Source organism: Thalassospira australica, assembly GCF_000763295.1.
GTDB classification, from domain to species: domain Bacteria; phylum Pseudomonadota; class Alphaproteobacteria; order Rhodospirillales; family Thalassospiraceae; genus Thalassospira; species Thalassospira australica.
In genome coordinates this window covers 345357-401851 of the sequence record NZ_JRJE01000031.1, presented here as the reverse complement: position 1 = coordinate 401851, position 56495 = coordinate 345357, and the positions used below count along the sequence as shown (strand labels likewise).

General features: G+C 52.9%; 56 protein-coding genes (1 of these 56 only partly in view). 37 read left to right on the top strand and 19 right to left on the bottom strand.

Annotated elements, in window-relative coordinates; all coding sequences use genetic code 11:
• Positions 1 to 459 precede the first annotated feature (459 nt).
• The 6 genes from pdhA to JF44_RS0115030 all read left to right on the top strand — a co-directional run bounded on the left by pdhA (position 460) and on the right by JF44_RS0115030 (position 7469).
• Complete coding sequence (gene pdhA, locus JF44_RS0115055; protein WP_033069766.1) at positions 460 to 1470, top strand: pyruvate dehydrogenase (acetyl-transferring) E1 component subunit alpha; 1011 nt, start codon at positions 460 to 462, stop codon at positions 1468 to 1470.
• 53 nt (positions 1471 to 1523) lie between these two features.
• Positions 1524 to 2957: a pyruvate dehydrogenase complex E1 component subunit beta gene (locus JF44_RS0115050; protein WP_033069765.1), complete on the top strand. Its 1434-nt coding sequence runs from the start codon at positions 1524 to 1526 to the stop codon at positions 2955 to 2957.
• A 63-nt stretch (positions 2958 to 3020) separates the two neighbouring features.
• The gene (locus JF44_RS0115045; protein ID WP_033069764.1) at positions 3021 to 4355 is read left to right on the top strand and encodes a pyruvate dehydrogenase complex dihydrolipoamide acetyltransferase; all 1335 of its coding nucleotides are present in this window, start codon (positions 3021 to 3023) and stop codon (positions 4353 to 4355) included.
• 95 nt (positions 4356 to 4450) lie between these two features.
• The gene (gene lpdA, locus JF44_RS0115040) at positions 4451 to 5848 is read left to right on the top strand and encodes a dihydrolipoyl dehydrogenase (protein ID WP_033069763.1); all 1398 of its coding nucleotides are present in this window, start codon (positions 4451 to 4453) and stop codon (positions 5846 to 5848) included.
• A gap of 118 nt (positions 5849 to 5966) precedes the next feature.
• Entirely contained in the window at positions 5967 to 6965 is a 999-nt protein-coding gene (gene lipA, locus JF44_RS0115035) for a lipoyl synthase (RefSeq protein ID WP_033069762.1), read from the top strand.
• 39 nt (positions 6966 to 7004) lie between these two features.
• Complete coding sequence (locus tag JF44_RS0115030) at positions 7005 to 7469, top strand: type II toxin-antitoxin system RatA family toxin (RefSeq protein ID WP_033069761.1); 465 nt, start codon at positions 7005 to 7007, stop codon at positions 7467 to 7469.
• On the opposite strand, the gene JF44_RS0115025 is transcribed toward JF44_RS0115030, so the two are convergent.
• Both JF44_RS0115025 and JF44_RS0115020 read right to left on the bottom strand, forming a co-directional pair.
• The gene (locus tag JF44_RS0115025; protein WP_202901526.1) at positions 7470 to 7961 is read right to left on the bottom strand and encodes a CinA family protein; all 492 of its coding nucleotides are present in this window, start codon (positions 7959 to 7961) and stop codon (positions 7470 to 7472) included.
• Between the two features lie 8 nt (positions 7962 to 7969).
• Positions 7970 to 8452 (bottom strand): phosphatidylglycerophosphatase A family protein, encoded by a 483-nt coding sequence (locus JF44_RS0115020; RefSeq protein WP_033069759.1) that lies wholly within the window; start codon positions 8450 to 8452, stop codon positions 7970 to 7972.
• A 227-nt stretch (positions 8453 to 8679) separates the two neighbouring features.
• Here JF44_RS0115020 and JF44_RS0115015 point away from each other — a divergent pair, with 227 nt between their 5' ends.
• Complete coding sequence (locus tag JF44_RS0115015; protein WP_033069758.1) at positions 8680 to 10005, top strand: M23 family metallopeptidase; 1326 nt, start codon at positions 8680 to 8682, stop codon at positions 10003 to 10005.
• On the top strand, positions 9965 to 10420 hold the full coding sequence (locus JF44_RS0115010) for a bactofilin family protein (RefSeq protein ID WP_033069757.1): 456 nt from the start codon (positions 9965 to 9967) through the stop codon (positions 10418 to 10420). Before JF44_RS0115015 ends, JF44_RS0115010 begins: the two co-directional genes overlap by 41 nt.
• Positions 10421 to 10559: 139 nt before the next feature.
• On the opposite strand, the gene JF44_RS0115005 is transcribed toward JF44_RS0115010, so the two are convergent.
• The gene (locus JF44_RS0115005; protein ID WP_033069998.1) at positions 10560 to 11258 is read right to left on the bottom strand and encodes a haloacid dehalogenase type II; all 699 of its coding nucleotides are present in this window, start codon (positions 11256 to 11258) and stop codon (positions 10560 to 10562) included.
• 79 nt (positions 11259 to 11337) lie between these two features.
• Positions 11338 to 13362, bottom strand: coding sequence for a lytic transglycosylase domain-containing protein (locus JF44_RS0115000; protein WP_033069756.1), 2025 nt, complete (start codon positions 13360 to 13362; stop codon positions 11338 to 11340).
• Between the two features lie 212 nt (positions 13363 to 13574).
• On the opposite strand from JF44_RS0115000, the gene dapA reads away from it, so the two are divergent.
• From dapA to JF44_RS0114980, 4 genes are all read left to right on the top strand, one after another.
• The gene (gene dapA, locus JF44_RS0114995) at positions 13575 to 14456 is read left to right on the top strand and encodes a 4-hydroxy-tetrahydrodipicolinate synthase (protein ID WP_033069755.1); all 882 of its coding nucleotides are present in this window, start codon (positions 13575 to 13577) and stop codon (positions 14454 to 14456) included.
• Positions 14457 to 14473: 17 nt separating this feature from the next.
• A complete protein-coding gene (smpB, locus tag JF44_RS0114990; RefSeq protein ID WP_033069754.1) occupies positions 14474 to 14950 on the top strand; it encodes an SsrA-binding protein SmpB in 477 nt (158 codons plus the stop codon).
• Between the two features lie 110 nt (positions 14951 to 15060).
• On the top strand, positions 15061 to 15744 hold the full coding sequence (locus JF44_RS0114985; RefSeq protein WP_052065958.1) for a sulfite oxidase-like oxidoreductase: 684 nt from the start codon (positions 15061 to 15063) through the stop codon (positions 15742 to 15744).
• A complete protein-coding gene (locus JF44_RS0114980) occupies positions 15731 to 16330 on the top strand; it encodes a glutathione peroxidase (protein ID WP_238318465.1) in 600 nt (199 codons plus the stop codon). Before JF44_RS0114985 ends, JF44_RS0114980 begins: the two co-directional genes overlap by 14 nt.
• A gap of 49 nt (positions 16331 to 16379) precedes the next feature.
• Here the strand turns inward: JF44_RS0114980 and recQ are convergent, their stop codons facing one another.
• The 3 genes from recQ to JF44_RS0114965 all read right to left on the bottom strand — a co-directional run bounded on the left by recQ (position 16380) and on the right by JF44_RS0114965 (position 19576).
• On the bottom strand, positions 16380 to 18212 hold the full coding sequence (gene recQ / locus JF44_RS0114975; protein WP_033069753.1) for a DNA helicase RecQ: 1833 nt from the start codon (positions 18210 to 18212) through the stop codon (positions 16380 to 16382).
• A gap of 31 nt (positions 18213 to 18243) precedes the next feature.
• On the bottom strand, positions 18244 to 18885 hold the full coding sequence (locus JF44_RS0114970; protein ID WP_033069752.1) for a uracil-DNA glycosylase: 642 nt from the start codon (positions 18883 to 18885) through the stop codon (positions 18244 to 18246).
• 82 nt (positions 18886 to 18967) lie between these two features.
• On the bottom strand, positions 18968 to 19576 hold the full coding sequence (locus tag JF44_RS0114965; protein ID WP_033069751.1) for a LabA-like NYN domain-containing protein: 609 nt from the start codon (positions 19574 to 19576) through the stop codon (positions 18968 to 18970).
• Positions 19577 to 19718: 142 nt separating this feature from the next.
• Between JF44_RS0114965 and folK the strand changes: the two genes are divergently transcribed.
• From folK to JF44_RS0114895, 15 genes are all read left to right on the top strand, one after another.
• Positions 19719 to 20312, top strand: coding sequence for a 2-amino-4-hydroxy-6-hydroxymethyldihydropteridine diphosphokinase (gene folK, locus JF44_RS0114960; protein ID WP_337587907.1), 594 nt, complete (start codon positions 19719 to 19721; stop codon positions 20310 to 20312).
• A 109-nt stretch (positions 20313 to 20421) separates the two neighbouring features.
• Positions 20422 to 20754: a DNA-directed RNA polymerase subunit omega gene (rpoZ, locus tag JF44_RS0114955; RefSeq protein WP_033069750.1), complete on the top strand. Its 333-nt coding sequence runs from the start codon at positions 20422 to 20424 to the stop codon at positions 20752 to 20754.
• A 149-nt stretch (positions 20755 to 20903) separates the two neighbouring features.
• Positions 20904 to 23048 (top strand): RelA/SpoT family protein, encoded by a 2145-nt coding sequence (locus JF44_RS0114950; RefSeq protein ID WP_033069749.1) that lies wholly within the window; start codon positions 20904 to 20906, stop codon positions 23046 to 23048.
• Between the two features lie 131 nt (positions 23049 to 23179).
• The gene (locus JF44_RS0114945) at positions 23180 to 23881 is read left to right on the top strand and encodes a DUF2062 domain-containing protein (RefSeq protein WP_033069748.1); all 702 of its coding nucleotides are present in this window, start codon (positions 23180 to 23182) and stop codon (positions 23879 to 23881) included.
• Between the two features lie 5 nt (positions 23882 to 23886).
• Positions 23887 to 24636, top strand: coding sequence for a pyridoxine 5'-phosphate synthase (locus JF44_RS0114940; RefSeq protein WP_033069747.1), 750 nt, complete (start codon positions 23887 to 23889; stop codon positions 24634 to 24636).
• A complete protein-coding gene (acpS, locus tag JF44_RS0114935) occupies positions 24637 to 25032 on the top strand; it encodes a holo-ACP synthase (protein WP_033069746.1) in 396 nt (131 codons plus the stop codon). It begins immediately after the preceding gene.
• A gap of 27 nt (positions 25033 to 25059) precedes the next feature.
• Positions 25060 to 25806 (top strand): signal peptidase I, encoded by a 747-nt coding sequence (gene lepB, locus JF44_RS0114930; protein WP_033069745.1) that lies wholly within the window; start codon positions 25060 to 25062, stop codon positions 25804 to 25806.
• Positions 25806 to 26489: a ribonuclease III gene (gene rnc, locus JF44_RS0114925; RefSeq protein WP_033069744.1), complete on the top strand. Its 684-nt coding sequence runs from the start codon at positions 25806 to 25808 to the stop codon at positions 26487 to 26489. Before lepB ends, rnc begins: the two co-directional genes overlap by 1 nt.
• Positions 26482 to 27420, top strand: a complete 939-nt coding sequence (gene era / locus JF44_RS0114920; RefSeq protein ID WP_033069743.1) for a GTPase Era — start codon at positions 26482 to 26484, stop codon at positions 27418 to 27420. Before rnc ends, era begins: the two co-directional genes overlap by 8 nt.
• Before the next feature lie 47 nt (positions 27421 to 27467).
• On the top strand, positions 27468 to 27698 hold the full coding sequence (locus JF44_RS0114915; protein ID WP_033069742.1) for a hypothetical protein: 231 nt from the start codon (positions 27468 to 27470) through the stop codon (positions 27696 to 27698).
• A complete protein-coding gene (locus JF44_RS20375) occupies positions 27698 to 27856 on the top strand; it encodes a hypothetical protein (RefSeq protein WP_156111700.1) in 159 nt (52 codons plus the stop codon). The genes JF44_RS0114915 and JF44_RS20375 overlap by 1 nt, the downstream gene beginning before the upstream one ends.
• A gap of 9 nt (positions 27857 to 27865) precedes the next feature.
• Positions 27866 to 28621 carry a DNA repair protein RecO gene (gene recO / locus JF44_RS0114910; protein ID WP_033069741.1) on the top strand — a complete coding sequence of 252 codons (756 nt, stop codon included), beginning with the start codon at positions 27866 to 27868 and terminating at the stop codon, positions 28619 to 28621.
• A 130-nt stretch (positions 28622 to 28751) separates the two neighbouring features.
• Complete coding sequence (gene parC, locus JF44_RS0114905) at positions 28752 to 30995, top strand: DNA topoisomerase IV subunit A (RefSeq protein ID WP_052065956.1); 2244 nt, start codon at positions 28752 to 28754, stop codon at positions 30993 to 30995.
• 241 nt (positions 30996 to 31236) lie between these two features.
• The gene (locus JF44_RS0114900) at positions 31237 to 31782 is read left to right on the top strand and encodes a TRAP transporter small permease subunit (protein ID WP_033069740.1); all 546 of its coding nucleotides are present in this window, start codon (positions 31237 to 31239) and stop codon (positions 31780 to 31782) included.
• Complete coding sequence (locus tag JF44_RS0114895; protein WP_033069739.1) at positions 31782 to 33155, top strand: TRAP transporter large permease; 1374 nt, start codon at positions 31782 to 31784, stop codon at positions 33153 to 33155. Before JF44_RS0114900 ends, JF44_RS0114895 begins: the two co-directional genes overlap by 1 nt.
• 147 nt (positions 33156 to 33302) lie before the next feature.
• Here JF44_RS0114895 and JF44_RS0114890 read toward each other — a convergent pair whose 3' ends face one another.
• The 4 genes from JF44_RS0114890 to motA form a co-directional block, all read right to left on the bottom strand.
• On the bottom strand, positions 33303 to 34397 hold the full coding sequence (locus JF44_RS0114890; RefSeq protein ID WP_033069738.1) for a TRAP transporter substrate-binding protein: 1095 nt from the start codon (positions 34395 to 34397) through the stop codon (positions 33303 to 33305).
• A 155-nt stretch (positions 34398 to 34552) separates the two neighbouring features.
• Positions 34553 to 35320 carry an arginyltransferase gene (locus JF44_RS0114885; protein WP_033069737.1) on the bottom strand — a complete coding sequence of 256 codons (768 nt, stop codon included), beginning with the start codon at positions 35318 to 35320 and terminating at the stop codon, positions 34553 to 34555.
• 119 nt (positions 35321 to 35439) lie between these two features.
• Positions 35440 to 36378, bottom strand: coding sequence for a flagellar motor protein MotB (locus JF44_RS0114880; protein ID WP_033069736.1), 939 nt, complete (start codon positions 36376 to 36378; stop codon positions 35440 to 35442).
• 38 nt (positions 36379 to 36416) lie between these two features.
• The gene (motA, locus tag JF44_RS0114875; RefSeq protein WP_033069735.1) at positions 36417 to 37271 is read right to left on the bottom strand and encodes a flagellar motor stator protein MotA; all 855 of its coding nucleotides are present in this window, start codon (positions 37269 to 37271) and stop codon (positions 36417 to 36419) included.
• A 256-nt stretch (positions 37272 to 37527) separates the two neighbouring features.
• Between motA and JF44_RS0114870 the strand changes: the two genes are divergently transcribed.
• The gene (locus JF44_RS0114870; protein ID WP_033069734.1) at positions 37528 to 38010 is read left to right on the top strand and encodes a flavin reductase family protein; all 483 of its coding nucleotides are present in this window, start codon (positions 37528 to 37530) and stop codon (positions 38008 to 38010) included.
• A gap of 195 nt (positions 38011 to 38205) precedes the next feature.
• Here the strand turns inward: JF44_RS0114870 and JF44_RS0114865 are convergent, their stop codons facing one another.
• Both JF44_RS0114865 and JF44_RS0114860 read right to left on the bottom strand, forming a co-directional pair.
• On the bottom strand, positions 38206 to 39426 hold the full coding sequence (locus JF44_RS0114865; RefSeq protein WP_033069733.1) for a threonine ammonia-lyase: 1221 nt from the start codon (positions 39424 to 39426) through the stop codon (positions 38206 to 38208).
• A 352-nt stretch (positions 39427 to 39778) separates the two neighbouring features.
• Positions 39779 to 41266: an aldehyde dehydrogenase family protein gene (locus tag JF44_RS0114860; protein ID WP_033069732.1), complete on the bottom strand. Its 1488-nt coding sequence runs from the start codon at positions 41264 to 41266 to the stop codon at positions 39779 to 39781.
• 518 nt (positions 41267 to 41784) lie between these two features.
• On the opposite strand from JF44_RS0114860, the gene JF44_RS0114855 reads away from it, so the two are divergent.
• Together JF44_RS0114855 and JF44_RS0114850 are read left to right on the top strand one after the other, a co-directional pair.
• Entirely contained in the window at positions 41785 to 42951 is a 1167-nt protein-coding gene (locus JF44_RS0114855) for a type III PLP-dependent enzyme domain-containing protein (protein WP_033069993.1), read from the top strand.
• 177 nt (positions 42952 to 43128) lie between these two features.
• Positions 43129 to 44646, top strand: a complete 1518-nt coding sequence (locus tag JF44_RS0114850; RefSeq protein WP_033069992.1) for a malonate--CoA ligase — start codon at positions 43129 to 43131, stop codon at positions 44644 to 44646.
• 112 nt (positions 44647 to 44758) lie between these two features.
• Here the strand turns inward: JF44_RS0114850 and JF44_RS20690 are convergent, their stop codons facing one another.
• Positions 44759 to 44917, bottom strand: coding sequence for a DUF1127 domain-containing protein (locus JF44_RS20690; RefSeq protein ID WP_081944457.1), 159 nt, complete (start codon positions 44915 to 44917; stop codon positions 44759 to 44761).
• A 480-nt stretch (positions 44918 to 45397) separates the two neighbouring features.
• On the opposite strand from JF44_RS20690, the gene JF44_RS0114840 reads away from it, so the two are divergent.
• On the top strand, positions 45398 to 46378 hold the full coding sequence (locus JF44_RS0114840; protein WP_052065954.1) for an HAD-IIA family hydrolase: 981 nt from the start codon (positions 45398 to 45400) through the stop codon (positions 46376 to 46378).
• Between the two features lie 90 nt (positions 46379 to 46468).
• Here JF44_RS0114840 and hemB read toward each other — a convergent pair whose 3' ends face one another.
• The 4 genes from hemB to JF44_RS0114820 all read right to left on the bottom strand — a co-directional run bounded on the left by hemB (position 46469) and on the right by JF44_RS0114820 (position 50963).
• Positions 46469 to 47476, bottom strand: a complete 1008-nt coding sequence (gene hemB / locus JF44_RS0114835; RefSeq protein ID WP_033069730.1) for a porphobilinogen synthase — start codon at positions 47474 to 47476, stop codon at positions 46469 to 46471.
• A 56-nt stretch (positions 47477 to 47532) separates the two neighbouring features.
• The gene (locus tag JF44_RS0114830; protein ID WP_033069729.1) at positions 47533 to 48738 is read right to left on the bottom strand and encodes an MFS transporter; all 1206 of its coding nucleotides are present in this window, start codon (positions 48736 to 48738) and stop codon (positions 47533 to 47535) included.
• Positions 48739 to 48781: 43 nt separating this feature from the next.
• On the bottom strand, positions 48782 to 49543 hold the full coding sequence (locus JF44_RS0114825) for a DeoR/GlpR family DNA-binding transcription regulator (protein ID WP_033069728.1): 762 nt from the start codon (positions 49541 to 49543) through the stop codon (positions 48782 to 48784).
• A 133-nt stretch (positions 49544 to 49676) separates the two neighbouring features.
• Positions 49677 to 50963, bottom strand: coding sequence for an O-acetylhomoserine aminocarboxypropyltransferase/cysteine synthase family protein (locus tag JF44_RS0114820; RefSeq protein ID WP_033069990.1), 1287 nt, complete (start codon positions 50961 to 50963; stop codon positions 49677 to 49679).
• A 226-nt stretch (positions 50964 to 51189) separates the two neighbouring features.
• Here JF44_RS0114820 and JF44_RS0114815 point away from each other — a divergent pair, with 226 nt between their 5' ends.
• The 4 genes from JF44_RS0114815 to JF44_RS0114800 all read left to right on the top strand — a co-directional run bounded on the left by JF44_RS0114815 (position 51190) and on the right by JF44_RS0114800 (position 54717).
• On the top strand, positions 51190 to 52329 hold the full coding sequence (locus JF44_RS0114815) for an acyl-CoA dehydrogenase family protein (protein ID WP_033069727.1): 1140 nt from the start codon (positions 51190 to 51192) through the stop codon (positions 52327 to 52329).
• Between the two features lie 3 nt (positions 52330 to 52332).
• On the top strand, positions 52333 to 53424 hold the full coding sequence (locus tag JF44_RS0114810; protein WP_033069726.1) for an enoyl-CoA hydratase/isomerase family protein: 1092 nt from the start codon (positions 52333 to 52335) through the stop codon (positions 53422 to 53424).
• Between the two features lie 3 nt (positions 53425 to 53427).
• Positions 53428 to 54399 (top strand): 3-hydroxyisobutyrate dehydrogenase, encoded by a 972-nt coding sequence (mmsB, locus tag JF44_RS0114805; protein ID WP_272945641.1) that lies wholly within the window; start codon positions 53428 to 53430, stop codon positions 54397 to 54399.
• Between the two features lie 126 nt (positions 54400 to 54525).
• Positions 54526 to 54717, top strand: coding sequence for a DUF6898 family protein (locus JF44_RS0114800; RefSeq protein ID WP_033069724.1), 192 nt, complete (start codon positions 54526 to 54528; stop codon positions 54715 to 54717).
• A gap of 127 nt (positions 54718 to 54844) precedes the next feature.
• Here JF44_RS0114800 and JF44_RS0114795 read toward each other — a convergent pair whose 3' ends face one another.
• Complete coding sequence (locus JF44_RS0114795) at positions 54845 to 55264, bottom strand: Ros/MucR family transcriptional regulator (RefSeq protein WP_033069723.1); 420 nt, start codon at positions 55262 to 55264, stop codon at positions 54845 to 54847.
• Positions 55265 to 55726: 462 nt separating this feature from the next.
• On the opposite strand from JF44_RS0114795, the gene rpiB reads away from it, so the two are divergent.
• Entirely contained in the window at positions 55727 to 56170 is a 444-nt protein-coding gene (gene rpiB, locus JF44_RS0114785) for a ribose 5-phosphate isomerase B (protein WP_033069721.1), read from the top strand.
• Between the two features lie 87 nt (positions 56171 to 56257).
• Positions 56258 to 56495, top strand: the start of a protein-coding gene (glyA, locus tag JF44_RS0114780; protein ID WP_033069720.1) for a serine hydroxymethyltransferase. The gene runs 1037 nt beyond the window's last position; the window shows 238 of its 1275 coding nt (coding positions 1–238); the start codon lies at positions 56258 to 56260; the stop codon falls past the right edge of the window.

The window sequence follows — 56495 nt, the reverse complement described above, 5'->3', positions numbered from 1 at the left end:
GAATGGCGTGCAAAACACGAATTCCCGGTTGTGAATTATGTTCAGCAATAAGCGCAGCAGGCTAAGTCATTGCTTAAACTGACTTATGGTTTAAATCGGGTTTTGACCTGGTTCGGTAGAGGTCCTTGATATTCAACATGTTCCTATGGTTGTTTCCAAGCATGCGCTGCTATGCGGTATTATCCTCGTAATCGCATAGCATTTGTGACGCACGGGAATGAACGAATTTCAAAGCATTGCTCCAAGTTGCTGAAAACCAAGCAACTCTGGAAAATGGAGGAATAATAAATATTAACCATATATCGGTTTATTTGTGATTGTGCGTTGCAAAACAACGATTTACTCGGTGTTAGATTGCTTGCTCTTGCGGTCTGTTTTCGGTAGTCATTTCGGTGGTCCAGTACCGAATTAAGCGCTCATACATGATGCTTAAGCGACAGCCATCCACCGGGAGGAAACATGGCGACCACAAAACGCAAACGCGCCACGACGCGCGCCGACAATCAGGCGAGCAGTGACGATCTCCTCAAATATTACCGTGAAATGCTTCTGATCCGCCGCTTTGAAGAAAAAGCAGGCCAGTTGTATGGCATGGGTCTCATTGGTGGTTTCTGCCACCTTTATATCGGACAGGAAGCTGTCGTTGTTGGCATGCAAGCCGCAGCGTCGGACGAAGATGGTGTTATCACCAGTTATCGCGATCATGGGCACATGCTTGCGACGGGCATGGATCCCGCTGGCGTGATGGCCGAGCTGACAGGCCGCGAAGGCGGTTATTCCCAAGGTAAGGGCGGCTCGATGCATATGTTCTCCAAGGAAAAGAATTTCTATGGTGGACACGGCATCGTGGGTGCCCAGGTGCCATTGGGCACCGGGATTGCCTTTAGCTATAAATACCGTGAAGAAAACAAGGTCTGCATGACCTATCTTGGTGACGGTGCCGTCAACCAGGGGCAGGTCTATGAAGCCTTTAACATGGCAGCCCTTTGGCAGCTTCCGGTGATCTACTGCATCGAGAACAACCAGTATGCGATGGGCACCTCGACCCAGCGTCACTCATCCAGTCCTGACCTTTATGAGCGCGGCAAGGCCTATGGTATCCCGGGCGAACAGGTTGATGGCATGGATGTTCTGGCGGTGAAAGCAGCTGGTGAACGTGCGGTTGCGCATTGCCGTGAAGGCAAGGGCCCATACATTCTTGAACTGAAGACCTATCGCTATCGCGGACATTCCATGTCCGACCCGGCGAAATACCGTACCAAGGACGAGCTCGACAAGATGCGTAAAGAGCACGATCCGATTGATATGGTCAAAAAGCTCCTGATCGACGGCAACATCGTGGATGAAGCCGGTCTTAAAGACATCGACAAGGAAGTTAAAGCCGAAGTCGCAAAAGCGGCCGAGTTCGCGCAAAACAGCCCGGAACCAGATGTTTCCGAACTGTTTACCGACATTCTGATCGACGCGTGATCGCACACCCTGCGAACCGCTTTTGAACGATATTTCCCGGGAGAGAGGGAACAATGCCGATTGAAGTTTTGATGCCGGCCCTGTCGCCGACCATGACCGAAGGCACACTTGCCAAATGGAACGTTAAGGAAGGCGACGAAGTCGCATCCGGAGACGTGATCGCAGAAATCGAAACCGACAAAGCCACGATGGAAGTCGAGGCTGTTGACGAAGGCAAAATTGGTAAGCTTATCGTCGATGCCGGTACCGAGAACGTCGCGGTCAATCAAGTGATTGCCTATATCCTTGAAGAAGACGAAGACGCATCTGCACTTGATAACGTGTCTGCGTCAGCTGCACCCAAAGCAGAAGAAGCGCCTGCGGAATCTGCTTCGGAGGAGGCACCTGCTGCCGGCTCTTCGAATGCCGCACCGGTTGCTGCCAGTGGGGCAATTGAACGTTCCGACGCCGAGCCGCGCGCCATGAGCGTCATGAACGCGACGCAAGACGAAAAAACCTATACCAGCTTTAAAACCCAGACCGTGCGTGAAGCCCTGCGTGATGCAATGGCCGAAGAAATGCGCAGCGACGACCAAGTGTTTGTCATGGGTGAAGAAGTTGCGCAGTACGAGGGTGCTTATAAAGTCACCCAGGGGCTGCTGGATGAATTCGGTGACAAGCGTGTGATCGATACGCCAATTACCGAGCATGGCTTTACCGGTCTGGCAACGGGTTCTGCCTTCATGGGCCTGAAGCCGGTTCTTGAGTTCATGACCTTTAACTTCGCAATGCAGGCGATTGACCAGATCATCAACTCTGCTGCGAAGACGCTGTATATGTCTGGTGGCCAGCTTGGTTGCCCGATCGTGTTCCGTGGCCCGAACGGTGCCGCGTCGCGTGTGGGTGCCCAGCATTCGCAGTGCTATGCATCCTGGTATGCGCATTGCCCGGGGTTGAAGGTTGTTGCCCCGTGGTCGGCAGCCGATGCCAAAGGCCTGCTCAAGGCCGCCATTCGCGACCCGAACCCGATTGTCTTCCTTGAAAACGAAATCATGTATGGTCAGAGCTTCGAAGTGCCTGATGATGATGATTTCGTCCTGCCGATTGGTCAGGCCAAGATCGAACGCGAAGGGACCGATGTCACCATCGTTGCTTTCTCGATCATGGTTGGCAAGGCGCTTAAAGCGGCCGAGCAACTGGCAGAGCAGGGCATCTCGGCAGAAGTCATCAACCTGCGCACCATCCGTCCGCTGGATGTGAACACCATCGTGCGTTCGGTCATGAAGACCAACCGTCTGGTGACGGTCGAGGAAGGCTGGCACTTCTCGGGGATTGGTGCGGAAATCGCATCTGTGGCAATGGAGCACGCATTCGATTACCTCGATGCACCGGTTGCCCGTGTCACCGGCGAAGACGTTCCGATGCCGTATGCTGCCAACCTGGAAAAGCTTGCGCTTGCGCAGGACAGTCACATCGTCGCCGCGGCCAAGGCCGTTTGCTATCGCTAAGTAAGACGGACAGGGGCAGGTGCGGGTTGAACCGCGCCGCCCCGTTACCGGGAGATTGCGTTCATGCCTGTAAAAGTATTGATGCCGGCCTTGTCGCCGACCATGACCGAAGGCACCTTGGCGAAATGGCACGTCAAGGAAGGTGATACCGTTGAATCGGGTGATGTCATCGCCGAAATCGAAACCGATAAAGCCACGATGGAAGTCGAAGCCGTCGACGAAGGCAAAATCGGGAAAATCCTTGTTTCCGAAGGCAGTGAAAACGTTGCGGTAAACGAAGTTATCGCCCTGCTGTTGGAAGAAGACGAAGACGAAAGTGCACTTGAAGGTGCGGATACCTCGGCGGCAAGCACGGGCGGCGGTGAAAGCGCACCGGCCAATGACGACGCCAAAGAGGACAAAGCACCAGCCGCAGCCGAAAAACCGGCAGCATCGGGCGGTGACAAGCCGGCCCCGGCTGCACCGGTTTCTGGTGGAGAGCGCATCAAGGCAAGCCCGCTTGCGCGCCGTATTGCGGCCAATGAAGGTGTCGAGCTTTCCGGTGTTTCCGGTTCCGGTCCGCGTGGGCGTATCGTCAAGCGTGATGTTGAAGCGGCCCTGTCGTCCAAACCGGCCGAAAAAGCGGCCGCGTCAGAGGACAAAAAATCCGCAGATGCACCAGCAGCCGCTGCACCGGCCGCATCGGGCTGGAACCCGGATCTTACGGGACTTCCGGAATACGAAGAAATTCCGAACAGCGGCATGCGCAAGACCATCGCGCGTCGCCTGACCGAGTCCAAGCAGCAGGTTCCGCATTTCTATCTGACGGTGGATTGCGAACTCGACAATTTGTTGGCAACCCGCAAGCAACTGAATGAAAAGGCGGGCGAGGGTGTCAAGATTTCGGTCAATGATTTCATCATCCGTGCGGTTTCGCTGGCGCTGAAAAAGGTTCCGGCGGCGAACTCCATCTGGACTGACAAAGCCACCCTGCAGTGCAAGCAGCAGGACATTTCGGTGGCGGTTGCCATCGAAGGCGGCCTGATTACGCCTGTGGTCCGTGATGCCGGTTCGAAAGGTCTTGCTGAAATCTCGACCGAGATGAAAGCATTGGCTGGCAAGGCACGTGATGGCAAACTGATGCCGGAAGATTATCAGGGTGGTACGTTCTCTGTATCGAACCTTGGCATGTTTGGCATCAAGGACTTCTCCGCGATTATCAACCCGCCGCAGGGCTGCATTCTTGCCGTTGGTGCGGGTGAACAGCGCCCGGTCGTCAAGGATGGTGCGCTGGCAATCGCAACGGTTATGAGCTGCACGCTTTCTGTTGACCACCGTGCGGTTGACGGTGCGGTCGGTGCTCAGTTCATGGCCGAATTCAAAAAGCTTATTGAAGATCCGCTGAGCATGTTGCTTTAAGGGTCCAAAGTTGCGCGGGGACTTGAACAAGTCCCCGCAAGCATTTGAATTTAAAGACCTGTAGCCGTTATCGGGCAGGCGAAGGAGATCCTACGATGGCAGATAGCAATTTCGACGTAATCGTGGTTGGTGCAGGTCCGGGTGGTTATGTAACCGCAATCCGGGCGGCACAGCTTGGTCTGAAAACGGCTGTTGTTGAACGTGAACATCTTGGTGGCATTTGCCTGAACTGGGGTTGTATCCCGACCAAGGCGCTGCTGCGTTCGGCCGAAGTTTATCGCAACATGCATCATGCAAAGGAATATGGTCTTTCGTGTGAAAAGCCGTCCTTTGATCTTGATGCGGTGATCCAGCGGTCGCGCGGTGTGTCCAAACAGCTTTCGGGCGGTGTTGGTCATTTGCTGAAAAAGAACAAGGTGACGGTGATTAACGGCGAAGCCAAGTTCGATGGCCCGAAAAAGATCGTGGTCGAAGGCAAGGACAAGGGCACCTATACCGCCAAGAACTATATCATCGCGACCGGTGCACGGGCGCGTGCACTTCCGGGGCTTGAAGCCGACGGCAAGGTTGTCTGGGATTACAAGAAGGCAATGACGCCTGATAAAATGCCCAAAAGCCTTGTTGTGGTTGGTTCCGGTGCTATCGGGATCGAATTCGCCAGCTTCTATCACACCATGGGTGCTGATGTGACGGTGGTTGAAATCATGCCGCAGATCATGCCAGTCGAAGACAAGGAAGTGGCGGGGCTTGCACAAAAAATGATGACCAAGGACGGGATGAAAATCCTGACCGAAGCCAAGGTCGCCAACCTTAAGCGTAACGCCGACAATGTTGTGGTTACGGTCGAAACCAAAGACGGCAAGAAACAGGAACTCACCGTTGATCGCGTGATTTCTGCTGTTGGTGTGATCGGTAATACCGAAGGTCTTGGTCTTGAAACCACCAAGGTCAAGATTGACCGCAATGTGATTGGGACGGATGAATATTCGGCAACGGCAGAACCGGGCATCTATGCCATCGGTGACGTCGCCGGTCCGCCGATGCTGGCGCACAAGGCAGAACACGAAGGTGTTGTCTGCATTGAAAAGATTGCCGGTGTCAAAGGCGTACATCCGCTTGATCCGCGCAAGATCCCGGGATGCACCTATTGCCATCCGCAGGTCGCAAGTGTTGGCCTGACCGAGGCCAAGGCCAAAGAAGCCGGTTATGAGGTCAAGGTCGGCAAGTTCCCGTTCATCGGCAATGGCAAGGCCGTTGCCCTTGGCGAGGCCGAGGGTCTTGTGAAGACCGTGTTTGATGCCAAGACCGGTGAATTGCTTGGTGCGCACATGGTCGGGGCCGAAGTGACCGAGCTGATTCAGGGCTTTGTGGTTGCGATGGGGCTGGAAACGACCGAGGAAGACCTGATGCATACGGTCTTCCCGCATCCAACACTTTCGGAAATGATGCATGAGTCGGTCCTTGACGCCTATGGGCGTGCGATCCACTTCTAAAACAATGGGTTTTACCGGGAACACATGCCCGGTATGACCGTTTTGAACGAATGTCGGTTTGACAAATGCATGGCGGGGCGGCAAATTGCCGCCGGTCCAACCCTTCGGAGGTAACTCTATGTCGACGGCGCCCAGCGAACAGAAAGTAGTTCGTCATCCGGAAAAACAGAAACGGCCAGATCGACCATCCGGTCGCAAGCCATCCTGGATTCGCGTCAAGGCGCCAACCTCCAAGGGGTATCAGGAGACCCGCGAACTTGCGCGTGGTCTGAACCTGCATACTGTTTGCGAAGAAGCTGCATGCCCGAATATCGGCGAATGCTGGCAGAAAAAGCACGCATCCTTCATGATCATGGGCGATACGTGTACGCGTGCTTGTTCGTTCTGCAATGTGAAAACCGGGATGCCCAACGCGCTTGATCCGTTCGAGCCGGAAAACCTGGCGATGGCGGTTGCCGACATGCAGCTCAAGCATGTTGTGATCACTTCTGTCGACCGTGATGACCTTGCCGATGGCGGGGCAGCACATTTTGCCCGTGTGATCGAAGCCATCCGTCATAAATCGCCAGAAACCACGATTGAAATCCTGACCCCGGATTTCCGTGACAAGCCGGGTGCGGTTGAAATCGTTGCCAAGGCCCGCCCTGATGTGTTCAACCACAATCTTGAAACGGTTCCGAGGCTTTATACCAACATCCGTCCGGGGGCTCGGTACTATCAATCGCTGCGCATTCTTGACCGGGTTAAGCAGATTGACCCGACGATCTTTACCAAATCTGGCCTGATGGTCGGTTTGGGCGAGGAACGCCAGGAACTGGCACAGGTTATGGATGACCTGCGTGTTGCAGACGTGGATTTCCTGACTGTTGGCCAGTATTTGCAGCCGACCCTCAAACATGAGCCTGTCCACAAGTTTGTCACGCCTGATGAGTTTAACGACTATGCCTCTATGGCGCGAGGCAAAGGGTTCTTGATGGTATCGGCAACGCCATTGACCCGCTCAAGCTATCACGCGGACCGTGACTTCGAATTGCTGCGTGAAGCCCGCGAGAAAAAGCTGGCTGCCGCCGAAGAAGCGAAAGCCAAAGCGGAAAAAGCCGTTACGGCTGCTCAGTAACACCGAGACGAAACGCGCGACGATCAGGGGAGATATCGGGTGCCGACGCATGCAGAGCGCAGGAAACTGCCCTATACGCCGGAACAACTCTTTGAGCTCGTCGCGGATATCGATTCCTATTCCGAGTTTCTCCCGTGGTGTGTCGCCTCACGCGTACGCAAACGCGATGGGAATGTGCTTAAAGCGGATTTGGTGATCGGCTTTAAAATGTTTCGGGAAAAATACACCTCGAAAGTAACCCTGCAGCGCCCGGATCGGGTCGACGTTGAATATCTGCAGGGGCCGTTCAAGTACCTTAACAATCACTGGGTATTTGAAGAGGATGAAGACGGTGGCACTTCGCTTGATTTCTTCGTGGATTTCGAGTTTCGGTCAGCCCTGTTGCAGAAAATGATCGGCGTTGTCTTTAACGAGGCCGTCAAGATGATGGTTGGTGCGTTTGAAACCCGGGCACGTGAAGTGTATGGGGAGCCGAAACTCCCGCCTGCCGATAGCCAGGCTTAATTAACCAAGCATCTCATCGATCAGGGAAAATGCCCGAAGAACCGTCGCCTTGCGCACAGCATGCCGGTCACCGGGGAAAACTTCATGGGTGGTGATTGTTGCGTGGTCTTTGGCAGAACAGCCAAAATGCACCAGCCCAACCGGTTTTGTATCGGTTCCACCGCCCGGGCCTGCAATTCCGGTGACAGAGACTGCAATTGTTGCATTTGGTGCCCGTTTCAATGCGCCTTCGGACATGGCGCGTGCGACCGGTTCTGATACGGCCCCGAATTCGGCCAACAAATCCTCGCCAACCCCGAGCAGATCCCGCTTGGCTTCGTTGGAATAGGTGACGAAACCGCAATCAACGACCGAAGAACTGCCATCAACCCCGGTTAGTGAGCCTGTAATCAGGCCGCCGGTACAGGATTCAGCGGTTGCGATCATCACGCCTTTGGCCTTGCAGCGTGCGATCAGTGCGCTTGCTTTTTCTAGAATATCCTGGTCGGTCATCATGGGTGTCATCCGCCAATCAAGTGAACGAATACCGCGAGTGTGATCATGGCAAAGGCCGCGGCAAGCACATCATCAAACATGATGCCGAAACCGCCGCCAACGCGCCGATCTACCCAGCGTATCGGCCAGGGCTTGATAATGTCAAAGAACCGAAATGCAACGAAGGCCGCCAACATCCAAAGAATATCGATCCATCCGCCACCTAGCGGGATCACCAGCAGGCACATCCACTGTCCGACAACCTCATCAATGACGATCTCACCCGCGTCATGAATGCCCAGAAGGTGGCTGTATTGGTGGGCGACCCACACACCGATGGCAAAAATCAAAATGCTGGCGACAATAAGAATGCTGTCTCCGCCATACATCCAGATCGCCCAGCCAAAGGGCAGGGCGGCGAATGACCCGGCAGTGCCCGGTGCCTTTGGACTTTTGCCGCTATAGAACCAGGTTGCGGCAAAAGTTATTAGAAAACGGGAAAAAGACATTGTCGCTTTACGTATGAGAGATGTGAAAGATGGCCATAGGTAACACAGCATGGGTATCGAACGGGGAAAATTTTACGGTTAAGGATGTGTTAACAGGCTTGCTTGCGAGGCGACTTACAGGTAGCGTAAAGAAAAAGACAAGAAGACTCAGGTGGGGCAATATAAACTCGACGTAACCGGGGAATATCCGGACGTGATTACGGGCAACTAGGGGTTAGACACTGAATATGTCGGCGTTTGAAGGCATTCGTCGCTTGGTGGATAAATGGTTTCCGGAACGGCAATTGCTTGTCCGGTCCAATGATTCTGTTTACCAGCTTCGGCTTGGAAAATTTGGGCAGTTGGCGTTGGCCTCTTTTGGGGCAGCGGTCATCACCTGGACCGTCGGGGTTACAGGATACAGTTGGTATCTTGATCAACGCCTGACCCTGCGTGAGGAACAACTTTTCCGCAGCGAGCTGTCCTATAACCGGCTGATTGCACGCGTCACTGAAAGTCAGCGGCGTTTTGGCGAAATTACCGCCCAAATGGAAGACACCCATCGCAATCTGTTGTCGATGGCAGAACATAACCTGCAGCTTCAAGCGCGGGTACAGGACTATACCTCCAAGCTTGAGAGTAGCGAGAAGGAAAAGGTCCGGATTTCTGCCCTTCGAACATCGATGGATAACCAAATGAATGCGCTGCAGGGGCAAATCGACGGTATTACCAACCGAAACCTTGCCCTGCGTGATGAGTTGGAAACCGTTGAAACGGTTATGTCGCGCGTGATGCGCGAACGTGATCAGGCGTTGCAGCGTTCCAAAAAGCTTCAGGGCGAACTGAGTGACGCCCGCCAACGTATTGCTGATCTTCATTCGATCCAGCAACAGGCGATGCAACGTGTTGCCCAGACGGCGGATACGACCATTCTTGAACTTGAGAATGTCCTGGAAATGACCGGGCTTAGTCCCGAAACCTTTATCCTGCCCCCCATGAAGCCGCAGGAACCGGGGGTTGGTGGTCCGTTCGTGGCGTTTGAACCCGAACACCCGCAGGACGAAGAATTTGTGAATGTGGCATTGGCATTGAATGACCGTATGGATCATCTTTCCAGCCTGCATGACAGACTGAAAAAGACGCCGATTGGGGAGCCAGCCGCGTCTTATTACTTATCGAGCTCGTTCGGTAAACGAAAAGACCCGATCAATGGTCGCTGGGCTTTTCATTCCGGTGTAGATCTTGCCGGACCGATCAAGACACCAATTCTTGCAACAGCACCAGGAAAAGTGGTGCATGCGGGATGGAGTGGCAAATACGGGAAGATGGTCGAAATTGATCATGGAAACGGCGTTCGAACCCGTTATGGCCACCTATACAAGGTCCTCGTAAAGAAGGGCGACGAAGTGCGTTACCAGGACCACATAGCCTTGATGGGCAGTACTGGCCGCAGTACAGGCAGCCACGTCCATTACGAGGTTTTGGTTCATGACAAGCCGGTCAATCCTATAAAATTTATTGAGGCGGGACGTTATGTTTTCAAAAGCGAGCAAGACGAAACAAACAACGACTAAAAACGGCAGCGCAACTGCTGAGAAAAAAGGTGGCCTTTCGGTCATCAATGCTGATCTTCGGGTAACCGGTGATCTGATTTCTGAATCCGATGTTCAGGTGGATGGTTCGGTTAATGGCGATATCCGCACCCGGACTTTGACAATTGGTCAAAATGGCGAAGTACGCGGCGAAATCGTCGCAGAGAAAATCCGCATTTGTGGCACCGTTGTTGGTCAGGTCCGCGCGCGTGATGTTTCTTTGGCAGATACCGCACGTATGATTGGGGACATTCTTCACGAAAGCCTTTCGATCGAACCCGGTGCCCATATCGAAGGACATTGCCGTCGCATCGAAGGCGTGTCGGACGAAGGCGGTTTGACCGTTATTCAGGCGGGGCAGGTAGTTGCTGCCAACGTGAAGAAAGAAAACAAATAATCGCATAAGCGATCTTTATCAGTCCTAAGGCGACGGGTCCGGTCACCTTTGCGACGGGTAAAACAGATAAAAGGCAGGTTCCGGTTTCGGACCTGCCTTTTTGTGTTTTGATGTGATGCTTTCCTGTCAGGCTTTCTGCTCAGGCCTTCTGCGGTTCGCCCACCAGAGGTAGCAGTTCATCAAGGCCGTTCAGAACGACATCGGCTTCATGTGACAGCCGTTCAGCCGGGGTGTGCGCACGATTGATCCATGCGGTGCGGAAGCCGAAATGACCGGCCCCGGCAATATCCCAGCCATTCGATGACTGGAACGAAATTTCTGCGGCTTCGACTTCCAGCTTGTCGACGGCAAGCTGATAAACATCCGGGTGGGGTTTGTATGTTTTGAGTTCATCAACACAGATGATCTGATCAAACAGGGAAAGAATGCCCGACGATTTCGCCGCCGAGATCAGCATATGTTTTGCCCCGTTCGACAGGATGGCAAGTTTGTGCCCCTGTGCTTTTAAGGTGTTAAGGGTTTCCACGACTTCGGGGAATGTATCAAGTGACAGGTAGGTTTCCATCAGTTTGGCCCGCAGCACCGGATCCTTCTTGCCGATCTGATCAAGGGCAAAGTCAAGCGCATCACCCGTGACCGTCCAGAAATCAGCAAACTCACCCATCAGGCTGCGAAGCCAGGTATATTCAAGCTGTTTTTGACGCCAGATTGATGAGAGGCGGTCTGATTCGTCACCGATGCTGTCGCGAAACTTGGCGACAGCCGATCCAACGTCAAACAGGGTACCATACGCATCAAAAACAAAAGCGCGGCAAGAAGACAGTGCATTATCGGACATGTTGCTGACCTTTTCTGACAAGCAGTATTGATCAAATATGGGCGATTTGGCCAGAAGCACAAATCAGGGCTTTGGGCCCTTACTCCGCATCAGTCTGGCCCATTGCGATCTCATCGCGGGCAAAACGCCGACGATAGACATAAGTTCCTTCCATCACGCGCTGAACGTAATTTCGGGTTTCGCTATAGGGGATCATTTCGATCCAGTCGACCAGATCAACGTCAGGGTCTCTTGGGTCACCATATTCGTTGATCCATTGGCGCACACGGGTTGGCCCGGCATTGTAACTGGCAATCGTCAGCACTTCCTGACCGTCCCAACGGTCAAGCAGCCGTTCAAGATAGGCACGGCCAACCGCGATATTAAATGACGGGTCTTCGGTCAAGCGGTCGGTATCGTAGTCGAGATCAAGGTTTTTAGCCATGCGTTTGGCTGTGGCAGGCATCAGTTGCATCAGACCACGGGCCCCGGCAGATGACACCGCCTGGGCGTTAAACAGGCTTTCCTGTCGCATTATGGCATGAACCAATGCCGGGTCCGGTGCCCGACCAAGCGGGACCTGTTCATGGATCGGATATGCCGCATCCAGATAGCCACTGCCGGTTCGAATGCTGCGTTTTGCCGCCAGGATGCCAAGGTCCGTTCGGCCATATTCGCGGGCGAGGTCGGTCGCCATTGCCAGATATTCCGGTTCATCATGTTCGTACACCAGCGCCATGATGAAGGGGCGGATGATGTTGCCAAGACCCATCTCGCCCAGTTTGCGGACAACCTGGGTCAATTCCTGTGCTTCGAATGCGGCGCGTTGTTCCGGGCTTGGGACAGGTTGTTCAACCGAATAGCTCGGCTTGGTGCCCAATTCATCAATCGCAAGCTGACCATAAAACGTGTGGGCATGCTCGGCTGCGATAGCAAACCATTCCTTTGCACGCTTGGTATCGCCAAGTTTTGCATTGGCACGCCCAGCCCAGTAGGAACCGCGTGCGAGGCTGATCGGATACTGCACAACGTCATACAGGTTCTGGAAATGTGTCAGTGCGATATCGGCATCGCCCAGAAATTCAAGTGCGATCCATCCGGCATACCATTCGGCCTCGGCAATATCACCGGCATCAACTTGTCCATGATTGGCAACAAGGCGATAGGCGTCGGTGATGTGACCCTTTTGCAGAGCGCGCCGTGCAAGGATCGCCTTTTCCAGCCACCAGTATTGCGGGCGGATCGAGATGTATGCCAAATCATTGGCCTGCGACAACAAAAGGTCGCGGGCATCCTGATCACGGTCTTTCTTGCGGCGCCAGCGCACGCGTTCGTAAATCAGGCCGGGATCATCACGGTATTTTTCGGGAACGCGATTGATCGCGCCATCGACACCACCGCGCATTGCCCTTAAGGCGGCGCGCGCTTCTGCCAGACGGCGGTAATCATCACTGACATGTTTCATCATGCGCGCTGCCGTCGTCAGGCGACCTTCCCATAACAAGCGATCAAGACGCTGTTCATGGGTTTCCTGATCAATGTATTTGCCATAACGATCAAGGAAACGGCGTTCCTGGCCGCTGCCGAAATTTTCGTTGATCCAGCTGTGACGTACCAAGGCAATGGCGGCAGATTCCTGACCAGCCCCCAAAAGCGCCTTGATCTGACGTGTCGCACCATCTGCAGTGACGGGCGCGGATCGTTTGAACCAAGCCAGGATTGCTTCATCTGGCACGGCATCGGTCATGGCTTCTTCGGCGCGTTGGCGCAGCAGTGCCTGACTTGGCCATTTGGGATGGGCATCTATGAAGGTGGTGATTTCTTCGAAGCTGTGACCCGAATTCGGCGCGGTCAAAAGCATCCATTCCGCTGCCTTTTGCAGCAGAGGATCATCAAAATTTGTCAGGAGCCGTTCGAAAACCTCTGTCTTGCCGTCTTCAACGGCATCCAGAAAGGCGTTTAGACGCGCCCGGCTAACAGAAGAATAAAGCGGCGAGGGCGGTTGCGTGTGAAGAATACTGTCTTCGTTCGTCGCGGCCCGTAACTGATGATTCTCTGGTATCAGGATCGATAAGCCCAGTGCCATTGCGCAGATCGAGATCTTGCGGAAAGACGCTTGCGCCATGTGATGTTCCCCTTGTGCCTTACGGCAACGAATGCGCTCTCAAGGTCGGCATTATGGCAGTGAAATCGCCAAAAGCCAAACAGTCCTGACGGGAATTTTTCAGTCTGATGATCGATAGTTGGGAATATTGGATACAGTGCTTGCGGGAAACCCCAACAGCGGCTATTTTCGCGACCGCTTTCAATAAATAAATCCCGGATTTGGAGATCTCTATGTTTAAGGGTTCAATCACAGCTTTGATCACACCATTCACGCAAGATGGTGCGATTGATGAAAAGGCGTTCCAGTCTTTTGTGGATTGGCAACTTAAACAGGGCACGACAGGTGTTGTGCCTGTCGGAACCACGGGTGAATCTCCGACGCTGAGCCACGCCGAACATCACCGCGTTGTTGAACTGGCACTTGAAGTTGCCAAGGGCCGCGGTCCGGTGATTGCCGGGACAGGGTCAAACTCGACCGCAGAAGCTGTTTCATTGACCCGCCATGCGCAAAATGCCGGTGCGGATGCAGCGCTTGTTGTCACACCGTATTACAACAAGCCGACCCAGAAAGGCCTGTATGCGCATTTCAAGGCGGTGCATGACGCGACCGATATCCCGATTGTGATTTACAACATTCCGGGGCGCTCGATCGTCGATATGAATGTCGATACCATGGCCGAACTGGCAAAATTGCCGCGCATTGTCGGGGTAAAGGATGCAACCAGTGATCTGGAACGTCCGGCACTGACCCGTCTGGCTGCTGGCGCTGATTTCTGTCAGCTGTCGGGTGAGGATGGTACGATTGTGCCATTCCTTGTACAGGGTGGGCATGGCTGTATTTCGGTGACCTCAAACATTGCCCCGAAATTGTGTGCGGATTTGCATGCCGCGTGGGCGGAGGGGAACATTTCCAAGGTTCAGGAGTTGAACTATCGTCTGATGCCGGTGCACAAGGCGATGTTCTGTGAATCAAGCCCGGGGCCGGTGAAATATGCTGCCGAACTTCTCGGCCTTTGTGAAAGCCATATGCGTTTGCCGATGGTCGAGATTGCCGAAGAAACCAAAAGCAGGGTCGAAACCGCATTGAAGAATGCTGGTATTCTTGGCCAGTAAACGATAACAAGCGTCTTATGGCACCCAAGAAAGAAACAGATAATAACAAGGTCGTCGCGCAAAACAGGCGGGCCCGCTTTGACTTTTTCCTGACGGAAACGTTTGAAGCCGGGATTGCCTTGCGCGGTACCGAGGTCAAATCACTTCGCGATGGCAAGGGAAACATTCAGGAATCCTATGCCGAAGCAAAGAACGGCGAAGTGTGGCTGATCAACGCGTATATTCCTGAATATCAAAGCAAAATGCCGTTCGGCCATGAAGAGCGCCGTCCGCGCAAATTGCTTTTGCATAAACGTGAAATCACGAAAATGCATGACGCGCTCAACAAGAAGGGCTTCACCCTTGTTCCGGTAAAGCTGTACTTCAATGAACGCGGGATCGCGAAGCTTGAAGTTGCCATCGCCGAAGGTAAGAAAAAGGCTGATAAGCGCGAGGCTGTCAAAGAACGTGATTGGCAGCGCGACAAGGCGCGTCTGATGCGTGATTTTGGCTGATTGATGCTTTCAGGTCGCAAGTCGTTGACTTGTGCAGGCGCAAAGAGACTGTATCTAATAATGGTGCTGACAATGTGAACGTGTCAGCACCATTTTTCGTATCAGCTTTCATGAGTAAGAAAAACGCGATGACCGGGAACTTTACAGGCAAGATCAAGGAAAAGCTGGTGGCAGCCAAGCGTAAATGGGCATCTGATGGCCGTTTGCTGACCGGTATCACTGATCCTGATCGTGCGAACCGCCTGCCGCCGGGCCAGCGCCTTGTAACAGACTGGCCTGTTCTGGATATTGGCATTACGCCACATGTCGCGCCCGAAGACTATCAGCTTGAAATCAATGGTCAGGTTAGAACACCGATGTCGCTGAGCTTTGGCGATTTGCTTGACCTGCCACATGTAACAGCGAAAAACGATATTCACTGTGTGACGAGCTGGTCACGATACGACAATCATTGGCAAGGTATTCTGGCAACGACATTGGCTGAAATGGCAGGTCCACTGCCTGCTGCCCGTCATGTTCTGTTTACCGCACATGACGGGTATACGACCAACGTTAGGATTGACCAGTTTCTTGATGACGATGTTCTTCTGGCCCATCATTGGGAAGGAGAGCCACTAAGCGAGGAACACGGCGGCCCCGTTCGCGTGGTTATTCCAAAATTGTACTTCTGGAAAAGTGCGAAATGGGTCCGTAAAATCACCTTTGCGCGTGATGATAAGCCCGGTTTCTGGGAAGAACGTGGATATCACAATAACGCTGACCCTTGGACGGAGCAGCGCTATGACAACGATTGAACCTCTGATTGGTAAATGGCGTCAGATCGTTGTATTCTTTGCCTTCACGGTTTTTGTTACGTCTTTGTCCTGGAGGGAGACAATGGCATCGGATGATGCGCTTTCGGCTTATGATTTTTCATTCCCGGCAATTGATGCCGGTGAAATTCACCTGTCAGAGTATGAAGGCAAGACAATCTTGCTGGTAAATACCGCCTCAATGTGTGGCTTCACCCCGCAGTATGACGGTTTGCAAAAATTATGGGAAACCTATCGGGATGACGGTTTGGTCGTTCTGGGGGTGCCGTCAGCCGACTTTGGTGGTCAGGAATACAGCGAGGATGCTGACATTCTTGATTTCTGTGAGGTTAATTTCGACGTCGATTTCCCGCTGAGTTCAAAGGCAACGGTTAAAGGCCCGGACGCCCATCCGTTCTATAAATGGGCCGAACAGGAAATGGGGGCAGATAACGCCCCGCAATGGAATTTCCATAAGTATCTGATCGGGCGCGATGGCAAACTGGTCGCAAGCTTTGACAGTCGCACCAAACCCGATGACGCCAAGATCGTTGATGCCATCCGGGACAACTTGTCTGCTGGTGGGTAACCCGGTTTATTGCAGCCGGATGATTTTGTGAAAATTGGATGGTGCGGGGTCAGCGTCGCCCATCCATCACATCAAGAAATACCAGTCCATACTGATCAAGCTTTTTGACGCCAACCCCATTGATCGAAGTCATGTCTTCTAGTGTTCTGGGCTTGAAGCGCACCATTTCCCACAATGTACGGTCGCTGAATATCACATAGGGCGGGACGTTCTGGCTGGTTGCCAGTTGGCGCCGAAGTGTGCGCAAGCGTTCCCAAAGGTCACGGTCTTCTTCGTTTTCAAACTCGGTATCGAAATCGCGCAAGCGTCGGGTCATGGCGCGTTTGGTTTCACCGGGGTCTTTGCGCATTTCAACGACTTTTTCACCGCGCAAGACCGGCCGGGACTCTTCTGTCAGATAGACACCACCATGACCTTCGACATCAACCTGCAAATAACCCATGGCAAGCAACTGGCGAAAAACGGATCGCCATTGCGGTTGCGCGATGTCTTTGCCGATAGCATAGACTGAAAGTTTGTCATGGCCGTTTTGGCGGATTTTCTCGGTTTTACGCCCCATCAGGACTTCGATGACGTGAGCCGGGCCAAACCGTTGCCCGGTTCGATAGACCGCCGAAAGGGCTTTGCGCGATGCATCGGTTGCATCCCATGTCTCTACCGGCTCCAGGCAGGTATCGCAGTTGCCGCAGGGTTGATGCTGGTTTTCGCCGAAGTAGGACAGGATAACCTGACGACGGCACTTCGTGGTTTCAGCCAAACCAACCAGCGCATCGAGTTTGCGCGATTCAATGCGTTTTTGCGCTTCGGGTGCTTCGGAGCCTGCGACCATGCTTCGGATCGACACAATATCGGACAGATCGTAATTCATCCAGGCATTGGCTGGAAGGCCATCGCGCCCGGCACGTCCGGTTTCCTGATAATAGGCTTCCATGCTTTTGGGCAGGTTCAAATGCGCCACAAAACGGACATTGGGTTTGTCGATGCCCATGCCAAACGCCACTGTCGCGCAGATGATCAGGCCATCTTCGCGCAGGAATCGGTCCTGATGAAGTTGGCGCGTTTCCTGTGTCAGGCCGGCGTGATAGGGAAGGGCGGCACGGCCATTTTCACTAAGCCACTGGGCTACATCTTCGGTCTTGCGCCGGGAGAGGCAATAAACAATCCCGGCATCCTCGGCATGTTCGCGGTTCAGAAACGACAGCAAGCGTTGTTTGGCATTGCCCTTGGTTTCAATCCGATAGGTGATGTTTGGCCGGTCAAACCCGGTGATAAAGCACTGGGCCTGTGTCAGGTGCAGGTTTTCGGCAATATCTTTTCGGGTTGGGGTATCTGCCGTGGCTGTCAATGCGATGCGCGGAACGTGCGAAAAACGCGTGGGCAGAAGATCAAGCCTGCGGTATTCCGGGCGGAAATCGTGGCCCCATTGCGATACGCAGTGGGCTTCGTCAATTGCAAACAGCGAAATGCTGATCCGGTCCAGAAGGCTTAAGAAACGATCAGAGGCAAAGCGTTCCGGTGCGACATATAAGAGGTCGATATCGCCATCAATCGCACGGGTTTCAATTTCACGTGCGGCATCAGGTGCCATGCTTGAATTGATAAAGGCAGCTTTGACACCAAGCTGATTAAGGGCATCAACCTGATCCTTCATCAATGCGATCAGCGGCGATACAACCACAGCAGTCCCCGGTCGGCAAAGAGCCGGTACTTGATAGCACAGTGATTTACCACCACCTGTCGGCATCAGAACGAGCGCATCGTTCCCTGCGATAACATGATCAATGATTTCAGCTTGTTGGCCGCGAAAGCTGTCATAGCCGAACACTTCGCGCAGCACATCAATCGGCAGACGTTGTGCAGGGCGGTCGAGCAGGTCGGACATGGGCTCGTGCATAGGCGATGTATCGGGCAAATTAACCGTCCAGATGTGCGCGGATGTCGGCAAAGACGTTTTCGAACATCTCTGGCGTCAGGCGATAGGTCTGGGTGTTGTAGCGCGAACAGTGGTAGCTATCAAACAATGTGATGCCATTTTCCATCTTGTGTGACGCACGATGGGCAAATTTCAGGGATGACAGCTTAAGCCCGAAGGTGCGCAGCATTGCCTGATGGGCCACTTGACCAAGGCAGAGGATGGCGGACAGGTTTTTCATCGCGTCAAATTCGCTGATCAGAAACGGGCGGCAGGTGTTGGCTTCCGGCCCGGTGGGCTTGTTTTCCGGCGGCACGCATTTGACGGCATTGGTGATCCGGCAATCCAGCAGCTCAAGGCCATCATCGGGGCGTTTGTCATAGGTGCCCTTGGCAAAGCCGAATTTCTTGAGCGTGTCATACAAAAGGTCACCGGCATAATCGCCCGTGAAGGGGCGCCCGGTGGCATTTGCCCCCTTAAGTCCCGGTGCCAGTCCAACGATCAAAAGTCTGGCATTAAGCGGGCCGAATGGGCGGACCGGGCCATTGTGGAATTCAGGAAATTTATCCTGATTTTTGCGCCGAAATTCGACGAGACGCGGGCAAAGTTGGCAATCGATGTCGGGCTGTTGATAGGCAGTCATGGCATATCTGACTTTTTGCCGGTTACGGTTGCCCGTAACCGGTGGTGATCAGGATGGGGCGGGAAATGGTTTCGATCAGCACTCAATCGTAATCGAATTCATCAAGTTCCGGGTGGTCGGGATGATCATCGATTTCCGGGTGATCATCATCGCGACGTTGTTGAACCTTGCGTGCGATTGTGCCTTCAAGATCCGTCAATTCGATAAAGTTATCGGCCTGACGGCGCAATTCATCGGCAACCATCGGCGGATTGGATTTGACTGTCGATACGACCGTCACGCGAACGCCCTTGCGCTGTACGGCATCGACCAAACGCCGGAAATCACCATCGCCTGAGAAAATGACAACATGATCAAGGTGTTGCGCCATTTCCATAACGTCAATTGCCAACTCGATGTCCATGTTGCCCTTGATCTTGCGACGTCCGGCCGCATCGGTGAACTCCTTGGTCGGTTTGGTGACCATGGTGTAGCCGTTATAATCAAGCCAGTCGACGAGTGGGCGGATAGGGGAGTATTCCTGATCTTCGATCAGAGCTGTGTAGTAAAAGGCTCTGATCAGCTGCCCTTTCTGGGCAAACAGGTCCAAAAGGCGTTTGTAATCGATATCAAAACCAAGTGCCCGTGCCGCAGCATATAGATTGGAGCCATCAATGAACAACCCGATGCGTTCCTGCGGGTAAAAAATCATACTAAAATTCCTCAAACATCAAATTTAATTATGCAGTTCCTAAAAATACGGAACCATTAATTTGTACAGGGGTGACCGGGACAAAGAAAGGCGAAAATATCGTAGACAGAGCATTGTGGCTCCCGTAGACATGCGCTCTTTCGTGATACAAGATCGTCCGTACTTCACCGAACTGAAAGCCTGCCTTGTGAGCATGTTGACTTCGTCAGACACCAACGCTTCGTCAGATGACGCCATTATGATTGCCTTTGGAGCAAACCTGCCTACTGAGGAATATGGTGCGCCTGCGCAGACATTGAAGGCCGCGTTGCAACGTTTGGCCAAAGATGGCGATATTTCAATTGATTTGGTGTCATCCTTTTATGAAACCGCCCCGGTGCCAATTTCGGACCAGCCTTGGTATGTGAACGGTGTAGCGCGCTTGTCGACGGACATGTCGGCCCATGATCTTTTGGCGCGCCTTCATGAAGTTGAGGCCGAATTTGGCCGTGTGCGACGTGAACGCAATGCAGCCCGTGTCATCGACCTTGATCTGATTGCCTATGGGCGGGATCTGGTGCAGGAGGAAGGCGGGATTTGTGTGCCGCACCCAAGGATGGCGGAACGTGCCTTTGTGTTGCTGCCGTTGCGGGATGTTGCTTCTGATTGGGTTCATCCGGTTTCCGGACAAAGCATTAACGAGCTGATTTCGAAACTGCCGGCAGATCAGCAGATTCGCAAACAGGCCGAGAGCTGAAAAAGCATATGAAAACCTGACTGCAAGAGTGGTTTCGCTGTTGCAACACAATTGATCCGGCGCTATAAAGCTCGGTCAGAACACCCCAAAAGTATTGCTGGAGACATTTATGGCGCGCGTTACCGTCGAAGATTGCGTTGACAAGATCCCAAACCGCTTTGAGCTTGTAATGCTTGCAGCTCAGCGTGCACGCAACATCTCGGCCGGTGCAGAACTGACCATTGATCGTGACAACGATAAAAATCCGGTTGTTGCACTGCGCGAAATCGCCGAAGTAAAGGTTGATTTTGACGATCTGCGCAATGGCATGGTTCAAGGTCTGCAGCGGCATGTTGAAACCGACGAGCCGGAAGAAGCCGAAGACGATTTCGGTCCGAAACTGGTCGCAGATGCAGTTGAAGATGCATCTGTCGGCGTTGTTGCTCCGTCGGAAGAAGAATAATCAGATTGGTTTTGATCTGATCTGATTCGATTCGATTCCAAAAGAAGAGCCACGGTTTTTATCTTCCGTGGCTTTTTTTTGTCCAAATCGTACTATCTTAAGTGAGGGATGAAATAATTCCCCCTGGATAATTGCGGAGATGCCCCTGAATGATGCGTCAATACGAACTTGTTGAACGGGTTAAGGCATATGACCCCGATGCGTGCGAAACCACGTTGAACCGGGCCTATGTCTATGCGACCCAGAAGCACGGTTCGCAAAAACGCGCATCGGGCGATCCGTATTTTTCCCACCCGATCGAAGTCGCGGGCATTCTGACCAACTACAAGCTCGACTGCGACACGATCATTACAGCGTTGCTGCACGACACCATCGAAGACACCGATGCGACGCCCAAAGAGATCACAAAGCTTTTTGGCAACAACATCATGAAGCTGGTCGATGGTGTGACCAAGCTGACGCAGATTGAGCTGAAATCAGCTGATTCCAAACAGGCCGAGAACTTCCGCAAGCTGCTGCTGGCAATGTCAGAAGACATTCGTGTCTTGCTGGTCAAACTGGCAGACCGGCTGCATAACATGCGGACCCTGCATTACATTTCCAAGCCGGAAAAACGCGTGCGTATTGCCGCGGAAACGCTTGAGATTTATGCCCCGCTTGCCGAACGCATCGGTATGCACGACATCAAGGAAGAGCTCGAAGACCTTGCCTTCCAGCATATCAATCCTGAAGCCCGTGATTCGATACTGGCGCGCCTGGAATTTCTGCGGGCAAAAGACGACAACGTCGTTAACCGCATCGTTTCAGAGTTGCAGGATGTTGTCGGTCGTCAGGGACTGAAGGTCGATATTTATGGCCGTGAAAAACGCCCATATTCGATCTGGCAGAAGATGCAGCGCAAGAACATCACCTTTGGTGAGCTGTCGGACATCATGGCTTTTCGTGTTCTCGTAAGCGAGATGCCTGAATGCTATGAAGTTCTTGGCTATTTGCATGCCAATTACAAGGTCGTACCGGGCCGGTTCAAGGATTATATCTCCACACCGAAGCCCAACGGATACCGTTCCATTCATACAACGGTGCTTGGTCCGGAAAACCATCGGATCGAGGTGCAAATTCGCACCCGTCACATGCACGAGGTCAACGAAAACGGTGTGGCGGCCCACTGGGCATATAAACAGGAAAAGCCGACGGGCGATCAGAAAGAAGGCGTTCAGTATCGCTGGTTGCGTGACCTGCTTGATATTCTTGAACACGCTTCTGAGCCGGAAGAGTTCCTTGAGCACACCAAGCTCGCGATGTTCCAGGATCAGGTGTTCTGCTTTAGTCCGAAGGGCGATGTGATTGCGCTTCCTGCACGCGCAACACCTGTTGATTTCGCCTATATGATCCATACCCACATTGGCGATACCTGTGTCGGCGCCAAGGTTAATGGCGCGATGGTTCCGCTGCGCACGGTGCTTTATAACGGTGATCAGGTCGAGATCGTAACATCGAAGGCGCAAACGCCGAATCCGACTTGGGAACGCTTTGTTGTTACCGGCAAGGCGCGCGCACGTATTCGCCGCTTCATTCGCCAACAGCAGGAAGATCAATACAAGGATCTTGGCAAGGCGATCTTGCAAAAGGCATTTCGTCAGGAAGGCTACGATTATTCCGACAAGGCTCTTGATGGTGTTCTGAAGATCTTCAAGCAGCCGTCGGTCGATGCGCTTTTGACGCAGGTGGGTGCGGGGCATCACACCGGGCGCGAGATCGTTCATGCGGTATTCCCCGGAACCAAGGACAAGGAAACGGCGCGGAAGGTCGTGCCGCTTGAGAAGGTCCGGGCGCGCAAACATGACCATGCCATTCCAATCAAGGGGCTTATCCCGGGCATGGCTGTGCATTATGCCGGGTGCTGCCATCCGCTGCCGGGGGACAGGATTGTCGGGATTGTTACAACCGGCAAGGGCGTTACCATCCATACGATTGATTGTGATACGCTTGAAACCTTTACCGAGCAGCCCGAACGTTGGCTTGATGTTGGCTGGGACAATGAAGGCGAACCGGAACACTTCATCGGGCGGCTGGGCCTGACTGTTGGCCATGAGCAGGGGGCGCTTAGTTCGATCACCAGTGTGATTGCCAAAAACCATGGCAACATTACCAATTTGCGCTTCACCAACCGCACGACCGACTTCTTTGAAATGTTGATTGATATTGATGTTGTCGACGTCAAGCATCTGACCAACATCATCGCTGCCTTGCGGGCGACACCTGTGGTGAATGCCGTGGAACGTGCGCGTGGATAAAGGTTAATTGTAAACAGCTTCACCTTTTGGGGGAATTTGGCGCAAAAGCCTTGCCAATCTTGCAGTCAGCACTTACGCATATGCCTCAAGTTTTTATAGCGTTACCTGAGTTATTCCAGAACTGATCCCGTATGTTTCGGCGCCGCATCAAACCTTCATCCTTTCAACGTGTACGCAACGTGGTTTGGCCGCGTGGCGGATGGCGTCGTTCATCGCAGTATTTTGCTCATCGTGTGGCGCGCCTGCCGGGGTCGCCCTATAGCATTGCTTCGGGTTTTGCGATTGGGGCGGCGGTTTCATTCTCGCCATTCATCGGCTTTCATTTTGTGCTGGCGACGTTGCTCAGTCTCTTGACCCGCAGCAATTTGGTGGCGTCACTTCTTGGTACGGTTGTTGGCAACCCCTGGACATTTCCCTTCATCTGGTTATGGCTTTATACCTGCGGGAACTGGATACTTGGGGAGCATACAAGCACTTCAACAGTCCACTTCGATATGGCTGTGCTGTGGGAGTTCGTTGTTCTTGGGCTGAACTATGTTGGCGGCGGTCTGATTTTCGGGAACTGGGATGTTTCCGATCACACCGCACTGGCAGAACTTTGGGCAAGTATTGTTGATATCATCTGGCCGATGGTGATTGGCTGTATCCCGACGACAATCGTGGTGTGGATGCTATTTTACTTTCCGATCCGCCGCGCTGTTGTGATTTATCGTCACAACCGTATCTTGCGTCGTATGAAAAAGACCGAACGCCATGGTCTTGGGCCGATGCTTGAAAGTGCGAAAGAAAAGCTTGGAACGGCTGCGAAGCATGCCACCAAAAGGCAGGATTAAACATCATGAGTGCGAAACTCCGGCTTGGGGTCAATATCGACCACGTTGCAACCATTCGAAATGCCCGGGGCGGCAGTATGCCTGATCCCGTGCGTGCGGCAGCACTTGCAAAAGCAGCAGGCGCAGACGGCATCACCGCGCATTTGCGCGAAGATCGACGCCACATCCGTGATGACGACATGAAACGGCTGCGTGAAGAAGTTGATCTGCCCTTGAATTTCGAGATGGCCGCAACTGACGAAATGCTGGCAATTGCGCTTGAGACCAAGCCGCATGCGGTATGCCTTGTGCCCGAAAAACGTGAAGAACGCACAACCGAGGGCGGACTGGACGCCGCAGGCGGGCACAATCACCTGAAACGCTTTGTCGCCGAGTTGGGGGATGCGGGCATTCGGGTTTCGCTGTTTATCGAGGCATCCAAAGCGCAACTTGACGCAGCAAAAAGCCTTGGGGCGCCGGTGGTGGAAATTCATACAGGTGCCTATTGCGATGCCGAGAATGCAGAGGATCGTGACCGCGAACTGGACCGCATTCGCAGTGCCGTGCAATATGGGGCAGGGATCGGACTTGAAGTGCATGCCGGGCATGGCTTGAACTTCGAAACAGTCAAGCCAATTGCCGCCATGCCGGAAATTGCAGAACTCAATATTGGCCATTTCCTGATTGGCGAAGCCGTGTTTGTCGGGCTTGAAGCCGCCATTGCCGAAATGCGCCGTTTAATGGACGAAGCGCGTGCGCAGACAGGTTATGCATAAATGATTATTGGGATTGGTACGGATTTGTGCGATATCCGTCGTATTGAGGCCGCGCTTGAACGTCATGGTGAACGTTTCATGCAGCGGGTATATACCGATATCGAGATTGCGCGCGCAACGCGCAAGCCGCACCGGACTGCGTCATCTCTTGCCATGGCGTTTGCCGCCAAGGAAGCCTGTTCAAAGGCGCTTGGTACAGGGTTCCGACGAGGTGTTTATCACAACACCATGGGGGTGGTACATCAACCCAGTGGGAAGCCTGATATGGTCCTGACGGATGGCGCGTTGAAAAGACTTAATGAATTGACCCCGGATGGGAAAACTGCATCTGTATATGTAACCCTGACGGACGAATATCCGATGGCCAATGCGGTCGTGGTGATTTCGGCAGATTAAAATTTAAAGTGATTGGTTGAACACGGAATGGAAAAGCTTGTGCAGAAAAAGAAAACGGGTGGCTTGCTCGATACCTTGAAAACCGTTTTCTGGGCCATCCTGATTGCACTTATGGTTCGAACATTTGCGTTTGAACCGTTCAATATTCCATCCGGATCCATGATCCCGACCTTGCTGGTGGGGGACTATCTGTTCGTATCGAAGTTTTCTTACGGGTATTCGAAGCACAGCATGCCGTTCAGCCTGCCGATCATTCCGGGCCGTGTGTTTGAAAGCGAACCGGAGCGCGGCGATGTGGTGGTGTTCAAGCTGCCGTCCGACACCACGCAGGATTACATCAAACGCGTGATCGGACTGCCAGGTGATACCGTTCAGGTCAAGGAAGGCCGTCTTTACCTCAATAATACCCTGATCGAACGTGAACGGATCGAAGATTACATCCTGACCGATGGCAGCGGCCGTTCTGCAGCAGTAGCGCAATACATTGAAACGCTGCCCAACGGGAAAGTGCACCGGATACTTGAAATGTTTGGCGATCAGGGGCCAAGCGACAACACCGAAGCTTATACAGTTCCGGAAGGTCACTATTTCATGATGGGCGATAACCGCGACAATTCTGCTGACAGTCGTGCGTTCCCGTCACGCTTCCGTTTTGTGCCGATTGAAAATCTGGTTGGCCGGGCAGAATTCCTGTTTTACTCCAAGGATAGCTCCCAGCCGATTTATGATCTTGGCAGCATCCGCTACGACCGCCTGTTTCAGGGGGTTAACTGATGAGCGACAGCGCGCCGGTGATCACCGAAATTGATCACGGTTTTGCCAACCCTGACCTGCTGCGTGTTGCGCTGACGCATCGCAGTGCGGCCAAGGGCAAGGATATGCTGAGCGGCGGGAATGAGCGCCTTGAATTCCTGGGTGATCGGGTGCTGGGCCTTGTCGTGGCAGAAATGCTCTATACCCGGTTTGGCCGGGAACGAGAAGGCGCGATGGCAAAACGTTTTGTCGCGCTGGTTCGCCGTGAGACCTTGGCAAAGGTTGCAGAACAAATTGGTCTGGGTGAACATATCCAGATGGCAAAGGGCGAACGTGCGGCTGGTGCCGATTCCAATCCTGCAATTTTATCTGATTGCATGGAGGCGGTGATTGCCGCACTCTATCTGGACGGCGGGCTTGAACCGGCACGGCGTTTCATTGAAAAATTATGGACGCCGCTTCTGGACGAAGCCAACAAGCCGCCGCAGGATGCGAAAACGCAGTTGCAGGAATGGCTTCAAGGGCGGGGTAAACCGCTGCCGAAATACGAAATGGTCGGACGAGAAGGTCCGGCGCACGCGCCAGTATTTACCATTGAACTGACCACCGATGATGGTGAAAGTGTCAGTGCAGAGGGCAAATCGAAACGCGAGGCGGAGCAACTCGCCGCCAAATTAATGTTGGATAAACTTAGTGATGAATGAGGTTCCCACAGCGGTGGCCGAAGACAGATTACCTTATCAGCAACGTTGTGGCTTTGTTGCCCTCGTTGGTGCACCAAACGCGGGCAAGTCAACGTTGCTCAACCAGTTGGTCGGCACGAAAGTGTCCATTGTCTCGCCAAAGGTCCAAACAACACGTACCCGTGTGCGTGGCATTGTGATGACCGAAGACGCGCAGATTGTTTTCATTGATACGCCGGGTATCTTTGCACCCAAGCGCCGTCTTGATCGGGCGATGGTAAAGGCCGCTTGGAATGGTGCGGATGATGCCGATCTTGTTGTTTTGGTGATTGATGCCGGGACGGGTATCACCGACGAAGATCAGGCGATTATCAATCAGCTTAAAGATCAGAATCGCAAGGCTATTCTGGCGCTTAACAAGGTCGACAAGGTTGCGGACAAGGAAAAGCTCCTGCGCCTGTCTCAAGACCTGTTTGCGCATGATGTGTTTACCGACGTCTTCATGATTTCGGCCAAAAAGGGCGCAGGCACACAGGATCTGGTGAATTTCCTGGCTGCAAAAATGCCTGACGGGCCGTGGATGTTCCCCGAAGACGATGTTTCGGACATGCCGCTTCGTTTGCTGGCCGCAGAAATCACCCGTGAGAAGCTTTATTATCAGCTTCAGCAGGAACTTCCGTACTCGGCAACGGTTGAGACCGAGCTTTGGGAAGAACGCAAGGATGGGTCGGTCAAGCTTGAACAAACCATCTTTGTCGAACGCGAAGGTCAGAAAGCCATCATTCTTGGCAAGGGCGGCAAGCGTATCAAGGCATTGGGAAGTGATGCACGCAAGGAACTCGAAGCCATTTTCGAGCGCCGTGTGCATTTGTTCCTGTTTGTCAAAGTCCGCGAAAACTGGGGCGATGATCCCAACCGCTTTGCAATGTGGGGACTTGACCCCAACGCGTGATGTCTCAGCTCGCAGTGTTGGGCCGTCAATCAATTGTCGGGTAGATAATGGAAATCGGATCAGTCTGGGGAATTGTCATGATCGTTGTCGGCGCTGCTGCCGCAATGATTGTTGCGCGCGTCGCCAGACGTCCTTTCCGCAACCGCAACAGAAGCACAACTTTTCAACGCGAAAAGTCATATCTGAACAAACCGCTTAACCTGATTGCGCTGCTGACAGCGATTGTCATATTTGGCCTTGGCCTTTTCTGGCGCATCACGGGCGGAGGACCCAATTAATGACCACAGATCCGATTACGCAAACCATCAAAGACGTGGAACACCGTCCCGTCCTGCGCAAGGTGGTGTTCGGGGTTGCCTTGTTCTGTCTGGCGTCCTGTTTGCTGGGTTTCTTTTTCCTTGTGACCCGTTTGATTGTGCCCAGCGGGTTTTTCTAAAGGTCGCATATGGATTGGCGTGATGACGGCATTGTTCTTTCGACCCGCAAGCTGGGTGAAAACGCGGTGCGTCTATCCGTCCTGACCCGTGATTACGGTCGCCATGCAGGTATGGTGCGCGGTGCCACAAGCAAATCCATGCGCGGAACCCTGGAGCCCGGCAACGAAGTGCGGGTAGGGTGGTCTGCCCGACTGGCAGAGCATCTTGGTCAGTTTCGCTGCGAATTGACCGGTGCGCATGCTGCAGACCTGTTGTTGCAGGCCGGGCCGCTGATGGCGATGAGTTCGGCCTGTGCCATGCTTGATGCCACCTTGCCCGAACGTGAAGCCCATCCCGACCTTTATCACGGTACCGTTGCGTTACTTGGCGCCCTTAAATCAGACCAATGGTTGCCTGCCTATATCCGCTGGGAAGTCGGGCTGCTTGAAGAATTGGGGTATGGATTGGTACTCGATCGGTGTGCAGCAACGAATGAGACGGAAAACCTTGCCTTCGTCTCCCCCAAAAGTGGTCGTGCAGTCGGCGAGGCGTCCGGGCATGCCTATCGTGACCGGTTGTTGCCGCTGCCAGCCTTTTTGGCGTCGGGCCGGGCGGCACAATCACGTAAAAACATGTCTCTTCCCGAACAGTTTCGCGATGGCGTGAAGTTGACCGGTTTCTTTATTCACCGTGATATCTTTGAGGCAAAAGGCATCAAGCCGGTTGCGGCGCGGGATCGCCTTGTCAGTTACATCTGGCGTGCGGATGTCGGCACAGAAAAATAAATTTGGCAAATTGCGCGCCATATGTTGACCAAGACCATGCCCGGCGTAGTATGTTGCCAACACTGCAAGCTGTTCGGGATCGAACCCACTTGCACATGTCCATTTTGACAAGCAACAAGAAAAATCGTTCATGAGCACCAAGACTTCCGATCCGGCCGGTGCCGGTCAAATCAGGGAAACCCGCCTTGCTGACGCGCTAAGCGAACGATATCTCGCCTATGCGATGTCGACAATCATGTCGCGTTCCCTGCCTGATGTGCGAGATGGCCTGAAGCCTGTACATCGGCGTCTTCTTTATGCGATGCGGCAGCTTAAACTGAACCCGGAGCAGGGGTTCAAGAAATGCGCCCGTGTGGTCGGTGACGTGATCGGTAAATATCACCCGCATGGTGACCAGTCGGTGTATGACGCGCTTGTCCGTCTTGCACAGGACTTTGCCGTGCGCTATCCGCTGGTTGATGGTCAGGGTAATTTTGGCAACATCGATGGCGATAACGCCGCTGCGATGCGTTACACCGAAGCCCGGATGACTGCCATTGCCGCAGCCCTGATGGACGGGCTTGATGAAGACTCGGTTGATTTTCGCCCGACGTATGATGGCGAGGAACAGGAACCGATTGTCATGCCGGCGGCCTTCCCGAACCTTCTGGCCAACGGTGCGGCCGGTATTGCTGTTGGTATGGCGACCAACATTCCGCCGCATAATGCCGGCGAATTGTGTGCGGGACTGATCAAACTGATCGATGATCCGGAAACTTCGATTGCGCAACTGGTGCGTTGTGTGCCGGGGCCGGACTTCCCGACCGGTGGCGTTCTGGTTGAACCGCGCGAAAACATTCTGGAAGCCTATGCAACCGGGCGCGGGTCATTCCGCTTGCGGGCGAAATGGGAAGTCGAGAAGCTGAGCCACGGCCTGTATCAGGTTGTGATCACCGAAATTCCCTATCAGGTTCAGAAAGCCAAGCTGGTTGAGCGCATCGCCGATTTGATGGTGGCAAAGAAGTTGCCGCTTTTAAATGACGTGCGCGATGAGTCGACCGATATTATCCGGCTTGTGCTTGAGCCGCGAACCCGTGCGGTTGAACCTGAACATTTGATGGAAATGCTGTTTAAGAATACCGAACTGGAAATCCGGTTTGGCTTGAACATGAACGTTCTGGATGCCGACAACACCCCACGGGTGATGAACCTGCGCGAAGTGCTGCGTGCATTCCTGGCCCACCGTCAGGAAGTTCTGATCCGTCGTTCCAATCATCGACTGGCCAAGATCAATCATCGTCTTGAGGTGTTGGAAGGCTATCTTGTTGCCTATCTCAACCTTGATGAAGTGATCCGGATTATCCGTTTCGAGGATGAACCGAAAAACGCACTGATGAAAGCGTTTGACCTGACCGAAGTGCAGGCTGATGCGATCCTGAATATGCGTTTGCGGTCTTTGCGCAAGCTCGAAGAGATGGAAATCAAGAACGAGCACACCAAACTGACTGAAGAAAAAGAAGGTCTTGAAGCGCTTCTGGCCAGTGAACCCATGCGTTGGGAAAAAATTCGCGATGAAATCGAAACCATGCGCGAAAACTTTGGCAAGAAGACCGCGATTGGTAAACGCCGCACCGAAATCGGTGATGCCCCTGAAGAAATCGAAGTGCCGCTTGAAGCGTTGATTGAACGTGAGCCGATCACTGTGATCTGTTCGAAAATGGGCTGGGTGCGTGCGCTTAAGGGCCATGTTGCCGATATCAGTGATCTTAAGTTCAAGGATGGAGATGAACATCGCTTTGCGTTGAAAGCCTTCACCACGGACAAGCTCCTGATCCTGTCGACGGCAGGGCGCTGTTACACCATGTCATGTGACAAGCTTCCGGGCGGTCGTGGCCATGGTGAACCAATCCGTCTGTCTATCGATTTGCCACAGGAACATGACATCGTTTCGATGGTCGTTCACAAGGATGGGCGTAATCTTCTGGTCGCGAGTTCCGGCGGTCGTGGTTTCCAGGTCGCTGAAAAAGAGGTCGTTGCACAGACCAAGAACGGCAAGCAGGTCCTGAACCTTGGTACGGGCGAGGTCGCAAAGATCTTCCTGCCGGTTGAGAAGGATCATGTTGCTGTTTTGGGCGATAACCGCAAACTTCTGATTTATCCGATTGCGGAAATTCCGGAAATGACCCGTGGCCGGGGCGTGATCCTGCAGAAGTATCGTCAGGGCGGCCTTTCGGATCTGGTTATGTTTAACCTTGAAGACGGGCTGAGCTGGACCATGGGCGGCAGCGAAGGACGCACGCGTAATGTGACCGAACTGACAGAATGGATTGGCAAACGTGCAGGTGCCGGGCGTTTGCCGCCAAACGGCTTCCCGCGTTCCAACAAGTTTGAATAGCGGTCCTTGACCAGTAACCTGTTCAAAAAGCCGGATGGTGCATTGCCATCCGGCTTTTTTCGTTCTTCTGGCCGTCTGGTTTTGGTTCGGGAGTTTGGATTGTTACATTTCCCGGCAGAAATGGCGGCGAATTGGTGCAAAAGATATAGCGTTTTGGGTGGTTAATATGTAACTTCCCAACCTGATTATCAGGATGCCCGCAATATTCCTGTGAGATTCAAAAAGGGCTTGGGAGTGAAAAGTGAGATTTCTCGGAAATTTCGTCCGTTTGATCGACGGTCTTAACGACTGGATCGGTCGCGGAGTGGCCTGGCTTGTGATGCCGATGGTTGTAATCACCTTTTTGGTGGCGACCTTGCGTTACGGCTTTTCGATTGGCTGGGTGTCGATGCAGGAAAGCTATATGTGGCTTTATGGCATCGTTTTCATGGTGGGTGCCGGTTACACGCTTTTGCATGGCGGTCACGTTCGTGTTGACGTGTTCTATCGTCCGGCATCTGCGCGCTATAAGGCATGGGTTGACCTGTTCGGGTCGCTGTTCCTTTTGGCACCCGTAATCATCATGATGTTGATGTACAGCTATCCATATATTGCGACGAGCTGGGAACGTCTTGAGGGGTCGCATCAGACTGGCGGTCTTCCGGGCCTGTTCCTGTATAAGTCCGTGATTTTGGTATTTTGTGTGCTGATGCTGCTGCAGGGGCTTTCACTTGCTGCCCGCAGTGTTCTGGTGCTGACCGGTCACAAAGAATTTGAAATTCAAGAAGAAGAACACGAGGGCGTTTGATGTCAGGGGAAATTCTTAGCCTGGTGATGTTCGCCGTAGCTTGCGGCGTGCTTCTTCTTGGTTTTCCGGTTGCTTTCTCGCTTGCGGGCACCGGTCTTGCTTTTGCGCTTATCGGCAATTCGATGGGCGTTTTTGATATGCCGCTTCTGGGCTCCTTGCCGTCACGCTATTTCGGTGTGATGACCAACGAGCTGTATGTGGCCATTCCGCTGTTCGTGTTCATGGGTGTCATGCTTGAACGTGCGCGGATTGCTGAAAAACTTCTGACGACCATGGGCATGCTGTTTGGCACCATGCGCGGCGGTCTTGGTATTTCGGTTGTTATTGTCGGCATGTTGCTTGCTGCATCGACCGGCATTGTTGGCGCGACCGTGGTGACCATGGGCTTGCTCAGCCTGCCGGCGATGCAGAAAGCCGGATATGACCCGAAACTGTCGACCGGTGTTATTTGTGCATCGGGCACATTGGGCCAGATCATTCCGCCGTCCATCGTTCTGGTTCTGCTGGGCGATATTCTGCAGGGGGCCTATGCCGAAGCACAGCGGTCGCTGGGCAACTGGGCGCCTGAGCCGATTTCGGTGATGGATCTGTTTGCCGGTGCATTCATTCCGGGCATCATGCTGGTCGGTCTTTATATCGGTTGGATCATCATCAAATCGCTGATCGATCCGGACTCTGCCCCGGCTCTTGTTGAAGGCAAACGTCCGGAAGGCCTGTGGGGTGAGGTGTTGCGTGCATTGCTGCCGCCAGCCCTTTTGATTGTTGCGGTTCTGGGGTCGATCCTGACAGGTATTGCAACGCCAACGGAATCAGCTGCGTTCGGTTCCATCGGTGCGATGATTTTGGCTGCGTTCTACAAACGCCTTGATATGGCGGTTCTGCGCCATGTTGTGCGTCAGACGGTTCAGGTCAGTGCGATGGTGTTTGTCATCCTGCTCGGCGCGTCGGTGTTCTCACTGGTGTTCCGTGGTCTTGGTGGTGATCATCTTGTCGAGGAACTTCTGCATAATCTGCCTGGTGGAGTGTTTAGTGCCATGCTGGTTGTGATGTTGCTGATGTTCTTCATGGGCTTCTTCCTTGATTTTATCGAGATCGTGTTTGTTGTGATCCCGATTGTCGGTCCGATCCTGCTGAAGCTTGATATTGATCCGGTCTGGTTGGGTGTGATGATTGCAATCAACCTTCAGACCAGCTTCCTGACACCGCCGTTTGGCTTTGCGCTGTTTTATCTGCGCGGCGTTGCACCAGCGGCAATCAAGACGCTTGATATCTATCGCGGCATCATCCCGTTTGTGGCGATCCAGATGCTGGGATTGTGCCTTGTGGCAGCCTTCCCATGGCTTGCAACCTGGTTGCCAAGCGTTCTGTTCTAAACAGACATCACAGCATTGAATCTATCGAAAGGCACCCGGTTGGGTGCCTTTTTGCTTTTTGATATTACGTTCGGCGGCGCGTGATTTCGGCAAATAAAAAGGGCTGGCAAATGCCAGCCCTTTGTCGTCTTCCGTGAAGCGGAGGACTTAGTATTTGAATGGCAGGATACGTGCCTGAGCGAATGCCGATTCCGAGAATTTCGACCATGCGATCGACTGGGTACGGAACTCGATAAGGCTTTCGAACACTTTCTGAGACAGCGGGTTCGAAGAAACCAGATCACGCAGAACTTCACCCGACAGTTTGCCCAGGTTGGTCAGGATGTCGTCAGAGAACGGACGAACATCAACGCCATGCTTGTTGCGCAGGGTATCAAGCGCCTGAACGTTACGCGCGGTGAACTCTGACAGAACCATCTGGTTCACTGCACGGTTGGCCTGCTCGACGATTGCTTTCAGATCATCTGGGAGTGCATTCCATGCATCCAGGTTGATGAAGTTATCAAGAACGGTCGCCGGCTCGTGCCAACCCGGGTAGTAGTAGTATTTCGCCGATTTATAGAGGCCAAATGCCAGATCGTTGTAAGGGCCAACCCACTCGGTTGCATCAATTGCGCCCGACTGCAGTGCCGGCGGAATTTCACCACCCGGAAGGTTCACAACATTGGCACCCGCAGCTTTGACAACTTCGCCACCAAGGCCCGGAATACGCATTTTCAGACCTTTATAGTCGTCAATGGTGTTCATTTCCTTGTTGAACCAACCACCCATCTGGGTGCCGGTGTTGCCGGACGGGAAGAACTTACAATTCAGTTCAGCATAGACTTCGTCAGCAAGTTCCTGACCGCCGCCCCATTGGAACCAAGCGTTCTGTTCCTGAGCATTCAGACCAAACGGCATTGCCGCGATATACTGGGTCGCGTCAACTTTACCTTTCCAGTAGTAAGGTGCGCCGTGACCCATTTCGACGGTGCCGCTACCGACAGCGTCGATGGCTTCGAATGCCGGAACGATTTCGCCAGCACCAAAAACGGTGACTTTCAGGCGGCCTTCGGATGCCTTGGTGATGTATTCTGCAAGCAGGTTTGCACCGGTGCCAAGGCCCGGAAAGTTTTTCGGCCAGGTGGTGACAAGGCGCCATTCACGGACGTCCTGTGCAATTGCCGGTTTTGCGAAAGTAGATGCGGCAGCGGCTGTTGCGCCCGCTACGGCTGCGCCGGAAAGAAATTGGCGACGTTTCATTGGTTACAACCTCCCAAAGATGCAAGCTCATGATTTATCTGCAAAAGCCGTTTAATCGACTTTGAAACAAAGCTTATATGCGTCTGCAAAAGCAGGCAACTGGGGATCGAGTTGTTTCTTAGGACTTTAGTCTAATATGGATGGGGGAGATCGAGTTATTCGCCCAGAACGGCCTTGGACGTCGGCTCTTTCGGCACTTCATCATCCTGCATTGCTACCCATTCGCCGCCCCGGAAACCTTCAAGCGGCTGGAAGCGCATTTTATATGACATTTTGCGGCAATCGCCGATCCAATAGCCAAGATAGACGTGAGGCAGGCAAAGTACGCGGGCTTCCTCGATCAGGTCGAGGACGATGTATGTACCTAAACCGCGCCGATGTTCTGCCGGGTCAAAAAAGCTGTAAACAGCGGATAAACCGTCAGCGAGGGTGTCGACCAGTGCCACTGCAATCAAGCTGTTGTCAGGGCGGCGATATTCAAAGACAGACGACTCAACCGTGCTGTCTTCGATCATTGCACGGTAATCACGGGCATCCATCCGGGCCATGTCACCATTGCCATGGCGGGCATCCTGATAGCTGTTAAATAGCTGGTATTGTTCCTGTGTTGCCGTCGGGGGCAATTCCGAACGTACAAGATCGCTGTTTTTGCCCAGAATACGGCGAAATGATCGGCTAGGGCGGAATTCCTGGCTGCGGACGCGGACCGGAATGCAGGCATTGCAATCGCTGCAGGCTGGAAGATAGGCAATTGAATGACTGCGTCGAAAACCCGCGCGGGACAGAAGATCGTGGACATTGTTGGCTTCGGGGCCGCGTAACTCTGTTACCAGCTTGCGCTCAAACCGGCCGGGCAAGTAGGGGCACGGCATTGGGGCGGTCATGAAATAGTGCTGGGTAAGGCGCCGCTGATTGACTGTCATTTGGTAAGCTAAATCCCGATCACATCCGAGAATGTCTATCTTATGAGATTAGGTGTTATTTGTGACAGTTTAAAGGTTATGTTGCCAAAAGGACGTTCAAAAGTTTTGTTTACGTCTGCTTATGGCTGCGAGGGAACCCCGAACGTCGGGCGACGTTGACCATTATCGGGTGCCTGTGGCTGGTCCGGTTCTGCTGATCCGTTCGTTCCTTGCTGTCCGCCGTTGCCAAGCGCAGAACGTTCACCCGTTCCACGCAACAAGGTGATGCTTATGCGACGGTTGCTTTCATTTTCGGGTGTTTCCGGAAGCAGCGGATCTGTGTCCGAAAGACCGGCAACCTTAGCAAAACGAGCTGTTTCAAGGCCAAGGTCTTCAAGTGTGCGGCGCGTTGCCAGGGCGCGATCAGCCGACAATTCCCAGTTGGAATAGCCATCTGTGCGGTTAAACGGAATGGAATCCGTATGGCCCTCGATCGAGACGTCCTGCGGCATGTTTGCGATGACGCTTGCAACTTGTTGCAGCAACAGTTTGGTATGTTCAGCCATGCTTGCACTGCCGCTGGGGAACATTGCCGTACCATCTTCGTCAAGGATCTGGATGCGCAGGCCTTCGTCGGATTCTTCGATGCGGATGTTCTTTTCAAGCCCCTGAAGTTCTTCGTTGCTTTCAATTGCTTTGAGAAGTTCTTCCTGGGCGTCGTTGAATTCCTGTGCTTCCATTTGCGCGACACGGATGGCTTCGCGGTCGTCAGGTGACTGAACAGGGGGGATATCCATGCTGACGCTTGGCGATCCAAATTCGGAGCGCGATGCACCTTCTTCGGCAAGACTTGTGCCGCCCAAAAGACCGCCCGATCCAGACTCATTCTGAGAGATGGTCTCAGGCGTGAAGTAATTGGAAACACCTTGCAACTGTTCCTCTGTCGCGCTTGAAAGCAGCCAGAGCAACAGGAAGAACGCCATCATCGCCGTCACAAAGTCAGCGTAGGCAACTTTCCACGCGCCGCCATGGTGGCCATGACCACCTTTCTTGATTTTCTTTATGACGATATCGGGCATGCGTGGCGGTTCCCTGAACCTGATCGGTCAATCAAACATCAAGCTGTTGGCGCGTCTTGCAAGGCTTCATCAAGTTCCTTGAAACTCGGGCGAAGGTCATGCGGTAGGGTCTTTCGGGCAAATTCGACCGAAACCTGCGGTGCATAGCCCTGCATATGTCCGATCAATGCGGCTTTGATGCAGCTATAATACTTTGAATCTGCATCGACAGTCGTCTTGATAATCGAAGCTGTCGGGGCGACAAAACCATAGGCACCGAGAATACCAAGAAAGGTCCCGACAAGTGCCGCAGCAATCAGGCCGCCAAGAATTTCCGGAGGTTCGGTCACCGAGCTCATGGTCACGATCACGCCCAAAACGGCTGCGACAATGCCAAGTGCAGGAAGACCGTCGCCCACAGTTTGAACTGCGTCGGAAACAGCATGTTCTTCTTCGTGATGGGCTTCAAGTTCCTGATCCATCACTGCTTCCAGTTCATAGGCATTGGTGGTGCCAAGGGTCAGCAGTCGAAGATAGTCACACATGAATTCCAATGCGTGATGGTCTTTCATAAGCAATGGAAAATTGGAAAACAGGCTGGAGCTTTCAGGGTTTTCGACGTGGCTTTCGAGTGCAAGGTCACCCTTTGATTTTGCCAGACGAAATACAGCATAAAGGCAAAGCAGGAGTTCCTGATAGGCGGCTTTTTTCTTGGGGCCTTTCATGGCACGCAAGGTGTATGCGAATGATCGCTTTACAACGCTTAGCGGGTTGGCTGTCAGGAATGCGCCAAATGCTGCCCCGAAAATAATCAAAACTTCAAGCGGTTGAACAAGAATGCCAAATTCCCCGTGTGGCAAGTAGCCACCCAGGACAGAGCCGATTACGATGATATAACCGATTATCAAGAACATTCTTTTTCTTCCCCGCTACCCAAGACCGCTACCACAACAAACATCCTTGGCCTTTGGAATCACAAATCCTTCGTGTTTCCTCAGAAGTTCAATCAGGTATCTATATGGTCCTATTAACTTTCAATGTTATTAACATCACGTTTAAATTAGAGACGAGTTAGGTTTGACAGGGCAGGCTTTAGGCGGCATTTTCCCCATGCCCCAAAGAAACGGGGAACGTCATCCTTAATGTAGTCATCAAGAGCATTTTTTTAATATGTCTTTCTCTCCCCGTGATTTTCGCGACTGTCTTGGACAGTTCACAACAGGTGTTGCCGTTGTGACCACACGCGCACAGGACGGTACAAAAGCGGGTATTACGATAAACAGTTTTGCTTCAGTTTCGCTTGATCCGGCATTGGTTCTGTTCTCTGTTGATCAACGTGCCGCGACACACGCACTCTTTGCGGGTGATGCAACGCGCTTTTGCATCAATATCCTCAGTCAGGATCAGCGAGAAGTTTCTGAGCTGTTTTCTGCGCCGGGGCAGGACGGGTGGCACAATATTGCCTACGAAGATGATGGCCATGGAATGCCACGATTAACCGGAAGCGTTGCAGCATTTAGCTGCGAACGCCATGCCCTGTATGAGGGGGGCGACCACAGCATCATTGTGGGGCAGGTCAAAGACCTTGTTATGGGCGAAACAGGCGCACCCTTGTTGTATTACGGCGGGCGTTATCGTTCTTTGGCCGACTGACCAAGTGGTGCTGTTTTTATCCGTCCGTTGGTCAAGAAAAAGGGCCGTGGCATTTCTGCCTGCGGCCCTTGTTTTTTTCAGCGGGGAAAAGTTGGGTGGAATGATGTTCTACATCGCCCTTGCGCGGTGTAACTCACCAAGATTTGTGGCACGCCACCCAAAAGCGATGCGCACTAAACGGAACAGACTTCAAGGTTAATCAAGGGATGTGTTGCCAAGCAACCTGCCGCCAAAGCCTTCCTTGATCAGCCGGTCAATGACCTCTTGCGCATGGCCGGTGTCGCGGACTTCAAGCACCATATCAACGTCAGTTTGCTTGGCGGGTACGTCATAGAAGTGCCGCTGGTGATAAACTTCAATGATGTTGGCTTCTTCTTCGCCAATAAGCTGGCTGATGGTTGCAAGCGCGCCTGGAACATCGGGGATTTCAATACGCACCCGAACCAGGCGCCCTTGTCGTGCCATGCCACGCATTAGAACCTGTGCCAGAAGTCGGGTATCTATATTCCCGCCACTGACAATCAGGCAAACCTTCTTGCCCTTGAACCGTTCCGGATGATCTAGCAGGGCGGCAAGGGTGGCAGCACCTGCACCTTCAACCACGCTTTTTTCAATCTCGATCAGCATCTGGATCGAACGTTCAATCGAACTTTCATCGACCAGAACGACTTCATCGAGTTTTTCCTTGCAGATTTCAAGCGTCAGGCCACCGGGTTGTTTGACGGCAATGCCTTCGGCAATGGTCACGCCACCACCGGTAAACGCATCCCCGCGCATGCCTTCATACATGGAAGGATAAAGCTTGGTCTCAACGCCAACGACTTCGATGTCGGGTCTGCGTGCCTTGATTGCTGTTGCGATACCTGAAGCCAAACCCCCGCCGCCGATCGGAACCACAATCGTGTCCAGATCGACACTTTCATTGAGGATCTCCAACCCTACCGTGCCTTGTCCGGCGACAATATGCGCATCATCAAACGGGTGAACAAAGGTCAGGCCGCGTTCGTGCTGTATTTTGCCTGCGGCCTCCAGGCTTTCGGCAAAGACGTTGCCGGTCAGGACCACTTCTGCACCGTGTGAACGTGTGTGATGAACTTTGGTGTAGGGGGTGTTTTTGGGCATCACAATGGTTGCGGGAATGCCCAGCCGTTTGGCGTTATAGGCAACACCTTGGGCGTGATTTCCTGCGGAGACGGCAATAACGCCTTTTTCGCGTTCTTCGGGGGTGAGGCTTGCCAATTTGACATAGGCGCCACGTTCCTTGAAGGAAGCCGTATATTGCTGGTTTTCAAGTTTAAGATAAACTTCTGCCTGGCAAATATCTGAAAGTGTTAATGATTTTACCAAAGGTGTTTTGGCGACAATGCCTTCCAGTAAACCGGATGCGCGTACAATGTCGTGATAGGAAACAGTCATTATTTCCGTACTCCTGCGGCCATCAACTGGGTGATGCGATGGCAATAATATCATGTGTTGAGAGAGAGCGGTATTTAACCGGACCTGTCATCCGCAGATGACAGGGATCACATTCGCAGGTCGGAAATACCCATAATCATGGCCATCGCACCGGCACGAACTGTCGGACGGGAATGCGATGCGAGGATGTCAGTATATGCAGACATAGCCATGTACTTTCTGGGTCAAGGATGCGTTTTCGTTTCGCAGCTTTGCGGATTGAGTTCCGCAGGTCAAGAGGATCAAAAGAAAAACCGGGTTGCGTTTACTGCAACCCGGCGGAGTTGAACGCCTGGTATGTGGGGATCAGGCGTTATTCCATATTCAGAATAACGGTTTTCTTGTAGGTGAAATGTTCCAGCATGCTTTCAAGCGATGCTTCCTTGCCAAGGCCGGAAAGCTTGATCCCGCCATAAGACAAGTTGGGCTGCACAACAAGGTTCTGGTTAACCTGAACAAATCCTGCCTCAAGACGCTTTGTCGCGACCAGTGCGGTTTTCAGGTCAGTTGTCCAGACAGTTGCGGCCAAGCCAAAATCGCTGTCATTGGCCAGTTCAAGTGCCTCTTCAAAGGTCTTGAACTTGAACACACATGCGACGGGGCCAAAGATCTCTTCACGTGCGATCCGGGCGTCGGGATCGACATCTGTAAAGATAACCGGACGCACGAACGTGCCATCTGAAAGTGCAGGGTCATCTGGAAGCGCGCTTAGTTCGTTTTTGGTTGCGCCTTCCTGTTCGCCTGTTGCGATGTAACCACAAACCTTGTCGAATTGCTTGCGGTTGATGATGGTGCCGATGTCGGTTTCCTCGTCAAGAGGGTCACCCATTTTGAGGGTGTTGACCTTATCAATCAACCGTTTGACGAATTCGTCATGCAGGCTTTCGTGCACCAGCATACGTGACGCTGCCGTGCAGCTTTGCCCCTGACGGGTAAAGCGCATGCCGCCAATCGCACCTGCGATCGCCTTGTCGAGGTCGGCGTCACCCATCACGATCATCGGTGATTTGCCGCCAAGCTCCAGGGTTACCGGAATAAGTTTTTCAGCAGCCGCGCGATAAACGGTACGGCCGGTTTCAACCGAACCGGTGAAGGAGACTTTCTTGACATCCTTGTGTTCGACCAAAGGGCCGCCACATGAAGGGCCAAAGCCAGACAGGATGTTAAAGACACCAGCCGGAAGAACTTCCTGCATGATCTGACAGACACGCAGCACTGCAAGCGGTGTGTCTTCTGCGGATTTTACGACAACCGCGTTGCCCGCAACCAGTGCCGGGGCAACCTTGATCGCCATCAGCATCATCGGCACGTTCCATGGAATGATTGCCCCAACCACGCCGACAGCTTCACGGGTGGTTACAGTCATCATGTTCGGGTTAAACGGTACGGTTTCACCCTTGAGCTCGGAGGCGAGCCCGCCAAAGAAGACGAACATGTCGGCAAGAACCGATGCCTCGACCCGGCTTTCGGTGCGCAGGGCCTTGCCCGATTCCAGCGCCACCAAACGGCCGAGTTCTTCGGTGTGGGACATCAGGATGCGACCGCATTCAGCCAAAAGCTTGCCGCGTTCGCGCGCCGGGCGTTCTGCCCAGTCCTTTTGGGCTGCTTTGGCGGCGGCGACGGCAATCGCAACATCATCGGCATCACCATCAGCAGCCTGACCGATCACCTTGCCCGTTGCAGGGTTGAGAACATCAAAAGTCTTGCCGTGTTTGGCGGCGACAAGTTTGCCGTTAATCAGATGATAGCCAGACAGTTCCTTGGCCAAAAGGGTCGGATCAAGGATCGGATCGATGGGCATTTCAGGCTCCCTGTGGTTTGACGTGCAGGTGCGGTAAACCGCGTGGGGCGCACGATATTGGTTATTCGGTATTGGTTTACCAAATTATCGGCAGAAGGGAGCAATATCAAGCGCAATTCGTGTTCCAATCAAACCACGATGCTTGCAAGGTGCATGACAGGGTGTCAAAGGGCTGGTACGCTAATTTAGGGTCTAAACTCATTCACATGACCGCCCTTGCAACTGATATTGGAGAAAAAGCAAGGAAAAGACCGCTAAGTGGGGTAATCCCCGGTCAAGGGATTTGACGCAGAGGATTTCTGTCATATCAGTTGTCCTTCGGATCCCCCGGATTTGCACGGGCTATTTTGTCGCACAATCTTGAAAGATGTGGATGTTTCTACGATTTCGCTCGGCATATCCGCACAAATCCGGGAGACCAGAGCGATTATGTGAATGAGTTTAGACCCTAGCTAAAAGGCCAGCCCGGCGGCGGTACGTGTCTGGGCGCCTGATATTCGTAAACGATGGAGTATATTGTGCCACGTCATTTCGATACGACGTTCGATGTTGTTAAGGAACTCAAACCTTCCTATCCGGTCTATTGCCTCAGACCCAATATTCTTCGAGAAACAGCGCAGCGCTTTGTCGAAATGTTCCCTGGCGATGTTCTTTATGCGGTTAAATGCAACCCGCATCCAGAAGTCATGCGATACCTGCATGAAGGGGGCGTTCGGCATTTCGATACAGCCTCACCTGAGGAAATATCGCTTGTACGTCGCCAATTCCCGGGCATGAAGGCGTACTTCATGCATCCGGTCAAAAGTCGTGACGCCATTCGCAACGCGCATCGGGTGTTTGGCATTGATCACTATGTGATCGATACGGAAGAAGAACTTGAAAAAATCCGTGAGGAAACTGAAGGCGACAAGAACCTGGTAATTCATGTGCGCCTTGCAACACCGCCAGCCGGTGCTGCCTATAACCTGTCAGCCAAGTTCGGAGCGCGCCCGATGGTCGCCGCTGAACTGCTTAAGAAGGTTGATGAATATGGATATGACAGTGGGCTTTGTTTCCACGTTGGATCGCAGTGTACAACACCGACCGGTTATCGAATTGCCGTCGAATTGATCCGTCAGGTTGTCGATTTTTCTGGCGTTCAGGTGAAACATATTGATGTAGGGGGCGGCTTCCCGGGGCAGTACATGAACCAGCGTGGCGCCAGCCTTGAAGAGTTCATGGATGAAATCAAGGACTGTATCCGGTGGCTTGATATGCCTGAGACAACGTTTATGTGCGAACCGGGCCGGGCTTTGGTTTCAAGCGGTGTTTCGCTGATCACGCAGATTCACCTGCGCAAGGAAGATACGCTTTTCATCAATGACGGTGTATATGGCAGCCTTTCGGAGACCGTGACCGGTCAACTTCGTTATCCGGTCCGTCCGATGCGCATTACAGGTGATTTCGACCAGGAAGAAACCCTTGAATTCACGATCTATGGCCCGACCTGTGACAACATGGATGTGTTACCAGCCACCGTGTCGCTGCCTGCGGATATCCGCGAGGGGGACTGGATCGAGTTTGGCCATATAGGCGCATACAGCAATGCCTTGGCGACGCACTTTAATGGTTTTTACCCTGATGTGCAGGTCACAGTCGGCGAAGCTTTCCCATATGTTGACGGAGAATTTCCGTCAGTCGGATAATCTCTATGTCTGACCGGCCTTATCCAAGTGATAGGGACCGGTCAGACTCTATGAAATGACTGATTACGGTAAAAACGTACTTGTTTACCTATAAGGGTTGATTGCACTATGCTGCCGGCACAAAAGACCGAAAGGGGTTCTTATCGGTCCAACGTTATTCATCGGGGAAGCAGTAAAGTGACCAACAGCCTATTCTTGCGCATTCAGAACCGTTTTCCGGCGGACCTGTCTTCGATCTTGATCGAGACACCGACAGGGCAAACCTACAGCTATGGCGATGCCGATGCCTGTTCTGCGCAAATTGCCGGACTTCTGACGTCACTTGGCGCAAAGAAAGGTGATCGGGTCGCGGTTCAGGTCGATAAATCCCCGGAGGCACTGTTTCTGTATCTTGGCTGTATCCGTGCGGGCCTTGTCTATTTGCCGCTTAATACGGCTTATCAGGCGGGCGAGCTTTCCTATTTTATGGAAAACGCATCACCGGTTATCTTTGTGTGTCAGCCTCACCGGGAGGCCGAAGTCAAGGCGATCGCAGATGCGCAGGGTGTTGCCCAGGTGTTGACGTTGGGTATGGAGGCTGATGGCAGTCTGATGGCCGATGCTGCATCGCGACCCACAGCGTTTGAACCGGTTGATTGTGCTGATGATGATTTAGCAGCCATTCTTTATACATCCGGCACGACAGGGAAACCCAAAGGTGCGATGATGACGCAGATGAACCTGTGGTCCAATGCATCCACCCTTGAAAAGCTTTGGGGTTTTACGAGCGAAGATACATTGCTGCATGCGCTTCCGATCTTTCATACGCACGGGCTGTTCATTGCTTGCCATTGTGTAATGCTGTCTGGGTCAAAGATGTTCTTCCTGCCGAAGTTTGACCGCGATCAGGTCATGAGTCTGTTGCCCAGAAGTACCGTGATGATGGGGGTTCCCACCTTTTATGTGCGCCTTCTTTCGGGGGATGATTTCACAGCCGATGTGACGTCAAACATGCGGTTGTTTATTTCCGGTTCGGCGCCGCTTCTGCCTGAAACCTTTACCGCGTTCAAAGAGCGCACTGGCAAGGCGCTGTTGGAGCGTTACGGAATGACAGAAATGGGCATGGCGACCTCCAATCCGCTGGAGGGGGAGCGTATTGTTCATACTGTTGGCCCCGCACTTCCGGATGTGGATGTACGTGTTTGTGATGAGGATGGCACTGTTTTGGGAACGGATGAAATTGGCGTTCTTGAAGCACGCGGTCCAAATGTGTTCGCCGGATACTGGAAAATGCCCGAGAAAACGGCAGAGGAATTCCGCCAGGACGGTTTCTTCATTACCGGCGACATCGCCAAAATTGATGCCAAGGGATATGTCCATATTGTCGGGCGGTCAAAGGATCTGGTCATTTCCGGCGGGTTCAATATTTATCCCAAGGAAGTTGAAACCCTGATCGACAAGATGGATGGGGTTGTAGAGAGTGCAGTGATTGGTGTTGGACACCCTGATTTCGGTGAGGCGGTTGTTGCCGTTATCGTCGCGGAACAAAAAGACGCGCTTAGTGAAGATGCCGTCATCACTGACATCAAGTCACAGCTTGCGAATTTCAAGGTCCCCAAGCGGGTCTTCTTTGTCGATGAACTGCCGCGCAATGCCATGGGCAAGGTACAAAAGAATGTTCTGCGCGAAGAATACAAGGCGCTATTTGCCAACTAGGCTAGGTCAGTGAAGGCGGGGCAGGGCAACCTGCGTGAGTTTTGGGATGCAGACAAAGAAAAACCCCGGCAGGAAACCTGCCGGGGTTTTTCAAGGACGCTACGGTCGTGGCTTAGCGACCGAACGCAACACGATGTGCTACATCGTCGATCATGTCGCGGTTCAGACCGATGTCAGCAAGTTCGCGCGGATCAAGCTGGCGCAGCGCACTTTGGGTCTGGTACTGAACGCGCAGAGCACGAAGAAAAGCAAAGATTTTAGTTACGATCATTTCATCACCTATTTCAAACCGGCCGATTGTTCGGCATCTGTTTTCAGCTAACCGGCATGTTCTCACCGAGAGTATTCCGTGTCGGAATAGATAACTGGTTTGACGTGTCGGTTTGTTTGGACTGTATCGAGTGATCTTCTGCACGGTGGCGCAATTGTCAGTCGATGCGTCCTATTCATTTCGTGAGGGCAATCTACGTAGAATTGCGTGTTTAATCCAATGCGTTTTTTGCATGGCAGGGGCTTGAAAAGCGCAGAAAGTCGCTGAATTGTCATGAATCCACCATAATTGGCGTTTGGGGCGACACTTTTACTGCTTTTGTTGTTATGCTATTAACGCATAGCTAGTGACATTGCGTGATGACCTTTGGTTGAGTTCCTGCAAATCTTGAAGCGGGAAAAATTTGAGGTGTATTTGTTGCACTAATCAGATTGAATATGCAGGGATTTTCCCAAACCTTTGCAAGCAGGAGAGACGACCATGAGCATCAATCGGCTGCGATTGAATTTTGCGCAGGCCATTGAAGCCTATCTGCAATACGCGCCGCGTCTGCCACAAGTGCCCAACGACGCAGTCCCGCAGACAACTGACTATGTCGATAATCTTCTGGCGATTGCAGATCAGTTCGACCTGATTGTGTTTGATGCTTTTGGGGTGCTCAATAGCGGCCCAAACGCAATACCCGGGGCGGTCAAGGCAGTTGGCACCTTGCAAGGTATGGGAAAAAAGCTGGCGGTGGTCACCAACGATGCGTCGAGTTCGGCTGAGGCGATCCTTGCGCGCCATCGTAACCGCGGCTTTGATTTTACCAAGCATAACCTGATCAGCAGCCAGCAATTCATCGCCCCGATGATGAATGCCCATGTCGATATCAACCATTGGGGGGCGATGGCGCCAACCCATTGGCCGTTTGATGTGTTACCAGATCATGTCGAGCCACTTGGCGCCGATCGCGCATTATATGACGCGGTTGGTGGTTTTTTGCTGATTGATTCGGAAAATTGGACAGATGCTCAGCAAGCAATGCTGGAAAAAAGCCTTGCCGACAATCCGCGACCGATCCTTGTCGGAAATCCGGATATCTGTGCGCCGATGGGGGATTTTCTGTCGGTTGAGTCCGGTTACTTTGCCCATTTGGCAGCAGATGTATCCGGCGTAACGCCACAATGCGTTGGCAAGCCATATCATCATGTGTTCGAGGAAGTCCTGCGCCGTCACCCTGATGTTGAGCGTGATCGCGTGCTTATGGTTGGCGATACGGTTCACACAGATGTTCTGGGTGGGTTGGCATCAGGCATAAAAACGCTGCTGGTGCATCAGGGTGGTTTCCTTGACGGCCAGGATATCGAAGATGTCTTCGCCCGTTCCGGTCTGCGCCCGCATTTTTGTGCACGTGCCATTGGTCATGGCATTTCTGACGATCAGGATGCGTCTGGTGAACCTGCATGCTGTGACGCTTGATTACATCATCAGATCGGTGAACACGAAAAAGGGCCTCACGTGAGGCCCTTTGATCTATCCGGTGGCAGGGATTGGTTGGTTTTGAGGGAATTATCCCTCAAGCGCTTCGGCAACTTCGATGGCGCTATAGGTAAGCACGCCAGATGCCCCGGCGCGTTTGAAGCATGACAGCGTTTCGATGGCGCATCCGATATAATCAAGCCATCCGTTTTGCCCGCCAGCACGCAACATCGCGTATTCCCCCGATACTTGATAGGCAAAGACCGGTACGCCAAATTCCTGACGCACACGCTGGAGAACGTCAAGATATGGCAAGCCGGGTTTGACAATAACGGAATCGGCGCCTTCATTAAGGTCATAGGCGACTTCGCGCATGGCCTCGTCGGTGTTGGCCGGATCAAGTTGATAGGTTTTCTTGTCCGCCTTCCCAAGTGCGCTGGCCGACCCAATCGCATCGCGGAACGGGCCGTAAAATGACGACGCATATTTCGCGGAATAGGACATGATCTGAACGTTGATAAGGTTTTCACCTTCAAGCGTTTTGCGGATTGCGCCGATGCGGCCATCCATCATGTCAGACGGTGCGACAACATCGCACCCGGCCTGTGCCTGTACCAGTGCCTGACGCACAAGGGCCTCGGTTGTTTCGTCATTCAGGATCTGTCCATCAACGACAATCCCGTCCTGCCCGTCGGCATTGAACGGGTCAAGGGCAACATCGGTAATTACACCCAGATTGGGGCAGGCGTCCTTGATTGCCTTTGTCGCACGACAGACGACGTTGTCAGGGTTATATGCTTCGCGCGCATCCTTGGTCTTAAGGCTGGCGTCGATATAGGGAAACAGGGCCAATGCAGGTATGCCAAGTTTTTCGGCATGTTTGGCGGTTTCAACCAGCACATCAACGGATTGGCGTTCGACCCCGGGCATGGACGGGATTGGAGAACGTTCATTGCTGCCATCGATGACAAAAACCGGCAGGATCAGATCATGAGCGGTCAAACGGGTTTCCGCGACCATGCGCCGTGACCAATCGGTCATGCGGTTGCGACGCTGGCGGGTGGTGGGAAATGTCCCATAGGCGAATTTGTTGGCCATGATCTGTTCTCTGTATTGTGAGGCTGGGCAATTTATGGGGCAGATTTCGCCTTTGTTCAACCATTCCCCGCAATTTGCAAGCGGCCACGCATGGTTAGAAGGTAAACAGGAATAATCATACCAAGGAAAGTCGCGGTAAAGGCAAAGGCCGTGACGAGCCCCGCGGCTTCGCCAATCGCACCAATAACAGGTGGCCCGGCCATAATGGCCGAATAGCCGGTTGCAGCAATGGTCGATACAACAGAACCTCCACCTTTGCCGGTTGCCTTGGATGCTGCGGAAAGTAACAGCGGAAGGATCACGGCAAGCCCCATTCCTGCAACGCCACAGCCAATCCAGGCGACCATATAGTGCGGCGCAAAGGTGATAATGAACGTTCCAAGAGATGCCAAAACCGAACTTGTCAGCAAAACATTTACGCGGCCAAACCGTGTGACCAGCGCATCGCCCGAAAGGCGGGTTGCAGCCATGGCAAAGGAATAGATCGCAAAGCCAACGGCAGCCATGGTGGGGCCGGATGAAAGTTCGGAGTTCAAAAAGACGGTGGCCCAATCGGTGATGACGCCTTCGCCAAACTGACCGATAAATGCACAGACGCCAAAAGGTAGCAGGACAAGAAACATATGGCGTTCCTTGATCTTTGCTGAGCCGGATTGTGTTTCGTTGATTTTGGTTTTGCCTTCGCGACCAATTGCCCTTGCTGCTGCCTGATCTGTCAGAAGACCTGCTTGGGCGATGATATGCGCAATGAGGAACAGTGTCAGAACAAAGGGCAAGTGATAATTGTTGCTGATGGGAAGCGCGAACCATGCCGCGGCAATGCCGGCCCCGGCAAAGCCACCGAGACTCCAGAAACCATGCAATCCGGACATGATGCTTCGGCCTTTGACCCGTTCCACATGGAGCCCATTGGCATTCATCGAAACATCAAGAAACGCACCGGAGAAACCAAGGGCAAACATGGCAATGGAAATGCTGAAGTAGCTTGGCATGAATGCCGGGATGCCAACCGCGATGAAATAGAAAAGTCCGGAATAACGCACCACGCGCTCACTGCCAAACCGATCCGCCAGACGCCCCGCGATCGGCATGACCGCAAGGACACCGATAGCTGCTGCCAGCAGGATACCGCCAAGCGCGTCATGACCAAGACCGAGACGTTCCTGAACCAGTGGAATATGGGGCACCCAACTTGAAAAAGCAGCGCCATGTAAAAAGAAGATCGCGCGCACCCGATTATGGGCAATGGAATAAGGCTGCATTTAATTGGGGCTCCAAAGCATCGTGTTTCAGGCGTTATCAAATTCAAGCCTGAACAATATTGATCCCGCGACGGGAATAGTTGGCAAGATAACCCGATGACAATTTACGACCGGTGACAAGGTGTGAAATCGCATCAATGTCACAAACCCGATAGGGCAGGCTGGTTTCAAGCTTGTCTGCTGTCGTCACGGCGATGACCTCGGCCGATTGGGCGATCATGGCGGCTTTTGATGCCCGTTCTTCCGTGCTGCTGGTCGATAAACCGGCCTCTGGGTGCAGGGCGCAGGTACCCAGCAGTGCAAGGTCGGCGTTATATTTGCGGATTTCGTCAATGGTCGTCGGGCCGCATACCGCCATTTCAGTTTTACGCAAAGTACCGCCCAGCATGATAACGTTGGCGTTTGGGTGATCGGCCAGTTCAGCCGCAACCATCGGATTTACGGTAATAATCGTGCCGCGAAAAGATGGTTTCAGATGGCGGGCAACTTCACAGACGGTCGTGCCGCTGTCAAAAAACAGGACACCGTCATCGGGGATAAGGTCACGTGCGGTCTTTTGCGCAATCATCGCCCGTTCGGGCTGTAATTCCTGAGCACGTTCTACATATGTGTCCGACGCCTTATTGGGAAGAACCGCACCGCCGTGGATGCGGCGCAAATATCCGTCTTCTTCCATCTGACGCAAATCACGCCGGATGGTATCAAGAGATGCATGGAACAGGGCGGCCAGATCATGGATATGCACCGTGCCGTTGCGCCGCAAAAGTTTCTGGATTTCGTCTTGTCGTGTTGTAACGCTCGACATTTGTGTGCCTGTTTTGCATGTTATGCGTATTTTGCCGATATTTGTTTAGGGGCGGCCCTGTCATGCGTCAACAAAAAACCGACCGGACATGTGTCCGGCCGGTTTAGGAAATCATTCGAAAACGGACTGGTCGTCAGGCTTTTTCAAGTGCCTGAGTCAGATCTGCCAGAATGTCATCAATATGTTCGATTCCGATCGACAGGCGAACGTAGCCGTCGGTCACACCTGATGACAGGCGGTCTTCTTCGGACAATTGGCTATGGGTCGTCGTTGCCGGGTGAATGGCAAGCGATCGCGTATCCCCGATGTTGGCCACGTGGTAAAGCAGCTCCAGCGAATTGATGAATTTCTCGCCGGCATCTTTGCCGCCTGCCAGTTCAAAGCCCATCAAGGCACCGAAACCACCTTTGAGATAGGTATCGGCGCGACGGCGGCTTTCGCCGTCCTGTTTGCTGGGGTGAATGACCTTGGTGACTTTCGGATGAGACGCCAGGAAGTCGGCAACCTTGTTGGCGTTTTCGCAATGGCGTTCCATCCGTAGCGGCAGGGTTTCCATGCCCTGAATGGTCTGGAAGGAATTGAACGGCGATGCAGCCGCACCCATATCGCGCAGCACTGTGCAGCGCAGTTTGATCGCATAGGCCACCGGGCCAATCGGTTTGACGGCCTCGGTCCAGACAGCACCGTGATAGCTTGGGTCCGGTTCGTTCAGAAGCGGGAAGCGTTTTGCATGCTTTTCCCAGTCAAACTTGCCGGAATCGACAACAACCCCGCCAACCGATGTGCCGTGACCGGCAATGAATTTGGTCGTCGAATACATCACGATGCTGGCACCATGGTCGATCGGTTTGCAAATCACCGGTGCAGACGTGTTGTCAACAATCAGCGGAATGCCAAGATCATCGCCAATATCGGCCACTTCGCGGATCGGGAACACCTGAAGTTTCGGGTTGGGCAGGGTTTCGGCATAAAACGCACGGGTTTTGTCATCGGCGAGACGGCGGAAGTTTTCCGGATCAGACGGATCGGCAAAACGCACCTCGATCCCCATCTGCTTGAAGGTGTTGGCAAACAGGTTCCAGGTGCCACCGTAAAGATCGGTCGAGCTGACAATATTGTCGCCGGCCTGGGCGATATTGAGAATGGCGAAAGTCGATGCTGCCTGTCCCGATCCAAGTGCGACCGCTGCGGCACCGCCATCAAGTGCGGCAATGCGCTGTTCGAGCACATCATTGGTGGGGTTCATCAGGCGGGTATAGATATTGCCGAGTTCCTTAAGCGCAAAAAGATCTGCTGCATGCTGGGTGTCGCGGAACTGATAGCTGGTTGTTTGATAGAGCGGCACAGCAACGGAACCGGTTGTCGGTTCGGCGCGATAGCCAGCATGTAGGACAATGGTTTCCGGTTTGGTCGAAGACATAATGAATGTTTCCCTGATGGATCGTTTTTTCAGACGTGAGGAGGGTATGCGTAGCAACCGGGTGTCTGCAAGAAACAATTGCAGCAAAGGCTTGTGCGTATTCATCGGCGGGTTGATTTTTCTTAAATAGCGATAATTCGGTACGATTATACCGAATGAATTGACAAAACCGGGATTTCACGTTTACGTAAAGGGAAAATAGAAATGTAAAAGAGGCGGCGATCCAATGGAGTTCAACCTGTCTGACGATCAGCAGGCATTTGCCGAGGCTGCGCGCGATTTCGCACAGAATGAAATGGCCCCGCATGCCGGGGAATGGGATGCAAACCATATTTTTCCCGAAGAAACCCTGCGCAAGGCAGCCGAACTTGGTTTTGCCGCGATCTACACCGGCGAGGAATATGGTGGCACGGGGCTTGGTCGCCTTGATGCTGCGGTGATCTTCGAAGAACTTGCTGCGGCCTGTCCGTCCACTGCGGCCTATATTTCGATCCACAACATGGCCTGCTGGATGATCGATACGTTTGGCAATGACGCGCAGCGCGCGAAATTTTTGCCCAAACTGGTGACCATGGAACATTTCGCCAGCTACTGTCTGACCGAGCCAGGGGCAGGTTCAGATGCCGGGGCGCTTCGAACCCGCGCAGAGCGTAATGGTGATCATTACATCCTGAATGGTGAGAAGGCCTTTATTTCCGGCGGATCGCGCAGCGATGTTTATGTGGTCATGGCGCGCACTGGCGATGACAGCCCGAAAGGTATTTCGACGTTCATCGTGCCAAAGGATGCCGAGGGGCTGTCATTTGGCAAGTTGGAAGAAAAAATGGGCTGGAACAGTCAGCCGACCGCAGCCGTTATCTTTAGCAACTGCAAGGTGTCGGCCGAAAACCGTCTGGGTGAAGAGGGCGAAGGGTTTAAATTCGCCATGAAGGGCCTTGATGGTGGTCGATTGAATATCGCGGCCTGTTCGGTCGGCGGGGCACGTGCGGCTATGGAACATGCACGCGACCATATGAAGGTGCGCAAGCAGTTTGGCAAAAGCCTTGATCAGTTTCAGGCGCTGCAATTCAAATTCGCCGATATGGTCACCGAACTCGAAGCTGCGCGCCTGATGCTTCACAAAGGGGCCTGGAAGCTGGATCACAAAACTGATGATGCGACGCAGTTTTGTGCGATGGCCAAACGGTTTGCGACCGACGTCGGGTTTAATGTGTGTAATGAAGCGCTGCAGCTTCACGGTGGATATGGCTATATTCGCGAATACCCGATTGAACGGCTGTTGCGTGATCTGCGTGTCCATCAAATCCTTGAAGGTACAAACGAAATCATGCGCCTGATCATCTCGCGCGCGGCCCTGAAGGACTGACACATGACTACTGATTCAAAGTCGACAAATGACGCCATAGAAGCCCCGGTCCTGTTTTCACAGGAAGGTAGTTCTGGTCGTATTGTTCTTAACCGTCCACGGGCGTTGAATGCGCTTGATTTGGAAATGGTTGATATGATGATGGCGCAGCTCAAATCCTGGGAACAGGATGTGTCGATCAAGGTCGTTATCATCGAGGGTGCTGGCGAAAAGGCATTCTGCGCTGGCGGAGATATCCGGGGCCTTTATGATGCGCGCCAGGTTGACGATGAAGAAATACTCGATGCGTTTTATCGGCGCGAGTATCACTTGAACCATTATATCGCCAATTACCCGAAGCCTTATGTTGCCATGATGGATGGGATCACGATGGGTGGAGGTGTTGGTGTTTCGATCCATGGGCGTTTCCGGGTGGTGACGGAACGGACGTTATTTGCCATGCCCGAAACTGGTATCGGATTCTTTCCCGATGTTGGTGGGGGATACTTCCTGCCGCGCTGCCCCGGAATGATTGGCATGTACCTTGGATTGACCGGTGCCCGGATAAAAGCGGCGGACTGTCTTTATGCCGGACTGGCAACCCATGGGGCACAAAGTGATGGCATCAATCAGATTTGTGCTGATTTGGCAGCGGCGTCCTATGATGGTGATAGCTTCGCGGTGGTGTCAGCCGTTCTTGATAAACACGCCAAATCATTCGACAACGCCCCGCTTGCCGAAATTCGCGAGCCAATTGACCGCACCTTTTCGGGTGAGAGTGTGGCGGCGATTTTCGCTGCTCTTGAGCATGAAGAAACTGAATTTGGCACCAAAACCCTTGAAATGTTGGCGGGAAAATCACCAACAGCGCTTTGCGTTAGCTATGAACAAATCCGTCAGGGGAGCGATATGTCACTCGCAGGTGTTTTAAATATGGAATACCGCTTGTCGCAGCGCATGGTCTGTAAGCCCGACCTTTTTGAAGGTGTGCGGGCAGTGATCCTTGATAAGGACCATGCCCCCAAATGGCAGCATGGTGATATCGGACAGGTCGACCCGAGCGAGGTGGCCGAATATTTCGAGCTGTTGCCAGAAAACAAAGAACTTAATCTTTAAAATGTGTCGGGGCGATCTTCTGCCCAAAAAACACACGAAAAACAGACCAAAAAGCCCCGAGACGGGTATCAGAGGAGACTTCAAATGGCGAATATCGGTTTTATTGGTTTGGGCAATATGGGTGGGCCGATGGCGGCCAACCTGGTCAAGGCCGGACACATGGTCAAGGTTTTCGACCTGTCCGATGATGCGGTGGCCAACGCTGTTGAAGGTGGTGCACATAAGGCCGCTTCGGTCGGGGCGGCTGCGGCCGATGTTGACTTCGTTGTGACGGTGCTGCCAGCGGGAAAACATGTTCTGGCCGTCTATGACGGACTGGACGGTGTCATTGCCCATGCCAAGCCGGGGACGGTCCTGATCGACAGTTCGACCATTGATGTGGATTCGGCCCGCAAGGCATCTGAACTTGCCAAGGCTGCCGGGCTTGGTGTTGTTGATGCCCCGATTTCGGGCGGAACAGCCGGTGCCGCGGCTGGAACCCTGACCTTCATGGTTGGGGGGGCTGATGCCGATTTCGCCAGTGCAGAACCCATCCTGGCAGCGATGGGCAGCAATATTGTTCATGCCGGTGATAGTGGTGCAGGGCAGGCAGCCAAGATTTGCAACAATATGGTGTTGGGTGTGAGCATGATTGCCGTTTCCGAGGCCTTCATGCTGGCAAAGCGCCTTGGGCTTGATGCCCAGAAACTGTTTGAGGTTTCATCAAAGGCATCTGGTCAGTGTTGGGCGTTGACCAGCTATTGCCCGGTTCCCGGACCGGTTCCGACATCACCGGCCAATCGCGATTACCAGCCGGGCTTTGCGGTGGATATGATGCTGAAGGACCTGAAACTTGCCCAGCAGGCGTCAGCAGAATCAGGGGCAACCACCCCGATGGGCGCGCTGGCTGAAAGCCTTTATGCGCTTTATTCCAATGGCGGCAATGGGGACATGGATTTCTCGGCCATAGTCAAAATGCTTGACGGTGAAAAATAAGCCTCGGACTTTGAAGAACAATAAAAACGGGTCCGGGAAACCAGGCCCGTTTTTTGTTATCTGTTGCGTTGTTGGAAAATGCGAGCAAAATGATCAAAGCAAGTTTTGACAGGCAACAGTGTATTTATGACGACACGCAACAATACCCCCAGAGAAATCTATTTTGAGCTTCGCCAGGTCGGGACCTATCTTCGCTGTACAGCGATTGATGGAAAAACCGGCGTCGAGGTCACAGTTGCGGGGCCGGTAAGCCGTAATGCGGAGCAACTGAAACGGGTTGCCGCACAAAAACTTGAATACGTTCTCAATAAGGGATGATGCCTGCGCCACGAAGCGTCGGTTTCTTTGTTGTTCCGGTGTCTGCACTGAGCACAACAAAAAACGCCACCCCATAAAAAGGGCGGCGTTTTTTGTTTGTAACTTCGCAGTTCTTGTCTGATCGGCGTTATTTCGCCTTGCGACCCAGACCGATTTGCTTGGCAAATTGGGAACGCTGTTTTGCATAGTTTGGTGCGACCATCGGGTAATCGGACGGAAGGCCCCATTTTGCACGGTATTCTTCCGGTGTCAGATTATAGGTCGTGCGAAGGTGACGTTTGAGCATTTTAAGCTTTTTGCCATCTTCGAGGCAGACGATGAAGTCATCACCAATGGATTTTTTGATCGGAACGGCCGGTTTCAGCGGTTCCTGAACTGGTTCTTTGTCAACTTCGTGTATTTCATCAAGCGATGAAAATACGGTCGAAATCAGTTCCGGAATCTGCGCCGCTGCGAGAGCATTGTTGCTTACATAGGCAGAAACGATATCGACGGTCATCTGCAATAGTTCGTCGCGATCAAGCACGCTGGTCTCTTGTTCAGACATAATTAAAGTAATCCTTTGTGTATCAACTGAGTTTAATCTTAATGCACTATTTATCCGATATAATCAAACCACAGAAAAAGACAAGTCAATTTGTCATTTATGATGTGTAAAAATGGATTTTTATGGCCATTATAACTTTAGGTATCAGATTTTTTGTTATGTCAGGAAATGCTTGTAAAGCAGTCGCGATACACGTTTAACGCGAATGCGCAATGCTACTGTTTAAATGGCATGATCGTACTGTACGACATTAGCCTGCCTCTGATACTCCGCTTGATCTTGTAGACGGTGCAAAACCGTACATAGGTCGTAAGTGCATAAAGCCGTTCGACCCTGTTGGTTTGTTGTATAATTCTGTTTGGAAAACTTGCTGTTTTGGGTGAGCTCCGCGTTGGCAGGCCCAATGCTATATGCTACAAGGCGCTCAATTTTAGTATTCTGCTTTTGGATGAAGGCAAGCCTATGACTGTCAAGACCCTTGCTATTGCTGCCGATCATGGTGGTGTCGAGCTTAAATCGGCTATCATTGATACCTTGAAAAAGCGCGGAGTAGAAGTGCTTGACCTTGGCACGGATGGCTCCGCATCGGTGGATTATCCGGACTTTGCGCAGGCCGTTGCCAAAACGATTATCGATGGCAAGGCCGAGGCGGGCATTCTCGTCTGTGGTTCTGGCATCGGTATGAGCATGGCCGCAAACCGATACCCGCAAATTCGTGCGGCTCTGGTGCATGACCGGCTTTCTGCGGAATTGTGCCGCCAACATAACAACGCAAACGTTTTGTGCCTTGGTGCACGCCTGTTGGGTGATGCTACGGCACTCGATTGTGTGGATGCATTTATGTCGACCGAGTTTGAAGGTGGTCGTCACGAAGGTCGCGTCGCAAAAATGTCTTGCTCTGTCTGATTTTACCGCCATCTGGCATCAACCGGAACGGGCAGGCGGTCTGTTTGGATCGTTGACCCGTCACATCGTATTGAAAGAGGCCCCTGTATGTCGTTCAAAGGCTTTTTCACCACCAGCTTGTCCGAAGCTGATCCGGCACTGTTCAAATCGGTTACTGACGAACTTGATCGTCAGCAGAACCAGATCGAAATGATTGCTTCGGAGAATATCGTCTCCAAAGCGGTTATTGATGCACAGGGTACCGTTCTGACCAACAAATATGCCGAAGGCTATCCTTCGCGCCGCTATTACGGTGGTTGTGAATTCGTTGATGTTGCCGAGGCAC

What these genes read in the sequence shown, in the direction of transcription:
- pdhA (WP_033069766.1), top strand. Translation starts at nt 460, where the DNA reads ATGGCGACCACAAAACGCAAACGCGCCACGACGCGCGCCGACAATCAG.
- JF44_RS0115050 (WP_033069765.1), top strand. Translation starts at nt 1,524, where the DNA reads ATGCCGATTGAAGTTTTGATGCCGGCCCTGTCGCCGACCATGACCGAA.
- JF44_RS0115045 (WP_033069764.1), top strand. Translation starts at nt 3,021, where the DNA reads ATGCCTGTAAAAGTATTGATGCCGGCCTTGTCGCCGACCATGACCGAA.
- lpdA (WP_033069763.1), top strand. Translation starts at nt 4,451, where the DNA reads ATGGCAGATAGCAATTTCGACGTAATCGTGGTTGGTGCAGGTCCGGGT.
- lipA (WP_033069762.1), top strand. Translation starts at nt 5,967, where the DNA reads ATGTCGACGGCGCCCAGCGAACAGAAAGTAGTTCGTCATCCGGAAAAA.
- JF44_RS0115025 (WP_202901526.1), bottom strand. Translation starts at nt 7,961, where the DNA reads ATGACCGACCAGGATATTCTAGAAAAAGCAAGCGCACTGATCGCACGC.
- JF44_RS0115020 (WP_033069759.1), bottom strand. Translation starts at nt 8,452, where the DNA reads ATGTCTTTTTCCCGTTTTCTAATAACTTTTGCCGCAACCTGGTTCTAT.
- JF44_RS0115015 (WP_033069758.1), top strand. Translation starts at nt 8,680, where the DNA reads ATGTCGGCGTTTGAAGGCATTCGTCGCTTGGTGGATAAATGGTTTCCG.
- JF44_RS0115010 (WP_033069757.1), top strand. Translation starts at nt 9,965, where the DNA reads ATGTTTTCAAAAGCGAGCAAGACGAAACAAACAACGACTAAAAACGGC.
- JF44_RS0115005 (WP_033069998.1), bottom strand. Translation starts at nt 11,258, where the DNA reads ATGTCCGATAATGCACTGTCTTCTTGCCGCGCTTTTGTTTTTGATGCG.
- JF44_RS0115000 (WP_033069756.1), bottom strand. Translation starts at nt 13,362, where the DNA reads ATGGCGCAAGCGTCTTTCCGCAAGATCTCGATCTGCGCAATGGCACTG.
- dapA (WP_033069755.1), top strand. Translation starts at nt 13,575, where the DNA reads ATGTTTAAGGGTTCAATCACAGCTTTGATCACACCATTCACGCAAGAT.
- smpB (WP_033069754.1), top strand. Translation starts at nt 14,474, where the DNA reads ATGGCACCCAAGAAAGAAACAGATAATAACAAGGTCGTCGCGCAAAAC.
- JF44_RS0114985 (WP_052065958.1), top strand. Translation starts at nt 15,061, where the DNA reads ATGAGTAAGAAAAACGCGATGACCGGGAACTTTACAGGCAAGATCAAG.
- JF44_RS0114980 (WP_238318465.1), top strand. Translation starts at nt 15,731, where the DNA reads ATGACAACGATTGAACCTCTGATTGGTAAATGGCGTCAGATCGTTGTA.
- recQ (WP_033069753.1), bottom strand. Translation starts at nt 18,212, where the DNA reads ATGTCCGACCTGCTCGACCGCCCTGCACAACGTCTGCCGATTGATGTG.
- JF44_RS0114970 (WP_033069752.1), bottom strand. Translation starts at nt 18,885, where the DNA reads ATGACTGCCTATCAACAGCCCGACATCGATTGCCAACTTTGCCCGCGT.
- JF44_RS0114965 (WP_033069751.1), bottom strand. Translation starts at nt 19,576, where the DNA reads ATGATTTTTTACCCGCAGGAACGCATCGGGTTGTTCATTGATGGCTCC.
- rpoZ (WP_033069750.1), top strand. Translation starts at nt 20,422, where the DNA reads ATGGCGCGCGTTACCGTCGAAGATTGCGTTGACAAGATCCCAAACCGC.
- JF44_RS0114950 (WP_033069749.1), top strand. Translation starts at nt 20,904, where the DNA reads ATGATGCGTCAATACGAACTTGTTGAACGGGTTAAGGCATATGACCCC.
- JF44_RS0114945 (WP_033069748.1), top strand. Translation starts at nt 23,180, where the DNA reads ATGTTTCGGCGCCGCATCAAACCTTCATCCTTTCAACGTGTACGCAAC.
- JF44_RS0114940 (WP_033069747.1), top strand. Translation starts at nt 23,887, where the DNA reads ATGAGTGCGAAACTCCGGCTTGGGGTCAATATCGACCACGTTGCAACC.
- acpS (WP_033069746.1), top strand. Translation starts at nt 24,637, where the DNA reads ATGATTATTGGGATTGGTACGGATTTGTGCGATATCCGTCGTATTGAG.
- lepB (WP_033069745.1), top strand. Translation starts at nt 25,060, where the DNA reads ATGGAAAAGCTTGTGCAGAAAAAGAAAACGGGTGGCTTGCTCGATACC.
- rnc (WP_033069744.1), top strand. Translation starts at nt 25,806, where the DNA reads ATGAGCGACAGCGCGCCGGTGATCACCGAAATTGATCACGGTTTTGCC.
- era (WP_033069743.1), top strand. Translation starts at nt 26,482, where the DNA reads ATGAATGAGGTTCCCACAGCGGTGGCCGAAGACAGATTACCTTATCAG.
- JF44_RS0114915 (WP_033069742.1), top strand. Translation starts at nt 27,468, where the DNA reads ATGGAAATCGGATCAGTCTGGGGAATTGTCATGATCGTTGTCGGCGCT.
- JF44_RS20375 (WP_156111700.1), top strand. Translation starts at nt 27,698, where the DNA reads ATGACCACAGATCCGATTACGCAAACCATCAAAGACGTGGAACACCGT.
- recO (WP_033069741.1), top strand. Translation starts at nt 27,866, where the DNA reads ATGGATTGGCGTGATGACGGCATTGTTCTTTCGACCCGCAAGCTGGGT.
- parC (WP_052065956.1), top strand. Translation starts at nt 28,752, where the DNA reads ATGAGCACCAAGACTTCCGATCCGGCCGGTGCCGGTCAAATCAGGGAA.
- JF44_RS0114895 (WP_033069739.1), top strand. Translation starts at nt 31,782, where the DNA reads ATGTCAGGGGAAATTCTTAGCCTGGTGATGTTCGCCGTAGCTTGCGGC.
- JF44_RS0114890 (WP_033069738.1), bottom strand. Translation starts at nt 34,397, where the DNA reads ATGAAACGTCGCCAATTTCTTTCCGGCGCAGCCGTAGCGGGCGCAACA.
- JF44_RS0114885 (WP_033069737.1), bottom strand. Translation starts at nt 35,320, where the DNA reads ATGACAGTCAATCAGCGGCGCCTTACCCAGCACTATTTCATGACCGCC.
- JF44_RS0114880 (WP_033069736.1), bottom strand. Translation starts at nt 36,378, where the DNA reads ATGCCCGATATCGTCATAAAGAAAATCAAGAAAGGTGGTCATGGCCAC.
- motA (WP_033069735.1), bottom strand. Translation starts at nt 37,271, where the DNA reads ATGTTCTTGATAATCGGTTATATCATCGTAATCGGCTCTGTCCTGGGT.
- JF44_RS0114870 (WP_033069734.1), top strand. Translation starts at nt 37,528, where the DNA reads ATGTCTTTCTCTCCCCGTGATTTTCGCGACTGTCTTGGACAGTTCACA.
- JF44_RS0114865 (WP_033069733.1), bottom strand. Translation starts at nt 39,426, where the DNA reads ATGACTGTTTCCTATCACGACATTGTACGCGCATCCGGTTTACTGGAA.
- JF44_RS0114860 (WP_033069732.1), bottom strand. Translation starts at nt 41,266, where the DNA reads ATGCCCATCGATCCGATCCTTGATCCGACCCTTTTGGCCAAGGAACTG.
- JF44_RS20690 (WP_081944457.1), bottom strand. Translation starts at nt 44,917, where the DNA reads ATGATCGTAACTAAAATCTTTGCTTTTCTTCGTGCTCTGCGCGTTCAG.
- JF44_RS0114840 (WP_052065954.1), top strand. Translation starts at nt 45,398, where the DNA reads ATGAGCATCAATCGGCTGCGATTGAATTTTGCGCAGGCCATTGAAGCC.
- hemB (WP_033069730.1), bottom strand. Translation starts at nt 47,476, where the DNA reads ATGGCCAACAAATTCGCCTATGGGACATTTCCCACCACCCGCCAGCGT.
- JF44_RS0114830 (WP_033069729.1), bottom strand. Translation starts at nt 48,738, where the DNA reads ATGCAGCCTTATTCCATTGCCCATAATCGGGTGCGCGCGATCTTCTTT.
- JF44_RS0114825 (WP_033069728.1), bottom strand. Translation starts at nt 49,543, where the DNA reads ATGTCGAGCGTTACAACACGACAAGACGAAATCCAGAAACTTTTGCGG.
- JF44_RS0114820 (WP_033069990.1), bottom strand. Translation starts at nt 50,963, where the DNA reads ATGTCTTCGACCAAACCGGAAACCATTGTCCTACATGCTGGCTATCGC.
- JF44_RS0114815 (WP_033069727.1), top strand. Translation starts at nt 51,190, where the DNA reads ATGGAGTTCAACCTGTCTGACGATCAGCAGGCATTTGCCGAGGCTGCG.
- JF44_RS0114810 (WP_033069726.1), top strand. Translation starts at nt 52,333, where the DNA reads ATGACTACTGATTCAAAGTCGACAAATGACGCCATAGAAGCCCCGGTC.
- JF44_RS0114800 (WP_033069724.1), top strand. Translation starts at nt 54,526, where the DNA reads ATGACGACACGCAACAATACCCCCAGAGAAATCTATTTTGAGCTTCGC.
- JF44_RS0114795 (WP_033069723.1), bottom strand. Translation starts at nt 55,264, where the DNA reads ATGTCTGAACAAGAGACCAGCGTGCTTGATCGCGACGAACTATTGCAG.
- rpiB (WP_033069721.1), top strand. Translation starts at nt 55,727, where the DNA reads ATGACTGTCAAGACCCTTGCTATTGCTGCCGATCATGGTGGTGTCGAG.